The following is a 54511-nucleotide window of genomic DNA, read 5'->3' as shown; positions in this document are numbered from 1 at the left end:
GGCCGCTGATCGAGGCCGCGACGCCGCGCCCGCTGCCCGGTCGGATCGACCCGCGCCCCGCGCTGGGCGCCCTGGCGCTCGCCCTCGTGCTCGGCGTCCTGCTGGCGGGGCCGCTGCGCGGGGTGGGCCCCCGCATCACCCGGTTCACCCCCACCCACCGTTTGCGTTTCCGGAAAGCCTGATCATGCGTCGCGTCCTCACCACCCTCGCCATCCTGCTCGCCGCCGGCACCGCCCTGGCCCACGGCCCGACGCCCCAGAAGGTCGATCAGACCATCACCATCCGGGCGACGCCGGACGCGGTCTGGAAGGTGGTCGGGCCGTTCGGGGGCATCGGCGCCTGGCATCCGGATGTCGCCAAGGTCGAGGCCACCGGGGGCGACGGCGCGGGCGCCGTCCGCAAGGTCACGCTCAAGCGCGGCGGCACCCTGGTCGAGGGCCTCGACGAGTGGAAGGGGGCGGAGCGGACCTACTCGTACCGGATGTCCGACCCGGATCTCGACGCCCTGCCGGTCTCGTCCTACTCGGCGACCCTCACGGTGACGCCGGACGGCGATGGGGCGAAGGTCGAGTGGATGGGCCGGTTCTACCGGGGGGATACCGGCAACGAGCCGCCCGAGAACCTGAGCGACGCGGCCGGCAAGGAGGCGATGAACCGCTACTTCGCCGAGGGCCTCAAGGGCCTGAAGGCGAAGCTGGAGGGCGGGCCGCAGCGATGAAGCCCGCGCGGCGCCTCATCGGGCTCGCCGGCCTCGCGCTCGCCGCCGGGCCGGCGGCGGCGGGGTCCGTCTGGGTCGCGAGCCAGCAGGGCGCCCGCGCCACCCGGATCGAGCGGCCGGAGGGCGCGCGAGTCGCCGAGGTTGGCGCCGCGCTGGCGGTGGCCCCGTCCCCGGCGGTCGTGGCGGCCGGTCCCGGCGGGCGGCTCTATCTCAGCCACCCCGATGGCCGCGCGATCACGGTGATCGCACCCGATGGGGCGATGCGGCGCTGGCCGGTCCCCGGCCAGGCCTTCGGGCTCGCGGCCGACCCGGACGGGCGCGCCCTCTATGTCGGCGACTGGTCCGGCAACCGGGTGCTGCGCCTCTCGGCGGAGACCGGCGCGGTCGAGGCCGAGGTCGCGGTCGGGCGCGACCCGGCCGGGCTCGCCCTCGGCGTGGACGGGCGGCTCTACGTGGCCGAGCGCGAGAACCGGAGCGTCGGCGTGGTCGACACCGCCCGGATGGCGCGGATCGCGGGAATCCCGGTCGGCGACGGCCCCTTCGCCCTGGCCTACGATCCGGTCCGCGACCGGGTCTACGTCGCCAATGTCCGGAGCAACGATCTCACCGTCATCGACGCCGGCGCGCTGAAGCCCATCGCGACCGTACCGGTCGGGGCGAGCCCCTACGGTGTCGCCATCGGCCCGGATGGCCGGCGTGTCGTCGTCACCAACCAGCATGCCGGAACCGTGTCGATCGTGGATGCCGAGGCGCTCGCGGTCGTCGCCACGGTGCCGGTCGGCCGCTATCCGGAGGGCGTGGCGATCCTGGGCGGACGCGCCTACGTGGCGAACTGGTTCTCGGACGACGTGTCCGTGATCGACCTCGCGGCCCTGACGGAGACCGGCCGGATCCCGGTGGCCGAGGGTCCGCGCACCGTGGCGGCGGACCGGCCGGTCCCGGGGGAGGCCGGCCGGTGAGGGGGGCGCTCGCCAGCCTGATGGTCGCCGGCCTCGCGCTCGCCGCCTGCGACCGGCCCACGGAGTCGGAGGAGGGTCAGGCCGTGGTGGCCCGCACCGCCGAGAGCGACTTGCCGGCCTGGCTGTCGCCCACCGACGGCACCGACCCGGCGCGCTGGCTCGCCGGCCGGGAGGCCGGGCACCCGGTGCCGGCGGGCTCCGACTCCGTGCGGGCGCTGCAGGACGCCCTGGCGGAGGCCAGGACCGTCTTCATCGAGGATCCGCGCATGATCGCCAACCGCACCGCCCAGCTCGAGCAGATGCTCGCCGAGATCGGCAAGACCGAGCGCTCCGCGTTGCTGCTCACCGGGTTCAGCGCGGTGGCGGCCCGGCGCGGCCGCCACAAGAGCCTCTACGGAGAGATGTGCCAGCACTACTTCAACACCCGCGCCCGCGGCATCGACCATGCCGCCGCCCTGGCCCTGCTCGCCGACCGGTTCGCCCCCGGGCTGGGGCCGGGAGAGGCGCCGTGAGCGCCGCGCAGCGCCTCGCCGCCCCGGGCCCGGCCCAGCCCGCGCGGTCCGTCCGAGCCCGGGACCTCCTGATCGTGGACGACCACCCGATCGTGCTTCAGGGCTTCCGGCTCCTGGCCGAGGAAGCCGGGATCGCGCGCGTCCACGAGGCCCGGGACATCGTCGCCGCCTACCGCACCTTCCACCGTCACCGGCCGGGCGTGGTGGTGACCGACCTGAGCTTCCGGGACGGCGGCCTGTCCGGCCTCTCGCTAATCCGCCGGATCCGCGCCCTCGAGCCGGAGGCGCGCATCCTCGCGCTGAGCATGCACCGGGACCCGGTCATCGTCGCGCGGGTGCTGGAATGCGGGGCCCTGGGCTTCGTCCTGAAGGATACGCCCGCCGCCGCCTTCCTCGAGGCGCTGGAGGCGGTCGCCAACGGCCGCTCCTACCTGCCCCACGACATCGCCATCGAGATCGCGATGCTGAACGCCGGCGCGCACGACCTGCCACTGGCGAATTTGAGCAGCCGGGAGATGCAGATCCTGGTGCTGATCGGGAAGGGCAAGCCCTACGACGAGATCGCCGAGATCCTGACGCTCAATTACCGCAGCGTCGTGAACGCCACCGCGACCCTGCGGTCCAAGCTCGGCGTCGGCAGCATGGCCGAACTCATGCAGATCGCCGCGTCCCAGGCCCGCACGCGCCCCTGAGGGCAGGCGCACGCGCCGGCCGAGACACCAGATCTCATAGCGCGTACGGGATCGCAGCCGAAGTCACGGGCCCTCGCAATATTCTGCGGGGCGTGTTGTGCGTCGCCGATATTTATTCAGTCGATCCCGGAAGTGAATCGAACATGTGTTGTGATATCCCGGTGCGTCCGAGCCTAAAATGCCGAAAAATCAACGGCTCTCGTGTTGGGATCGGAAAGTTTCTCTTGTTAGCAGGACCCGCCGAACGCGAATCATCTCGGGCCGAACGCGGTCCCTCAGGCGGCTCGCCTGGGCCGGCGGGATGACGTTCGGACAATAAGAAATCCAGAAGCCGTCGAGGCGGGGGTCTGTCATGCGCGTCAACGCGACCGTGGTTCCAAGTTACGATTACAAGACGGCCCTGGCCGCCGGGTTCCTGGGCGGAAACCTGTCGAGCTTCGTCAAATGGGGCTCCGAGATCCCGTTCCCGCCCCGGGAGGCCGGGCGTATCTCGCCGCCCTTCGCCATCCTCAAATGGCTCGGCCTGAACGTCGAGGCCATGACCTATACCTTCACCGGGCACGTCCTCAATTACGGTGTCGCGCTGATGCACCAGGGGTTCTCGGTCTTCTTCGGCCTGCTCTACTGCCTGACCGCCCTGACCTTCCCGCTCGTGACCTTGGGACAGGGTATGGCCTTCGGGTTGATCGTCACCGTCCTGTTCCACGGCCTCCTGTTGCCGCTCGGCGGCTGGGCCCCGCCTCTGTGGCAGATCTCCGGCCATGAGGCGTTCTCCGAGGTGTTCGGTCACCTGCTCTGGGCCTGGTCGATCGAGATCGTCCGGCGCGACATGATGGGCCCGCCCCTGAACGCCCGACGCGTGTGATCGGAGGCGCTTCGCCCGTCCGCCGCGGGGGCGGCTTACCGGGGCGACTCCTCGGCCATCGCCGCGACACGGGCGACGAAGCGCGCGCGCGTCTCCGGGCCGACCCGCAGCAGGTAGGCCCGTACCAGGTCGAGGAGGGCCGCGACGTCCGGCAGGTCGCCCTCGGTCGGCACTGCCGCGTCCGATACGAAGAAGCTGGAGACCGGGACGCCCAGCGCGTGCGCGATCTCGCTCAGCGGGCTCCCCGGCGATGGGCTCCGGCTCGCCGCGCCCGACGGTTTGGATTCGTCACACATGATCGGTTCAACGCGGCTCGGGACCGGTTGTGCGGGAGACGCAGCGGGGTCCTGCCGTTCCAACCGACCTGCGGCGGGAATGCACCCCGATCCGATCATGAAATTTTCGACAGATTCCGGGATGAAATGGTACGGTTGCGCACCAAATCGTCCTGGTACAGCTCGGCGGGATCGACACGATGGGACAGCGCTCGAAGACGCCGGTCAACGCGATCGACGGCTTCAGTGAACCGCTCGACCGGCTCCGCGCTGCCCTCGAAGCGTCATGCGTGGTCGGTGTCTGGGATTGGGACATCGTCCGTCACGTCGTGGTCTACGATGCCGGCGCGGCGCGCTTGCTGGCCGGCGATCCCGCGCTGGCGGAGACCGAGCTCGACGGCTCGACCGCCATCGGCGCCGTCCATCCGGCCGACCATGCCTGGCTGCTCGATCATGTTCAGCAGGCCTCGAAGACGGGTGGCCTGGCGGTCGCCGAGTACCGGGTGGTCGCGCCGGACGGAACCGTGCGGTGGCTGCTCAGCCGCGGACGCATGTTCCAGGATGCGAACGGGCGTCCGGTCCGGTCCCGCGGCATCATCATCGACATCACCGAGATGCATCAGGGCAGCGAGCGCTACGTCTTGAGCGACCTGTCGGCGCCGGCCGATGCCCTGGAACGGGCCGCCGACCTGGCGATCGCGCTGAAGCGCGCGCTCGACGGCGACACGCCGGCCGAGGTTCGCGCCGCCGCCGACGTGCTGCTCATGAGCCTGGGTCGCGCGATCGCGCGCAGCAGCTTTCATCGCTGAGCCGCGTTCGGCGCCCGAACGAGCCCCTCTGCGCCCGGGCCGCGGGAACATGCCTCGGCCCTTCGGTCTTGGCCCTCCACGGATCACCCGGGAGGATCACATGGGACAGGATGTCGACGCGGCGCGGGAAGCCTTGGGAACCGTGCCGCCGGCTCGACCGGCGCGCGCGGTGAAGACGCCCGACGCCGGCGCCGGGGGAAGCGGCCCGCACGCGCCGGGCCATCCCGAGGCCGAGGCTCCGGGCGATGCGGCCCCGGAGAGCGGCGGCTACGACACCCGGCCGCCCGTTCCCCAGCCGGACAACCGCAAGGGCGGATACGGCGCCGGCTGAAGCCGGTCGGGTATGGCGGCCGCCGCCTCGGGCGACCGAGGCGGCGGCCGCCTGGGGGGATTTAGGCATCGCGCGGCTGGTCTTCGCGAGGGTCGCATTTATTCGTTAGATATTAGAGGACAATTTTTTGGAACCAAACGTGCTCGGCCTCTGAAATCCTGAAGCTTGATCTGTAAATCCTCGCCGCGTGGAACGTATCATGTGCCAGCGGGATTGATGGGGTCCGGAATGATCCACGGAGACCATCATGCGTACCTCCCTCGCCGTCCTCGCCATTGCTACGCTGTTCGGCTCGAGCGCCCTCGCGCAGACCACCGTGACCGGGACGCCGGCTGCTCCTGACGCGAAGACCAGCCAGCAATCGGGTGGCCAGGAGAGCGTCACCCGTCCGAACACCGACAAGATGGCCCCCAACGGCGGCACGACCGCGGCCCATGCCAACGTCCAGCTGGAGAAGGGCGCCAACAGCTTCACCGAGGGCGAGGCGCGTTCGCGGCTCGAGAAGTCCGGCTTCACGGACGCCAAGAACCTCAAGAAGGACGGCGACGGCATCTGGCGCGGCACCGCCATGCAGGGCGGCAAGCAGGTCAACGTGGGCCTCGATTTCAAGGGCAACGTGGCGGCGCAGTGATCCCCTGATCCTCACGACCTTCACGCAGGAGAATTCTTATGGCTCAGCAAACCATCACGGCCCTCTACGACCGTTACGAGGATGCCAGCAACGCCGTCAGCAAGCTTGAGGCGGGCGGCATTCCGCACGGCGACATCAGCATCGTCAGCAACAACGAGGGCGACCGTCATGCCGGCCGCACCGCCACCGACGGAACGCATGTCAGCGACGACACCAAGGAGAAGGCCAAGGATGGCACCGGCACCGGCGCCACCCTCGGCACCGTGGTCGGCGGCGCGGCCGGCCTCCTGGCCGGTCTCGGCCTGATCGCGATCCCCGGTGTCGGCCCGGTCGTGGCCGCCGGCTGGCTCGTCGCCACCCTGACGGGCGCCGGGATCGGCGCCGCCGCGGGCGGCCTCGGCGGAGCCCTGGCCGGGGCCGGCGTCAGCGAGACGGACGCGCATGCCTACGGCGAAGGCGTACGCCGGGGCGGGACGCTCGTCACGGTCCGCGTCGACGATGCGCGCACCACGATGGTGCCGATGGTCATGGATGTCCTCGAGGAGCACGGCTCGGTCGATCTCGACCAGAAGACCAGTGCGTGGCGTGCGGATGGTTGGGAGGCTCCGGCCCCGGCTGCCGGTACCGCCATCACCGGCCCGACCGACGGTCGGAGCCGTGTCCGGGCTTATCCGGGCACCACGAGCCTCTGATCGGTCGCTGCGCGACCCGATACAATCCGGAGCCCTTTAGGCTCCACGCGACGGCCGGGACCTATGTCCCGGCCGTTTCTCGTTTAGGCATCCCGAATGGTAGGGTGTCGCCGAGCAGAGCCGGCGATCCCGCGGCTAACGTTCCGATTGTGGCGCGGCTAAGGACGCTGGACCTGCCAACAGAATAGCGTTGAAAGCCGGATTTGGTGTGTTGAATCCTTAGTCGGTCCGAAACAACAAGGGGATGCTGCACGATCTGAAGGGGCCAATATGAACGAGACATCCTATGGGAAATCTTCCAACTTCACCGAGTTGGCGGTTGATCTCGTCGCCGCCTACGTGGCGAACAATCCGGTCCCGGCCTCCGAGCTGCCGGCGCTGATCGCGCGCATCTACGGTGCGATCGCCGGCCTGGCGTCCGGAACGGCGCCGGTCGAGAGCGGTGCCGCCGCGCCGGCCGTCGACAAGCCGAGCCCGGCCCAGATCCGCAAGTCGGTGCAGCAGGACGGGATCGTCAGCTTCATCGACGGCAAGACCTACAAGACGCTGAAGCGGCATCTGGCCGCCAATGGCCTGAGCCCGCAGAGCTACCGCGAGCGCTACGGCCTGCCGGCCGACTATCCGATGGTCGCCCCGAGCTATGCCGAGCAGCGTTCCGCTCTCGCGAAGGCGATCGGGTTGGGGCAGCCCGGCGCCATGGCCAAGCGGAAGGGCGAGGCCGCCTGAGCGGAGCCCCTCTCCGACCGGGCAGGCGCTGGCTCGAAGCCGCGCCCCCCGGCGGGATCGGCCGCGTCGGAGAGCCTGCCCGCCCCGGCGGTCAGGGCGGCGGTTTGCCGGTGAAGACAAGCGTGTTCCGACATTCCGGCTCGTCCGCGGCGGTGCCGAACGAGCGTTCCCCCCCCCCCCCGGACGCGACCGACAGGTCGGTCCGCTCGCCCGCGATCCGCGCGGCGTGGCGGTGATCCGGGCCTCCGGGAAGCCCGTCCCGATCGCGTCGAGGGTGATGCTTCGCTGTCGAGCGCGAGGAGCGGGCCGACTTCCGGCTCCGCGGCGGCGGTCGGCGCACGATCATCGACCGCGATCACGCGGATCCCGTTGGGCTGGAAGCTCGGCCCCAATCCTCGCGTGAACGGACCCGCGCTCTCGCGCCTGAGCGTGATGCCGAACGCGTCCCCGACCCGTTCCCGATTGCGGCGGGTCCGGCCAGTTCAGGCGGGCCGCGATCGTCCGGACCCACCAGCTTCCGCGGCTTGCACCGGCTGGGCGAGGCCGGTCTCCACAACCCATTCGTGCGGTTGTGGATGCATCGCGTGCTGCCTATGTATAGAACATAAAGTGAACATAGGCGCGCGGCTGGGCGGCCAGCTGTCTCGATGCCGCGGCCTTGAACGGAACCGGAGGGCTGTCGATTGATCGAGGAACGGCCGATGCCGACGAAGCTCTACCGCTTCCACTGCACGGACGGGCATGAGCTGGTGACCGACCTCAAGGGCAAGCGTCTGCCGACGACGGCGCAGATGCGCGTCCATGCCGAGCGGGTCGCGCTCGGGCTCATGGAGCGGGTCGAGCGGTTCGATTGGTCGGGCTGGCAGGTCGAGGTCTACGACGCCAAGGGGCGTCGCGTCTGGATCCGGGCGTTCGTCGACGTGAACGTGGATGTGCAGGCCGCGTGAAGCGCGACGGCCCCCGAATACGAGGAGAGACAAGATGGCGTTCAAGCCGAAATCCGCCGCGGAGACCAAGGCGAAGGATCTGGGCCTCGCGCTCGCCCGGATCGCCGAGGGCGACGGCACGCCGGCCAATATCGGGGTCGATCAGCTGCGGCGGGTGAGCCCGCGCCTGACGCCGCTGGCGGTCGGCCAGATGGTCCGCAAGGAGCGGGGGATCGTCGAGGCGACCTTGGCAGAGCGCGGCCTGGCCCTGGTCGACTATGCCGATCAGGGGCCGGGTCGCGGGATGGAATTCGTCATCGACGCGGCGGGATGATCCGGTCGGGCGGCCCGATCAGGCGACCGCCGGACGACCCCGCAGCAGACGGCCGGCCAGTCGGAACGGCAGGAGCGGCAGCTTGAACAGCGCCGTGACTGCCAGGACCGCGATAACGGTGAGGATCGCCAGGAAAGAGTTGAGCAAGCGGTGCGCGCTCCCATGAAGGGCTGCCCTCGCGGGCTGATGACCCCAGGTGGCGCCCGGAACGCGGCGAGACTATGGACGCCTCAGCCCTCGATTGCAGTCATGCGCGCCCGGCCGATCGACCTCCGTGTCGCGGAAACGGAAGGCCACGCAAGGGGTTTTCCCTTTTACGCGGGGCCGGCCCGCACCGGTCCCGGCGAGCCGGAGGGCGGCGCGGCGACACACCGCCGCAACCCCGCAGCACGATAGGCAGGATTGTGAGAGCGATATGAGCAAGCGCGGTGCAGGCAGGGCCGGCCTCGTTCTGGCCGTGCTCCTGGCGGCCGGCCCGGCGGCCGCGGAGGTCCAGGTCCGCTACGCCACGCCGGAGCGCTTCACGGATGCCGAGAATCGCTTCGCCTCCGGGCAGCCGCTCCGGGTCACGCTGGCCGAGCTGACCCGGATCCTGGTCGATCTCGGCAATGCCCGTCTCCGGCCGGACGAGCGCCTCGATATCACGATCCTCGACATCGATCTCGCCGGGTTCGACCGACCCGGTTTCGCGTCGCCGACGGGCATCCGCGTCGTGACCGACGCCACGCCGCCGCGGATCCGCCTGGCCTACGCGCTGCGCCGGGGCGGCCGCATCGTCGCGCAGGGCGAGGATACGGTCACCGACATCAATTTCCTGCTGACCGCGAACCCGCGCTTCTCCACCGGCGGCCTATATTACGAGCGTCAGGTCCTGCGCGACTGGTTCGCGCGCCGCTTCCCCGCGGGGTCCGAGCGCGGCTGAGCTGCGTGCCCGGGCGGTCGCCGAACCCGCCCACGGCCCCTATTCGGCGGCCGTTCCGCTGAAGGCCTGCCGGTTGGCGCCGCGGGCACGCGACGGCCGGCTGCCGTCGTAGCGGGCAGCCTTGCCGGCGGCGAAGAGCAGGAGCGCCGCCAGGCCCAGCAGGACGAGATCGACCCCGACGAAGAGCGGATCCACCGGATCGCCGGCGCCGTAGGCCCGCTGCATCCGCCAGCCATCGGCCAGAGCGGCCGCCGCGTACAGGGCGGCACCCACGATCAGCACCTCGCGCCAGGCCCGCCGCTGCGGACGTACCAGGCCGAACGCGGCGATCAGCACCCAGACCGCGAAGAACCCGCGGATCTCCCAGAACGCCCGGTCGGGCAGCCCCACCGGGAGGATCCGGTTGGCCAGGAAATAGGCCGCGATGGCTGCCGGCAGCCCGGCGATCGTCGCGATGTTGAGGCCCTGGACGAGGCGCAAACCCAGATGCGGCGCGCTCCCGGCCGCGGTCATCTTGGGCAGGCGCGCCACCGACCACAGCAGCAGGCCCGTGGCCACCATGGCGCTGCCCGCGAGCCCACACAGGAAGAACAGGATGCGTAAGCCCGGCCCGGCGAAATGCGCCTCGTGCAGGCCGACCATCGTGGTGAAGGTCTTGGCCGCCGGCTTCAACCCGCCGGCCCGGACCTCAACGACGCTCCCCGTGGTGCCGTCGAAGGCGACCTGCGGGTGCTCGTGCGAGAGCCCGTGCGGCTCCTCGAACACGACCACCACGGTGGCGTTCGCGTCCTTCGGGTTGACGATCGAGATCCGCTCCAGCGGCTCGTGGATCGTCTCCTGCGCGCGCCGCACCATCGGGCCGACGGGAGCCAGGGTGCCCGGCCGGCCCGCCGGGGGGCGCGGCGCCGTGATCTGGCCGGCCTCGGCGAAGAAGCGTTGCGTGTCGCCCCGATAGGCCGCGGTCATGCCCCAGGGCATGTACATGAACGACAGAGTGACCAGCCCCGTATAGGTGATCATCAGGTGGAACGGCAAAGCGAGCACGCCCGTGACGTTGTGGGCGTCGAGCCAGCCGCGCTGGGCGGACTTGTCCCGGCGGAAGGTGAAGAAGTCGGCAAAGATCCTCCGGTGGGTGATGATCCCCGAGATCAGCGCCACCAGCATGATCATCGCGCAGATGCCGACGATCCAGCGGCCCCAGAGAGGCGCCATGTTCAGCTCGAAGTGGAACCGGTAGAGGAAATCGCCGCCGCGTGTCTCGCGCAGGGCGGCCGGCGCCCCGGTCTCCGGATCGAGGAACACGTGGCTCGGCGGCTGGCCCGGCCCTGTCCGCCAGAACAGTTCGAGCAGCGGCAGGTCCGGGCGCGGCGGCGTGATGAACCATGACCGCGCGCCTCCCGCCTGCGCCTGCAGGTAGGCGACGCCGCGCTCCACCGCGGCGGCCGTCGCGTCGGGGCCGCGCACGGTCCCGGCCTGGAGCTCGGGCCGCATCCAGCGCGAGATCTCGGGCCGGTAATAGCTCGCGGTCCCGGTGACGAAGACCGCGAACAGCACCCAGCCGACGATCAGCCCGGACCAGGCGTGCAGCCACGCCATCGACTGCCGGAAGTTGTTGCGCATCGGCGGGGCCTTACCAGCGATAGCGCAGGGTTCCGTAGACCGTGCGCGGCAGGCCATAGAAGCAAGCCGAGTAGGAGAGGCAACTGGAGACGAAGCGTTCGTCCAGCAGGTTGTTGACGTTCAGCTCCGCCGTGAGGCCGGCCAGGCTCGGCGCGAGGTGCCGCATGTCGTAGGACGCGACCGCGTCGACAACCACGCTCTCCGGCACCTGGAAGGTATTAGCCGGATCGCCCCAGGACGGGCCGAGGTAGCGCACGCCACCACCGATCCCGAGGCCCAGCAGGGGGCCGTCGGTGAAGCGGTAGTTCGCCAGCAGCGAGATCGTGGTGTCCGGCACCTGCACCGGGCGCCGCCCCTGGAGCGGCACCGACAGCCGAGTGAGGTCGTTCGCCGTGCTGCCGCTATCCCGCACGTTGCGGATGTCGAGGAGCGAGACGCCGCCGATCAGCGTCAGGCCCTCGGCCAGGTTGGCCCGTGCCTCGAACTCCACGCCCTGGGCGCCGACTTCGCCGGTCTGGACCACGAAGCCCTGGCGCAGGGGATCCGCGGAGGTTCGGTTCGACTGGCGGATATCGAAGACCGCGGCGGTCAGCAGGATGTCGGTGCCCGGCGGCTGGTACTTGATGCCGGCCTCGTACTGGTCGCTGCGGATCGGGTCGGGCACGCGACCCACCGACCCGAAGGCGCTGTCGAACACGCGCCCGCTCACGATCGGCTCGAAGGCTTGGCTGTAGGACACGTACGGCGCCACGCCGCTGTCGAACTGGTACAGCAGGCTCGCGCGATAGGTCAGGGCGTCGGAGGGCGCATCCTGGAGCGTCAGGGTGCTGGTGTTCCCGGAGAAGCTGCGGGTCGGGCCGGTCTGGCGGGCGACGTCGTAGCGGCCGCCGAGCGTCAGCACGACGCGATCGAACTTCGCCTGGTCCTGAAAGTACACGCCGGTCTGCTGGGCATCGACCCGCGAGGTGGTGTTGAATGCCGGGAAGGCGATGTTCATGGCATAGTTCGGCGCCAGGATGTTGAGGTCCGGAGCGCTCGGGAACGGGGTGCCGCTGGTGCGGGTGCTGAAGGTCCGGTGATCGACGCCCAGCAGGGCGGTGTGTGCGATGAACCCGGTATCGAACTCGGCGATGAAGTTGTTGTCCATCGTGTAGGCTTCGGCCGCCACGTTGGTGCCGATGACCGACCGTGCCAGGAGCGGGCCGCTGGCGGTCGGGCCGTTCCGGTCGTTGAAGGCGCCGTAGACGCTGCGGTAATCGCCCTGGGTACGCAGGTAGCGTCCGGCCGAGTGGAACCGCAGGTTCTCGCCGATACGCTGGTCGAACAGGTACTCGATCGAGGCCTGGGTCCGGTCGGAGCGCTCGATGTTGCGATCGCCGTCGTAGAAATTCACCGGCAGCCGTCCGAACAGCCCGCTGCCGAAATTGCGTGAGAACACGGTGCCCACCGCCGGGAAGCCGCCGTAGAAGCCCGAGAACGGATCGCGCTGGTAATTGCCGATCAGGGTGAGCGACGTGTCGGTGGACGGGCGCCAGGTGATGCTCGGAGTGATGAAGGCCCGCTCGACCTTGGTGGTCACCGCCGGCCCGTCGCCGTTCCAGCCGAGCCCGATCACCCGGTAGGCGAACTGGTCGGCCAGGCCCGGGATGTCCGACGCGATCGGGCCGCCGATGTCGAAGCCGCTCCGGACCTCGTTGAAACCGCCGCCCTGGATGAAGACCTCGCCGTGGCGGACGAATTGCGGCACCTTCGAGACCAGGTTGACGATGCCGCCCGGGCCGGACTGCCCGTACAGCACCGAGGCCGGCCCCTTGATGATGTCGATCCGCTCCAAGCGGTAGACGTCGATCGACGTGTTGGCGTCGCGCCCGCCGATGATCGCCATCTGATCCAGGAAGACCGGGGCCGTGAAGCCGCGGATGTTGAACAGCTCCAGGCGAGTCGAGCCGGCACCGCCGCGCGACTCGGCGAAGACGCCCGGCGTGTAGCGCAGCGCCTGGGTGACCGTCAGCGCGTTCTGGTCCTGGATCTGCTGGCGGCCGACGACCGAGACGGATTGCGCCGTCTCCAGGATCGGGGTGTCGGTCTTCGTGCCGACCGTGCTGCGGCTGGCGACGTAGCCGGGGACCGGGCCGACCGCGCCGCCGGCGCCGTACAGGTCGCCGTTGAGAGACCGGCTGGGGCCCTCACCCGTCACGCTCAATTCGGACAGCTCGATATCGGTGGTCGCCGCAGCCTGTGCCGCGGCCGCGGCCGGCGCGATGACCGCACAGGTCGTTGAGAGCAACGCGAGATACAGGGATCCGGCCAGCGACCGTTCGATTGCGTTCCAGGTCGCTTCAGCCCGGGACCGGTTCATCTTGACGCCTCTAAGACAAGCACGGGACCGCCCGTGCTCTCTACGAAAACGGCAGCCTCACGCTGCCGTGATCGTGTTGGCATCAGAGTATTGGTATAGGCAACCGCTATGTTATGGAGCAATTCTAATATAACTTGGACTCATTCCAAGTTGTACCCGCCTCCGCGGCTTCCCGCGAAGGGGAGGGGGCTTCGACGGTCGGGATCGGGCCGCCTGGGGGGGACATTTTGCGCTGTGGGTATGGGAAGGTTCTGTTAACCACGCCGGATTAGCTGAATACGGAATCGGCACTGAACCGGCTTGGTTGTGCGGTCCTGTGGTTCACGATCGCGCGTTCGTCTCTGCGACGACGCGTTGACGCAGTGACTGTCCCGGGTCGATACAGCCAAGATATGCGGCTGGCACAAGCGAGGGTTGCATGGTGGTGCGAAACTCAATCGTGCGCGATGCAGTTAAGCAGCCCGTGGATCGCGGCCGACCTCGGCCGCACGCCGTGAAAGACTGTTGCGATATGACGACCGTGACCAAGCCGAAGCTCGCGACCGAAGCCGATCGCGCGATCGGGAGCCGTATCGCGGCGCTCCGGGCCGCACAGGGTCTGAGCCAGACCACGCTGGGTCACGCCATCGGCGTCAGCTTTCAGCAGGTGCAGAAATACGAGAAGGGCCGCAACCGCGTCGGCGCCAGCCGCCTGCAGATGATCGCGGACCAGCTCAAGGTCCCGGTCGAGGCATTCTTCGCGGATAAGTCGCCGGAGGATACGGGCGCCGAGTCCATCCAGGGCCTGTTCGATGATCCCGAGATCATGGACCTCGTGGCGGCCTTCCGGTCGATCACGGACCAGACGACGCGCACCGGTGTCCTGTCGATCGTGAAGGCCGCTGCCGCCCTCCGACAGGCCGGCACCGACGCCTGACCGAAGTCGGGACGCCGGCTGCCGGCCGTTCCTCAGATCGGCTCGGCAAGCAGGTCCCCCACCGTCCGCTCGATGTGCTGGGCGATATCCGGGGCCCCCGTCATCTCGCCGAAGCTGCCCCGCGTCATCGGCCCGTAGGCGTAGAGCCCGGGCCGGGGCCGGCCGTCCCTGTCGAGCACATGGCTGCGGCGATCGACGGCGAGGCCAAGACCGACCGCGTCGAGGCTGGCGGTGCCGTCCGCCAGCAGGGCGGCGACCAGCGGGTTGCGCGAGACATCGCGCTCCGGCCCGGTACACAGCACCACCGCGTCGAACGACCGGCGCGTGGTCTCGCCGCCGCCGGGCCGCAACAGCGTCGCGATCCGCCCATCCGCGCCGAGTTCCAGGCCGGTGACGGCTGCCCGTTCCACGAGAAGGCGCCCCGCCGCCCGCGCCTCCGTCAAAGCCGCCGCGATCTGCGGCGCGATGCGGAAGCGGTGGACCTCCCAGAACGGCAGCAGGCGGCGCACGACGCGCCGCTTCTCGGCAGCCGGCAGGCTCGACCACAGATCGGGCAAGGCCGTGCGCAGGGAATCCACCACCGGGTGCCAGCCTAGGGCGGGATCGACCGACGCGACCTGCCGCCGGACGAGCCGGAGCAGGTCCAGAGCGGTGGCGGGCGGATGCGTTCCGACCACGTCCAGATCCATCCTGAAGAGTCCGTGAGCCTTCGGCAGCAGGCCCCGCCGTGAGACCGCGGTGATCGGCCCCCGATGACCGCCAGCGCCGAGGCTCGTCACCACGTCCGCCATGGTCAGCCCGGTGCCGACCACCAGCACCGAGGCCTCCGGCCCGATCCCGGCAAGCGCATCGGCCGCCCAGGGATCGGCGACGAGGCGGCCGGATTCCGCAACGCCCGGTCCGAGACGGCAGGGCAGGGCGGGCACCGCGTGACCGAAGCATAGGGCGACGCGGTCGGCCGCGAGGCGCTCGCCGGATTGCGTCAGGATCTGCCAGGCTCCGGCCTCTCCCCGGACCTCCGCGGCCGTCGTGCGCAGATGGGACAGGCGCACGCGGTCCGAGGCTGCCGCCAGGGTTTCGGCCAGGACGGCGCCGATATAAGCCCCGTAATCCGCCCGCGGCACGTAGGCTCCGGTGCCGTCCTCGCACGCCGGATCGGGCAGGATGCCCTGCGCGTGGAGCCAGGCTGTGGCGGCCCCGGTCTCGCCGGCGACGATATCCAGCCGGTCGCTGGGCACGTTGATACGGTGATTGGGATCGCGGGTGCTGTAGGCCACGCCGCGCCCGAGCTCGGGCCGCGGCTCGAGAACGACGATGTCGAGGGGCCCCGTCGAGGCGCGTACCGCATGGATCGCCAGCACGGCGCCGGTGAAGCCGCCACCCACGATTGCGAGGCGCAGCGGGCTTGAGGTCGGTGGCATGGTCGAGATGCATCCCCGAGGGTTTCGGGGGCGTTCGATCAGCCGGACGATGTCCGCGCAAGCCCGGAGGAGGCGGTGCAGGTCTGTTTACGACGGGCAGCCATCACGCCCGCGTGGTTCGGGTGAGGGGCGTGGCGCGACAGACCATGCCGGTGCTTGACGAGCCGGACGGTCGTGCTGAGCGCGGCGTCGGCTTCACGCGCGTGACCGAAGCCGCAAGGGAGAGAGCCCAACGCGATGTTTCACGGGAAACATCGCAACGCCATTCCAACTTACCGCTCGAAGTCCGCGCCAACCGGGGTCGGCTGGCCGGTGCCGGGATCTACACGGTGGCCGGCGCGAACTGGACGAAGGCCCCCAAGAAGGCCACGAAACCCGAGAGGGCGCCGGCGACACGATAGGCCCTCGCCGGCAGCCTGCGGCCGGGCAGGGTCCAGCTCAAGGCGGGCAGGGCGATCAGATTCAAGACGAACCCGGCCATCACAGCCGCAGCGATCGCTCCCAGCGGCAGATAGAGCGCGCCCACCAGGACATTCTGCGTGCCGCCGAGACCAGTCACCATCCGGACGCCGCCGCCGGCCAGGAAGCCGATGGCCGCTGCGGCGGTGATCGCCTCGCGCAGCATCGGGACGTGAAGATGTCCCGGAGGAATGGTCTCGATACCTCGCACGGCGGCTCTCGCTCGTAGGTCCGAGCCAATGATCGCCGACCGCGACCAGCAATGCAATTGTGAGTTGTACTTAGTTCCGTTGATACACGCGCTGGGTCACATGCGCCCCGATCCCCGATCGAAGCCGCCACCGCCCGGCCGCTCAAGTCCCTCGGCGCGGAGCGGCGTTGCCCGGGCTGGGCTGTGCATCGTGAGGCCCCCGCGTCGAACCCAAACATCGCGGTGGCAGTCATAGGGCACGACAACGACGATCTCGCGAGCACCGCTCGGCCCCCCGGACCGCTTCCCCCCGATCTAGACCGCACAGACGATCCTACGGTCCCGCAAAAGCCTGAAGGGACCGAGTCGCATCGCTTCATCCCGCCGGTCCGGCGATAAGGGCCGAGCTGCGCGCTCTGCATGTCAATAAATAGGAGCTGACGGTACACGTCCCCGCCGACAGGCCGGGGTCCGACCCCCGCTCCGCTGCAGACGCCGAACATCGCACCACCCGTACGGGCCGCGGCCACCCAGGGGCGACCGCGGCCGGGCGCTCGGCTTACCAAGCGGCTTGCAGACCGGCCGAGAAGACTTGGGCCGTAGCGCCGGGGCGGACCTCGCCGGTGTAGCTCGCCGACAGCGACACCCCGGCGGCCACCGGGCCGGACACGCTCACGCCCAGCACCGCACCGTCCCGTCCCAGCGCGCTGGTGCGGGTCGAGAACGGCACGCCGAACAGGCTCGAACGCACAACCGCCGCCGTGTCCGCCAGCTCGTGCGCCCAGTACGCCCGGGCGTCGAGGCGCAGGCCCGCGGCTCCATCCACCGCGACGCTGGCGAGCCGACCGCCCGCCAGGATCCGCGCCCCGTCAAGCGCCGCCGTGGTGAAGACCTGCGGGACCAGGCCGCCGCGCTCGCTCACCCGGCCCCGGCTCAGCCGGTCGTAGCTGAAACCCAGCTCCGGCACGAGTTCCACCGGCAGGCCGGTCGCGATCGCGTAGCCGGCAAAGCCCGACAGGCCGAGATCGCCGCCGGACGGCGCGCCGCCGGCCCGCATCGGGGCCGAGCCCAGCACCATTGTCCGGTTCACCCGCCCGTCGGCATAGGCGCCCCCGGCCGTGCCGCGCAGCACCACTGCGCCCAGCCGCGTGCTGCCGTAGAGCGTGCCGCCGTAGCTGTCCGTGGTGAACGACCCGGGCCCGAACCCGGCCCCGGCGCCGCGGGACGCGCCGGTCTCGCGCAGGTAGCTGAACGCGCCGCCCACCAGCGTGTCGCGCCCGATCTGCCGGTCGACGCCGACCAGCAGCCCGCCGGCATCGAGGTTCGCCCCGCCGGCGGCGCGGTCGCCGCCGCGGCTGCCGAAGCCGTACAGCGCGTCGGCCCAGATCCGGCCCTCGCCGGTGGCCAGCGGCTGGTCGGGGCCCCCGGCGGCGCCGCGCAGGTCGATCGCGGTGCCGTTCGGCCCGAGCCCGGCGCCGCCGGCGCTGAAGCTGGCGCTGCCGCCGCCCGAGGTCAGGCGCCGGTCGATCGTGGCGGCGACCAGCCGGCGCGCCGCGAGATCGGCCATCACCGCGTCGCCGTAGCTCTGGCCCGACAGGCTCGCGAGCCCGCCCGCCAGGGTGCCGGGGGCGGCGGCGTAGAGCGGGTCGAACAGCCGTGCCCGGGCCGCGTCGGGCCGGGTGCCGGCCGCCGGCCGGGCAACGTCGAGGGCGGCGCCCACCGCCCGGGCATTGCCGCTCTGGGCCAGGCCCAGGGGCGCGAGGTTTCCGTAGGCAGCGGGGGTCACCACAAGGTCGAGGCCGGCGGCCCCGTAGAGCGCGTCGAAGCGGGTGGCCGCGGCCAAGCCGGCTGGCGGCTGGGTGAGCCCGCTGAACGAGCCGCTCAGCCCCGCCTGCGCCACCAAGACGGAAAAGCGCTGGCCGAGCCCCGGGGTGAAGCCGTTGGTCGCGTTGCCGGTGATCCCGCGCAGCACCGGCACCAGGGTGCCGTTGGCCGCGACCGCGCCGCTCGGGCCCACCGCCAGCAGGCGGGCGTAGTTGCCCGCCCCGGCGCCGGTGCCGATCCCGTCGATGTCGAGCCCGAACAGGCTGCCGGGGGCGAAGCTCACCGGGCCGGCCACCGTCAGGGTGCCGGGCGAGTTGCCCGGCCGCAGGGCGCCGGCCACCGCCACCGGGGCCGCGATCGTGCCGGTGCCGCGCAGGGTGCCGGCGGCCGCCACCGTCACGGGGGAGGTCCAGAGCCCGTTGAGCGCCAGCGTGCCCTGCTGGATCGTGGTCGGGCCGGAGAAGCGGCCGGTACCGGTGAGGTTGAGCGTGCCGGTGCCGACCTTGGTCAGCGTCGTGGGGCTGCCCCCATCCACGATGGCGCCGGCATAGGTGGACGCGCCGGGGCCGCCGACGGTTAGCTGCCCGTTGCCGAGCACGGCCGTGGCCGATCCGGACAGGTTCGCGACGGTGAAGGCGCCGCCGCCGAGGTCGAGCGGGCCGGTGGTGGTGAGCGCGGTGATCCCGGAGACCGGGCCGGTGAACTGCAGGGCGCCGGTGTTGGTCAGGGCGCCGTTGAGCCGGCCGGACAGGCGGGCGGTGCCGGCGTTGGAGACGGGCCCGTTCAGGGTGCCGTCGCTGACCAGGAGGCCGGCATTGCCGATCTCGGCGGCCGAGAGGCTGGCCCCGGAGGCGACCGCGACGGTACCGGCATTGCTGAGCGCGCCGGCCAGGCCGTAGGCGCCGCTCGCCACCACATTCAGGGTGGCGCCGGCGGCGTTGGCGAAGGTGCCGTCGCTGGCGACCGTACCGGTGACCGCGACGGTGCCGGCGTTCCGGATCGCGCCGTCGACCCGGCCGGCGCTGGCGACCAGGGTGCCGGTGTTGGTCACCCCGCCGGAGAGCGTGCCGCGGGTGGTCAAGGTCCCGGTGTTGGTCACGCCGCCACCGATGGCGCCGGTATTGGCGGTGTATCCGGCATTGGCCAGGCCGCCGGAGAGGCTTCCACTGGTGACCAGGGTGCCGGTGTTGCTCACCCCGCCACCGATCGTGCCGGTGTTGGCGGTGTAGCCGGCATTGGTCAGTCCGCCGGAGAGGCTGCCGCTGGAGGCCAGGGTGCCGACATTGATGACGCCACCGGCGACGGTGCCGCTGTTGACGGTGTAGCCGGCATTGGCCAGCCCGCCGGAGATCGCTCCGCTGCTGGCGAGCAGGCCGGCATTGATCACGCCGCCCGCGAGGGTGCCGCTGTTCGCCGTGAAGCCGACATTGACCAGGCTGCCGGTCGCGGTGCCGGCATTCACGAAGCTGCCGGCCGTGCCGACGGTGATCGGCGAGATCAGGCTGCCGGTCGCCGTCAGCGCCAGCGTGCCGCCCGTCACGAGGGTGCTGCCCGTGTAGGTGTTGGCTGCCGACAGGCTGGCGGTGCCGGGGCCGGTCTTGATGAGCGAACCCGGCCCGGCCCCATCCGCGAACACCCCCGCGAAGCTGGAGGTGCCCGTATCGATCTGGAGCGTGCCGGTGCTGTTGAGGGTCACCGGCCGGGCGGTGGCGAAGCCGTCGGCCAGGACTTCGAGGGTGCCGCCGCCGAAGGCCAGCCCGCCGCTCGCGGCGCCCAGGTTGCGGTCGGCCAGGATTCCGAGCACGCCGCCGTTGATGGTTGTGCCGCCGGCGTAAGTATTGTTGCCGGTGAGATCGAGGATGCCGGCGCCGGTCTTGATCAGGCCGCCGGGTCCGGAGATGTCGTTGGCGAAGCGACCGTAATAGGCTTGGCCCTTGTAGGTGGTGTTGACCGTCCAGGTGGAGGTGAACTGGCCCGGTCCATCGATCGCCTTGCCGAGGTTGAGCAGGCCCCAGCCGTAGATCTCCGCCGGCCCGATCGGGGTGGCGGTGGTGAACATCGTCTGGGCGATCTGCGGCGCCGTCAGGAACGGGTACGCCTGCATCAGCACCGCGGCCGCGCCAGTGACGTGCGGCGCCGCCATCGAGGTGCCGCTGATCGTATTGTAGCTCTTGCCTAAACCTTGAGGCCAGGTCGAGTAGATGTCGTATCCCGGCGCAGAGATGCACCAGGCTGCCGCGACGCCGCACCAGTTGCTGAACCAGGCGATCTTGTTTTTGCTATCGGTGGCGACGACAGAAACGATCGATCCGGCAATGCCGGAGAAATCGATTCCGCTTTGATCGGAAATAGGTCGACCCTTATCGTCTAGGAATTGGTAGACACCGCTTCTCGCGTTGCCGGGTCGTATGTATGGATAGAGGGCCGAGCCGCTCGGGTTGACCGACGTGACCGGCTGCAACTGCCGATCATTTCCGGCGGCAAAGACCAGCAGCATACCGCTGTCAGCGGCCTGCTTGATTGCATCGTATTCCGCTTTTTCGTCTGAAAATCTATAGGATTGGATCGTGAATACCTTGTAGGCTGGATTTTTGATCCAATTGCCAAATTCATCCTTGATGTATGGGGGCGGTGAGTTGGGCCCGTAGCTGCCATTCAGGACGCGGGCGCCCTGCGCAGTCGCATGCTCAATGGCGGCGCTGGTGTCGCCATAGAGTCTGCCGGCATAAGTGCTGGCATCGTCATTGCCCACGATCGCTCGAAGGGTGAGAATCGTGCTGTCATAGGCGACGCCCATCATCCCGACACCGTCGCGGGCAGCGCCGATCGTTCCTGACACGTGCGTGCCGTGGCCGTCCCGGTCGGTCAGCGCAGGGATGGGGAAGGCCGGACTGCCGAATTCCGGATTCCAGATATAGGCATCGTCCGAGCCCGGAGAGATCCGCGTGAATCCGGGCTTAGAGAGATTGCGGAATTCAGGATGGTTCGGGTCGATGCCGGTATCGACCACCGCCACCAACACCCCGGCGCCGGTGAACCCGCGCGCATAGGCGGTCGCGGCGTTGATCTGGGCCAGGCCCCAATCAGCCCGATACTCGGGCGTGTCGAAATCCGCCGCCGTCAGGCCCAGGAACGAGGGCGGGCGTCTCGCCACGCTTTGAGCCGCCGCCGGCCCCAGCGCCGCCGTGAGAGCGGCCAGCGAGCAACCGAGCAGGAGGCCGCGTTGCGCCCGGCCACCCCGGCTTCCGACGCGGCCCGCTCGCGTGACGGAGCCGCGGCGTTCACCCGTATGGCGCATGGGGTCATGCTGGTCTGACATGAAGAACGTCCGATCGGTCCCGGCAAAGGCAAGGCTCCGGCCTTAAGCGGACGGACGTTTTACAGGCTATGACGTCCCGGCCACAGGATGCGGCGCGCGCGCGATTTGGCACTTCCTTCACCCCTTTTGAGACATACTGCATGCCGCGGGGCCCTGTGATGCGCGCTCTTGATCCGGACCGACCGGGGCGAGAGACCATCCGAAAGGTCCCGCCGAGATGTGGCGATGCGATGCGAAGCCAATCGGCGTGTTCATTCGATTCGTCGCGATCACGCCTGTCGAAAGACCGGTGTAGATCGACGGGAATCGGGATCATTGCAGGCCTGATACTATGAGAGATCACCGCGCCGCCGCCATCGCCGCCCCGGCCGAGCACCGGCAGGCCCCGGCCGCATCGTTCGCGCCCGATGCCGGCGCTGGGGCATCCCGTCCGGGCGAGGCGGCGCCCGAGGCGCCCGCCACCGGCATCGCGTGCCTGCGCTTCGAGCCGCCCGAGGATCCGGACGCCCTCGGCCGGGCCTGGCAGGCACATCTGGCGCCGGTCTTTTCGGTGAGCTTCGGGCCGGAGACCGACCTCAGCGTCCCGATCGCGATGCGCAGCTATCACCTCGGCGAGCTGCTGGTCGGCGACGTGATCGCGCCGGCCCATATCCTCGAGCGGTCTCCGGAGATGATCCGGCAGCAAGGGCTCGATCACATCCTGCTGCAATTCTACCGGCGCGGCCGCAGCGTGGTCGAGACGGACCGTGCCGCCGAGCCGGTCAGCGAGGTCCAGTGCATCGTGTTCGACCTGGCGCAGCCCGTGCGCATCGTCGCGGACGCCGTCGATGCCACGAACGTGGTGATCCCCCGTGCCCTGCTGGAGAAGCAGGGTTGTCATCCGGACGCCCTGCACGGCCGCCCCTTGGACCATGACGGCGACCCGTTCGGGCGCCTGGTCCACAGCTTCGTCGCCAATGTCGTGGCCTGCGGCGACCGCCTGGATCAGCGCGAGGCCCTGGCGTCGGCATCCGCGATCATCCAGCTCTGCGCGACCTGGCTGCGCGGCCGGGAGACGGGGAGCCCCGTCCAGCACCAGGATGTGCGGATCCGGGTCCGCCGGTTCATCGAGGCGGAGCTCGGCAACCCGAAGCTCTCGCCGGCCCTGATCGCCGCACGCCTCGGCCTGTCGCGCTCGACCCTCTACCGGGTGTTCGCGCCCAACGGCATCGTCACCTACATCCGCGACCGGCGCCTGATGCACGCAATGCGGATGCTCATCCGAGACGAGGCGCAGCCCGCGCGCGTCGCGCGGATCGCCTACGCGGTCGGCTTCACGGACGAGCGCACCTTCCGGCGCGCCTTCAAGCGCCGGTTCGGCTTCGTGCCGAGCGACGCCGTGCAGCGCTTCGGCCCGAATCGTGGCCCGGAGCCCCTGTCGATCCTGCAGACCTGGATCGAGAGCCTCTGAGGGATCTGCCGCGATCGCGGCGCGCTCGGTCCGGACGGCCCCGGTTCAGGCCGGGGGCGCGACGCCGCGCGGAGTTTCCGCCGATGCGGTCGGCAGCAGGCCGTGCAGCGCCATGCCGATGAGCATCGCGGCGACGAAGACGAGGACCGGAACCGCCCCCGTGGACAGGGCCGCCACGGCGGGGCCGGGGCAGAAGCCCGAGAGGCCCCAGCCGATCCCGAACAGGGCGGCGCCGACGATCAGCGGGGCATCGATCCGGCGCCGGGCCGGCAGGTCGAACCGGGCATCCAGGACCGGGCCGGAGAGGCGCCGGCTCAGGCGGTAGCCGAGCCCCGACACCGTCACGGCCCCCCCGAGCACGAAGACCAGGCTGGGATCCCAGGCGCCCGCCACGTCGAGGAAGCCGCGCACCCGGGCCGGGTCGAGCATGCCCGAGAGCGCCAGGCCGAGCCCGAAGGTGAGGCCCGCGGCCAGGGCCGCGAGGATGCGCAGGGCGGCGCTCACGGCAGCCCCCGCATGGCGGCCACGGTCAGCATGCCGGTGGCGAGGAAGACCAGCACCGCCGCGATCGAGCGCGGCGACAGCCGCGCGAGCCCGCACACCCCGTGCCCGGAGGTGCAGCCGGATCCGAGCCGGGTGCCGAAACCGACCAGCAGGCCCGCGAGCGCCAGGACCGGCAGGCCTGCATCGATCCGCATCTCCGGCCAGTGTCCGGCCAGCAGCGCGAAGGCCGGCGGCCCGAGGATCAGGCCGAGCAGGAAGGCGGCGTCGGCGAGCCGGCGCGCGCGTCCCGGCCGACCGAGGCCGGCGACCAGGCCGCTGATCCCGGCGATCCGGCCGTTCAGCAGCAGGAGCATCGCGGCGGACAGGCCGATCAGCAGGCCGCCCGCGAGGGGGGGAAGATAGGGGCTCATGGCGGTCTCGCCTTCCGAATCGGGGACCGCCCCGGCGATCCCAGGACCTGGGGTTAGCGGCCGGGCTGTCCCGGAACAAGCCTTGCCAAATGCCGTTGAACAATCGATTATCGAGCACGTTCAGTGGCTTAGCGAAGATGATGCTGGTCCCGGGGCAATCTGCGAACGAAACCTTCTCCCCCGATGCGGGGCGGGCGGAAGGGCATTCCCGGGACCGTCCGGCGCCGCGCCGGCCCCGCTTCGGACATCCGAATCGGGCCGGCCGGATCGGCCCTCGCAAGGACGGCAGCGCGAAAGGTTCAGCGACGATGGCGCAGGGTGATCAGGTGGTGTTCCAGCGGCTCGACCTCGCGGAGATCCTGGGGATCTGGCGCCATGCCCGGGGCCGGATCGTGGGCATCCATCAGCAGCAGGGCCACTCGGCCACGGTCGACGTGAAGTTCGAAGGCCACGAGACCCTGGAACGCTACCTCGCCGACCTGTTCCAGCTGGTGCATTGATGGCGCTCGAGATCCGGATCCTCCGGGCGTGACGGCCTCGGCCGCGATCCCGCCGCTGCGCGCCGCCGGCCGCGGCACCCTCGAGGGCGACCTGTGGGCGGAACTCCGTGCCGAGGCCGAGGCCGTCCTGGTCGAGGAACCGCTCTATGCCGGGATCGTCCAGGCGACGATCCTGGACCAGCGCAGCCTCGCCCAGGCCTTCGCGTACCGCCTCGCCCACCGCCTGGGCGACGGCGACCTCGCCCGGCTGTCGATGCGCGACCTCTGCCTGTCCGCCTTCGAGGCGGACCCCCATGCCGGGGCCAACGCCGCGCGCGACCTGATCGCCATCCGGGAGCGCGACCCGACCTGCCGGCGCTACCTCGACCCGTTCCTGTTCTACAAGGGCCTGGCGGCGCTGGAGGCCTACCGGGTCGCCCATTGGCTCTGGCACCAGGGCCGGGCGACGCTCAGCCTGCATGTCCAGAGCCGCATCTCGGAGGTGTTCGGCTGCGATATCCACCCGGCCGCCCGGATCGGCTCCGGCGTGTTCATCGACCACGCCACCGGCGTCGTGATCGGCGAGACCACGGTGGTGGCCGACGACGTCTCGATCCTCCAGTCGGTGACGCTGGGCGGCAACGGCAAGGAGAGCGGCGACCGGCACCCGAAGGTGGAGCGCGGGGTCCTGCTGAGCGTCGGGGCCAAGGTGCTCGGCAATATCCGCGTCGGCGAGGGGGCCAAGGTCGCCGCCGCCGCCGTGGTGCTGCACGACGTGCCGCCCCACACCACCGTGGCGGGTGTGCCGGCCCGGGTGGTGTCGCGCCTCGCCGCGGGCGAGGAGCCGGCGCGCAGTATGGATCAGTCTTTCGGCTTCGGCGACGGGATCTGATCCGAGCAAGAAAATTTTTTTTCAGAGACGAGAGCCGCAAATCCCGCGGGATCGACGTTCGGACGAGAAGGAAATTCTCTCGCGATGCGGGGTTGCTTCACATATTTCCTATGGAGTCGGCGTTTTAAAGGCTGGTATTCCACGGCTGCAGGATAAATAGGAAAAATCATTTCGTTGACCCGGTGCGGAATCAAGGCTTACCTTGACTGTGCTGGTTCGCCGCAGCGGTGAGCACAGTGTCCCGCCAGTCAACGGCTGCGCGGCTGCACGACACAACGGATCTTATTCTGAGCGCAGTGGCCATTCGGCCCTGACATCACCCCTTTTACCTTGCGCCCGGCCCGCATCGACTGCGGGACGGCTCGCGGAGACGCGGGCCGATGCTGCGGCGCGCCTGCCATTGCGATGAAAGAGGACGAACGATGAGTGGACCCGGTCTGAGCGTGAGCGCCACGGCGGCACGCAATCTTGCGACAGCCACCGTCACCTCGGTCCAGAACGCGGCGAACACGCCGCGCTGGCTCCTCAGGCTCCTGCCGTTCGTGGACGTCGCGGGCGGCGTCTACCGCGTCAACCGGCGCGCCGTCGTGCTGGCCCGGCCCGGCCGCGTCGACCTCGTCACCGAGAACAGGGACCGGGCGATCCGCCCCGCCTCGCTGCGGGCGGTGCCGCTGTTCAGCCGCCTGGGCGATGCCGAGCTGGCAAAGCTCGCCGACCGCTTCACCGAGAGCAAGCACAAGGCCGGCAAGATCATCCACGAGGAGGGCGCCGGGACCCGCACCCTGACCGTGGTGGCCGACGGCACGGTCGAGCTGACCTTCTCGGGGCCCTACAAGGGCCGCCTGCGCCAGGGTCTGGCCACTCGGGGCGATTATTTCGGTGACGGCGACCTGCTCGGTGCCGGCGGACCCACACCGGCCGTCAAGGCGCTCTCGGCGGTCACCCTCCTGACCCTCGATCCGGACGCCCTTGAGAACGACGAGATCCGCGCCAAGATCGCCCAGTACCGGGAGGAGCAGGAGCGGCTGAAGGGCCATACCAGCTCGCACGGCGAGCAGGGCATCGAACTGCTGGCGGTCCATACCGGCGAGCCGCGCCTGCCGACCACCTTCGTCGATTACGAGGCGCATCCGCGCGAGTATCACCTCTCGACGATCCAGACGATCCTCAACACCCATACCCGCGTCACCGACCTCTACTCGAACGAGATCGACCAGCTCCGCGAGCAGATCCGCCTCACCGTCGACGCCGTGAAGGAGCGCGAGGAGTGGGAGCTGCTCAACAACTCGCAATTCGGCCTGCTCAACGAGGTCGGCCCGCGCCAGCGCATCCCCACCCGCGGCGGCCCGCCCACGCCGGACGATCTCGACGAGCTCTTGACCCTGGTCTGGAAGAAGCCCGCCTTCTTCGTGGCGCATCCGCGCGCCATCGCGGCCTTCGGCCGTGAGGCCACCCGCCGCGGCGTGCCGCCGGTCGTCGTCCACCTGTTCGGCGCGCCGTTCATCACCTGGCGCGGCGTCCCGCTGATCCCGAGCGACAAGCTGCCGATCGACATCGATCCGGTGACCGGCGCCGAGACCACCGCGATCCTGCTGCTGCGCGTCGGCGAGGGCGAGCAGGGCGTGGTCGGCCTGCAGAAGTCCGGCGTGACCGGCGAGATCGAGCCCGGCCTGTCGGTGCGCTACATGGGCACCAACGACCACTCGATCGCCTCGCACCTGGTGACCCGCTACTTCTCGGCCGCCGTGCTGGTCGAGGACGCGATCGCCCGCCTCGATAACGTCCTCCTCGGCAACTACCATGACTATGCCTGAGGGACTGGCCTTCGGTCGACCGGAGGCGAGCCCGGCCGAGCTCGCCCATAGCGATCTGATCGGGCGCCTCGCCCGGGAGATCTACCAGCAGGGGCAGGCCGCGAGCCAGCCCTTCGCCCCGACGCTGCCCGCGGGACCCCAGGTCCCGCAGGCCCTCGAAGGCCTGCCGCAGGGACCGGGCGGCGCCCCGTTCCCGAGCGCGGCCACGGGAATCCCATCGGTTCCGGCCGGGGGGCAGCCCTCCGGCCTGCAGCCCTCCGGCCTGCAGCCGGACGGATCCGCACTCGCGGCCAAGTCGTTCGGCGGGCCCGCCCTCGGTGTGCCGGGCCTCAGCGGCCCGACCGTACCGAACCCCGCCCCCGCGAGCCCGGCCTTCTTCGACACCGCCGCGATCCCGCCGGTCCACCCGGCGAGTCCGCGCCCGGTCCTGCCGGATTTCGGCTTCCCGAGCGCGCCGGCGGCCTTCCCGGGCGGTCCCGACCTGCACCGTCAGGTGGCCGGGGATCATCCCCGCGCCAACGCCTTCGCGCAGGCGATCGCGCCGCAGCTGGTGCCGGCCGACCCGTCCCGGCAGGGCGTCGATGTCGCCCAGGAGAGCTTCGCGCGGACCGGGCACCTGTCCCGGGCGCCCGAGGCTCCGGTCTCCGACTACTACTTCCTGAATGCCGGCCCGGGCCCGGCCCGCAAGGCGCCGGCGAGCCCACGGGTCGAGCCCGCACGCTATCCGGGTCCCGCCCCGCGGCTCACCGCCCAGGGATCGAGCCCGGTGGCGGCGCCGTTCGACGTGGAGCATGTCCGCCGGGACTTCCCGGCCCTGCACCAGAGCGTCAACGGCCACCCGCTGGTCTGGCTCGACAACGCCGCCACCACCCACAAGCCGCAGGCCGTGATCGACGCGACCTCGGAATTCTACGGGCGGCACAACTCGAACATCCACCGGGCCGCCCACACCCTGGCGGCGCGCTCCACGGACCTGTTCGAGGGCGGCCGCGAGGCGGTGCGCCGCTTCCTCAACGCCCCCTCGAAGGATGACATTGTCTTCCTGCGCGGCACCACGGAGGCGATCAACCTCGTCGCCCATTCCTTCGGCCGGGCCCATATCGGCCCGGGTGACGAGATCATCGTCTCGACCATCGAGCACCACGCCAACATCGTGCCGTGGCAGCTCCTGTCCCAGGCCACCGGGGCGACGCTGCGGGTGATCCCGGTCAACGACCGGGGCGAGATCATCTTCGAGCAATACGCGGCCCTGCTCTCGGGCCGGACGAAGATCGTCTCGGTGACCCATGTGGCGAACGCGCTGGGCACCGTGAACCCGGTGCGGGAGATCATCGCCCTGGCCCATGCCTACGGGGTGCCGGTGCTGGTCGATGCGGCGCAATCCTCGCCGCACATGCCGCTGGACGTGCAGGCCCTCGACGCCGACTTCCTGGTCTTCTCCGGCCACAAGGTGTTCGGGCCGACCGGGGTGGGGGCGCTCTACGGCAAGACGCACCTGCTCGCGGCGGTGCCGCCCTGGCAGGGCGGCGGCCACATGATCGAGGACGTCACCTTCACCCGGACCGTCTACAAGGGCGCCCCGGAGAAGTTCGAGGCGGGCACACCGGACATCGCGGGCGCGGTCGGCCTCGGCGCGGCGCTCGACTATCTGGAGCGCATCGGCCTGCCGGCGATCGCCGCCTACGAGCATGACCTGCTGGACTACGCGCAGGCCGGCCTCGCCGAGGTGAAGGGCCTGCGCCTGATCGGCACGGCCCGCGAGAAGGCGAGCGTGATGTCCTTCGTGATCGAGGGGCAGGAGAACGAGGCGGTGGCCCACCATCTCGACGCGCACGGCATCGCGGTGCGCTCGGGCCATCACTGCGCCCTGCCGGCCCTGCGCCGGTTCGGAATCGACCAGTCGGTGCGGGCCTCGCTGGCCTTCTACAACACCAAATCCGACGTGGACGTGTTCCTCAAGGCGCTGCACAGCCTGCCGCGGCACTGAGCCGGACCGCGACGGGACGGACCGAAACAAAAACCGGGCGGACCCCGAAAGGTCCGGCCGGTTTTCCCGTTCTGGACGGTGGCGTTTCCCGCGCGTGCGGTGCCCCGCAGACGATGGTGATCCTGTGCGTCGGCCGGCACGCCCCGGGGTGGCCGTCGGGTCCGCGTCTTTCGTGGATGGCCCGGCTCTGCTTTCCGTCGGGAGATGCCCGGGGGCCTGCGCATGCGTGAAACGCGAAAGCATTCGCGATCCACCAGCTGACGAGCAGGGTCTTCTCGTATTCCCGGGTTGCGGCGGGACTTATTCTTTCGTTCTCCAAATTTTCGAAAGACGCTTTCGTTGACGCTCCGCGTCTCGGGGCGGACCATCGCGGCCTCCTTCGCGAACCTTGCGACAGCCCCGATGGTCTGCCGTGGCCATCGCCGCGCCGGCCCCGACACGGAGATTTTCATGAGCCTGCTGCCCCCGGAGGCCGTCGAGTTCATCGGCTTCGTCGCTCCCCGCCACAGCTCCGAGATCCACCCGGCGCAAGGTCCGGCGATCGACCGGGACTACCTGAAGCTGCTGGCCCAGGCGCATGAATGGGGCGGGTTCGACCGGGTGCTGGTGGCGTTCCATTCGACCTCGCCGGACGCCCTCCTGCTCGCCGCCCAGGTCGCAACCGTCACCGAGCGGCTCGGGCTGATGATCGCCCACCGCACCGGCTTCACGGCGCCCACCGTGGCGGCCAGGCAATTCGCGACGTTGGACCAGCTCACCGGCGGCCGGGTCGCGATCCACGTGATCAGCGGCGGCGACGACCGGGAGCTCGCCCAGGACGGCGACCACCTCACCAAGGACGAGCGCTACGCCCGCACCGGTGAGTTCCTCGACATTGCCCGCCAGAGCTGGACCGCCGCGGCGCCGTTCGACTACGCGGGCGCGTTCTACCGGGTGGAGCGGGGCTTCTCCGAGGTGAAGCCGGTCGATTCAATCCCGGTCTATTTCGGGGGCGCCTCGCCGGCGGCTCTGGCGGTGGCCGGCCGCCACGCCGACACCTACGCCCTGTGGGGCGAGACCCAGGCCCAGGTCCGGGAGCTGATCGGGCGGGTCCGGGACGCCGCCGCGCCGCATGGGCGCCAACCGCGCTTCAGCCTGTCGGTCCGGCCGATCCTGGCCGAGACCGAGGCGCGGGCCTGGGCTCGCGCGGAGGATATCCTGGCCCGGACCCGCGCCGCCCGGGCGGCACGGGGCCTCGGCGCGGCCGCCGCGCTGCAGAACGAGGGCTCACGCCGGCTGCTGGCGGCGGCGGCCGCGGGCTCGCGCCTCGACAAGCGGCTGTTCACCGCCATCGCGGCCGAGACCGGGGCGGCGGGCAATTCCACCGCCCTGGTCGGGACGCCCGAGCAGGTGGCCGAGGCGCTGCTCGACTATCACGACCTCGGGGTGCGCACCTTCCTGATCCGCGGCTTCGATCCGCTGGAGGACGCGATCCAGTACGGCCGGGAGCTGCTGCCGGCCTTCAAGGCCGCGCTCGCGGCCCGCGGCCGCGCCGCCGAGGCCGCCTGATGCGCGCCGCGATCCTGATCCTCGTCGCCCTCCTGGCCCTCGGGCCGGCCCGGGCGGAGGACGTGCTGCGGATGGGCGACCAGCGCGGCAATGCCCGCGCCCTGATGGAGGCGGCGGGCGTCCTCGACGGCCTGCCCTACCGGCTGGAATGGAGCGAGTTCCCGGCGGCCGCGCCGCTTCTCGAAGCGCTGAACGCCGGGGCGATCGATGCCGGCGGGGTCGGCGACGCGCCCTTCACCTTCGCGGCCGCCGCCGGGGCACCCGTGAAGGCGTTCATGGCGTTCCGCAACCGGCAGGACGGGCTGGCGATCCTGGTGGCGCCCGATTCGCCGATCCGGAGCGTGGCGGATCTCAAGGGCAAGCGCGTCGCCACCAACCGCGGCTCCATCGGCCACCAGGTGGTGCTGGCCGCCCTGGCGGAGGCGGGGCTGCCGTTCGACAGCGTCCTGTTCAGCTTCCTGCCCCCGGCGGATGCCAAGATCGCCCTCGCCTCCGGGTCTGTGGAGGCCTGGGCGACCTGGGAGCCCTACACGTCCACGGCGGAACTCGCCGGCCTGGCCCGGGTGGTCCGCGACGGCAACGGCATCACTCCCGGCCTCACCTTCACGGTGGCGCGCGACAGCGCCCTGACGGACAAGCGGCCCCTGCTGGCCGATTTCGCCGCGCGCCTCGCCCGAGCCCGGGCCTGGGCGCTCAAGGACCCGGCACCCTACGCGAAGGTCTGGTCGAAGCTGATCGGCCTGCCGGAGGCGGTGCCGCTGCGCTGGTTCGGCCGCGCCGGCTACCGGACCGTGCCGATCGACGCCGACGTGATCGCCGACGAGCAGCGCACCATCGACCTCTATGTCCGCGCCGGCCTGATCCCGAAGGCCCGCGCCCCGCAGGCGGCGGCGATCTTCGACACGGGATTCTCCCGAGCCCTGTCCGAAGCCTCGGCGGCGGTGCAATGATGCGGCGCTCCCCCGGATGGAGGTCCTGACGATGCACGACACCGGCGACGGCCACACGCATGCCCATGACGACGCGCACGGCCACGATCACGACCATGCCGCAGGGGAGGGGGCGCCGCGCTGGAAGCATGACGGCGTGCGGGTGATCCCGGGCGACCAGCTCGACAGCAACACCGCGCAGACCCCGGGGATGTTCCGGCAGGCGGCGGTCAACGCCGCCCGGGTCGGCGCCCAGAAGATCTGGGCCGGCACGGTGGCGATCCAGCCCGACGCCAAGACCGGCGTGCACCATCACGGCGCCCTGGAGAGCGTGATCTACGTGGTCTCCGGCCGCGCCCGGATGCGCTGGGGCGAGCGGCTCGAATACGTGGCCGAGGCCGGGCCGGGGGACTTCATCTTCGTGCCGCCCTATGTGCCGCACCAGGAGATCAACGCCTCCACGGACGAGCCCCTGCACTGCGTGCTGGTGCGCTCGGACAACGAGGCCGTGGTGGTCAACATCCCGGATGTCGAGCCGGTGGAGCGGCCCGAGGCGGTCCACTGGGTCGACCCGATCCACAAGCACCCGTGAGGACCCGCGGAGCGCCGCCATGAGTCGAGACCGCCAGCTGCATCTCGGCGCGTTCATGCGCCCAGTCGGGATCCACACGGCCTGGTGGCGCTATCCCGGCGGCTACCCGGACGCGAATTTCAACTTCGAGCACTTGGCGCAGTTCGCCCGGCGGTTGGAGGCGGCGAAGTTCGACGCCTTCTTCATGGCCGACCATCTGGCGGTGATGAACATGCCGATGGCGGCCCTGCGCCGCTCCGCCACCGTGACCTCGTTCGACCCGCTGACGCTGCTGCCGGCCCTCGCCGCGCTCACGTCGCGGATCGGCCTGATCGCCACGGCCTCGACCACCTACAACGAACCCTACCATGTGGCCCGGAAGTTCGCCTCCCTCGACCACATCTCGAAGGGCCGGGCCGGCTGGAACCTCGTCACCTCGGGCAACCCGGACGAGGCGCTGAATTTCGGCCGCGACGCGCATCTCGACCACGCGGTGCGCTACGCCCGGGCGCGCGAGTTCTACGACGTGGTCACCGGCCTGTGGGATTCCTGGGCCGACGACGCCTTCCTGATGGATCCGGAGAGCGGCCTGTTCTTCGAGTCCGACAAGCTGCACGTCCTCGACCACCGGGGCGAATTCCTGACGGTGAAGGGGCCGCTCAACGTCGCCCGGCCGGTTCAGGGCTGGCCGGTGATCGTCCAGGCCGGCGCCTCCGAGGCCGGAAAGCAGATCGCGGCCGAAACCGCCGAGATGGTGTTCGGCGCCAGTCCCACCCTGGAGGCCGCACAGGCCTACTATGCCGACGTGAAGGGCCGGATGCCCGCGCTGGGGCGCGATCCCGACCACCTGAAGATCCTGCCCGGCGCCCTGGTGATCTTGGGCGAGACCGAGGCCGAGGCGCAGGCCAAGCGGGCGCGCCTCGACGATCTGGTCCATCCCGACAGCGGGCTCGCCAACCTGTCGGTGCGGCTCGGGGTCGACGCCTCCGGCTTCGATCTCGACGCGCCCCTGCCCGAGATCCCTGAGACCAACGCCAGCAAGACCAGCCAGGCGCAGATCCTGGACTATGCCCGCCGGACCGGCGCCACCGTGCGCGACCTCGCCCGCAAGGTCGGCGCCTATGCCGGGCTCCATTTCGTGGGGACGCCCACGCAGGTCGCGGACCGGATGGAGGAATGGCTGGAGGGCCGCGGCTGCGACGGCTTCAACGTGATGTTCCCGTTCGTGCCCCAGGGGCTCGACGACGTGGTCGACACGCTGGTGCCGGAACTGCAGCGGCGCGGCCTGTTCCGGCGCGACTATGCCGGCACGACCCTGCGCGACCATCTCGGCCTGCCGCGCCCGCCGAACCGGTTCTTTGCGGCGGGGCTGCCGGAGCGCGCGTGATGGAGAGCTGCGTCGGCGGCGCTCCGCCCTGTGCTTACCGCTTCACCTTGGCCTTGCGGGCGGCGAAGCGGGCGTCGCGGGTCGCCTTCTGCTCGGCGGCCAGGGCGGCCTGGCGCTCGACCTTCTCGGCGGCCTGACGGACCAGTTCGGCGGCCGCGCGCTCCTGCTCCGCGAGCGCTTCCGCGGCGCGGACCGCCTCCGCGGCGGCGCGGGCGGCTTCCCGCTCGCTCACCCGCACCTCGCGGGCCTCGGCGACGGCCTGACGCTCGGCCTGGCGGGCGAGGACGGCCGGATCGTCCGCCGCGGGGCGCGCGCGGAACTGGGCCAGCCGCTCTTCCTTGGCCTTGGCACCGGCCTCGAGACGATCAGACAGCTGCGTTTCTTTGAATTGACCCACGGAGACTCCTCGCGCGCCGCAGCGCCCGTATCAGAAACAGAAGAAGCCGCTCCACACTGGGAACGGCTTCGAAACGCGTCCTCGGTTGAGGCGCGAGGTTCAGGCGGCCTGGAGGCTGCCGGCGGATTGCTTGCCGCTGCGACGGTCGGTTTCCAGCTCGTAGGAGAGCTTCTGACCCTCGATCAGGTTGCGCATGCCGGCGCGCTCGACGGCCGAGATGTGCACGAACACGTCCTTGCCGCCATCGTCAGGCTGGATGAAACCGAAGCCCTTGGTCTCGTTGAACCACTTAACGGTGCCGATGCTCATAACTCTTCCAACTGCTTCAGAGCATGGTGCGGAGACCGGAGACCGGTCTGGCGTGATCACCAGGCTGTAACAAAGATCCAGGGCCTGCCGCCGTTGCGCTGCGCGAGCCGCGAACTCTGGACGATCGAAGGGGGCGAGCGCGTGCCTGAGCGTGCGCCCGTCCGTGGTCGTCGAAACTGGGAGAGATGCAGAGCGCTCGCCCTGTTGTGGCGAGACGGCCGAATATCTGGCCAAAGATCGATTTATGATCTGTAGCGCATCGACGGGATAATCACAATCGTCAAATGTGTTGCACGAAAATTCGGTGCGGCGCGCCGGTAAAGCGCGATTTTTCGCGCGGTTATTCTGGTGTATCAATACGGATCTTGAGGCCGCCCGTTGCGCGGCCGTACCCGGACGGATGCCGGTTCCGAGCTCCGGACCGGGATCGAAGCGCGCGACCGCGTTCGAATATCAATCTGTCCGAACGCGACGAACCGCTCGAAAATCACCCTCCGCGGCGCATCGACCGTGAGACGCGTTAGCACTCTTGTCTATTGAGTGCTAAGACAGGGTCGATCCGGCGCAGGCGATTCGGTCTGCCGCCGCCTTTCCCGCACGGGCTCGGTCATGTCGACGCGAGGCCCCAGGCGGGACGACCAGGATGCCGCACATGAAGTTTCGCCCCCTGCACGACCGCGTGGTGCTACGCCGCATCGAGGGCGAGGAGAAGACCAAGGGCGGGATCATCATCCCCGATACCGTCAAGGAGAAGCCCCAGGAGGGCGAGGTCGTCGCCGTCGGGCCCGGCGCCCGGGACGAGGCCGGCAAGATCAATCCGCTGGAGGTGAAGCCCGGCGATCGCGTGCTGTTCGGCAAGTGGTCCGGCACCGAGGTCAAGATCGACGGTCAGGACCTCCTGATCATGAAGGAATCCGACATCATGGGCGTCGTCGCCTAAGGGCTCCCGCCCCCTCCGACGCTGCTCAAGCCCTTCGAGGCGCCCGCCCCGGCGCGCCTCGGGGCCGCACGACAACAGAAGAGATTGTCCATGTCAGCCAAAGACGTTCGTTTTTCCGTCGATGCCCGCGAGAAGATGCTGCGCGGCGTCGAGCTGCTCGCCAGCGCCGTGAAGGTCACGCTCGGTCCCAAGGGCCGCAACGTCGTGATCGAGAAGAGCTTCGGCGCCCCGCGCATCACCAAGGACGGTGTGACGGTCGCCAAGGAGATCGAGCTCGCCGACAAGTTCGAGAACATGGGCGCCCAGATGGTGCGCGAAGTGGCCTCGAAGTCGAGCGACATCGCGGGTGACGGCACCACCACGGCCACCGTTCTGGCCGCCTCGATCGTCCGCGAGGGCGTGAAATACGTCGCCGCCGGCATGAACCCGATGGACCTGAAGCGCGGCATCGACCTCGCGGTCGCCACGGTCGTGCAGGACATCGTGGCGCGGGCCCGCAAGGTCGCCTCGTCCGAGGAGATCGCCCAGGTCGGCACGATCTCCGCCAATGGCGACAAGGAGATCGGCGAGATGATCGCCCACGCCATGCAGAAGGTCGGCAACGAGGGTGTCATCACCGTCGAGGAGGCCAAGACCGCCGAGACCGAGCTCGACGTCGTCGAGGGCATGCAGTTCGACCGCGGCTACCTCTCCCCGTACTTCATCACCAATGCGGAGAAGATGATCGCCGAGCTCGAGGATCCCTACATCCTGATCCACGAGAAGAAGCTGTCCTCGCTCCAGGCGATGCTGCCGGTGCTCGAGGCCGTGGTCCAGACCGGCAAGCCGCTGCTGATCATCGCCGAGGACATCGAGGGCGAGGCGCTTGCCACCCTCGTGGTGAACAAGCTGCGCGGCGGCCTGAAGGTCGCGGCCGTGAAGGCGCCGGGCTTCGGTGATCGTCGCAAGGCGATGCTCGAGGACATCGCGATCCTGACCAAGGGCCAGATGATCGCCGAGGATCTGGGCATCAAGCTCGAGAACGTGACGCTCCCGATGCTCGGCCGCGCCAAGCGCGTCCGCATCGACAAGGAGAACACCACGATCATCGACGGGTCCGGCGAGAAGTCCGACATCGAGGGTCGGATCGCGCAGATCAAGGCGCAGGTCGAGGAGACCACCTCGGATTACGACCGCGAGAAGCTCCAGGAGCGTCTGGCCAAGCTCGCGGGCGGCGTCGCGGTGATCCGCGTCGGCGGTTCGACCGAGGTCGAGGTCAAGGAGAAGAAGGACCGGGTCGACGACGCGCTCCATGCCACCCGCGCGGCGGTCGAGGAAGGCATCGTCCCGGGCGGCGGCACCGCGCTGCTGCGCGCCAAGAAGGCCGCTCAGGGCCTCACCAACGACAACCCCGACGTCCAGGCCGGCATCAAGATCGTGCTGAAGGCGCTGGAAGCCCCGATCCGTCAGATCGCGTCCAACTCGGGCGTCGAGGGCTCGATCGTGGTCGGCAACATCCTGGCCAATGCCTCCGAGACCTACGGCTTCAACGCCCAGACCGAGGAGTATGTCGACATGCTCCAGGCCGGCATCGTCGATCCGGCCAAGGTCGTCCGGGCAGCACTCCAGGGCGCGGCGTCCATCGCCGGCCTGCTGGTCACCACCGAGGCGATGATCTCCGAGCTGCCGCGCAAGGAAGCCCCGGCCATGCCGGGCGGCGGCGGCATGGGTGGCATGGGCGGCATGGACTTCTAAAGGCCGGCCCAGCCGCAGACAGGACGGTCCGACGCGGCGCCGAAGCCGCGCCGGGCCGTCACCGCGTTTCGACCGGGGCTCGCGCCGAGCCCGCGACGTCCTCGCGATCGCACCAACCGGGGCGATGCGGGTTGACCTCGCGAACGGGTCGGGAGGTTTCCATGGGCGCGCATCTCCATCCGGATCCGAACGGGCCCGCGACCCGCGTGACCGGCGCCGCCCTGCTGGCTCTGGTGACGCTCCTCGCAGGTCCCACCCCGGCCCGGGCCTGGGGCGTCCCCGGATGCACCAACCTGCCCGAATACAACCGCGCCCTCGGCGCGCTTCAGGGCATGACCAGCGCCTGCGACATGAGCGTCGAGCGCGCCCGCCAGGTCATCGCCGAGCATGACGGCGTCCCGGCGGTCGCATCACCGGCTGCGCCGCCGCCCCGGATCAAGGCGAGGCGTCACCCGGGCCGCGCCCACCACAGGGGCCCCCGCCACCGCCACGCGGCCGGGCGCTAGAACCGGCTTCCAGGCCGAGGCCGGCGGCTTTAACCTCGGCGCCGTGTCGATGGAGGATGCTCCGTGCGGCTCGATCTCGGTCACAAAGGCGATTGGATCGTCGATCCCCGCGAGCTGGCGCTGCGCCTGGGCGTCAGCGTCGCCGCGCTCAAGCGCCACGAGCGGCTCGGCCAGGTCGAGGCCCGCATCAAACCCGGGTCCGGAGCGGATGCCGACGAGACCCGCGTGACCGTCCGCCTGAACGACAAGGGCTGGCGGGGCACCTTCGACCGCAGCGGGGCGCTCATCGCCGAAGAGCGATGGTGAGGCCGGATCCGCGTGAAGAAATCCGCGGTCTTCGGACTAGGCGTGGTACAGAACCGAAGTGCTTCCGCCACTTCTACCGTCGAGGACCGAGATGAACACCGTCAGATGGCTTATGGCCAAGGTTATCGGCTTCCTGTTCTCGCAGACGATCGACCACAAGAACCGCAAAGCTGCCGCCGATCGGGAGGGCGGCACCTTCGAGACCGGTTCCGCCTATCAATCGGCGGGCTTCGAGGGCGATTATCATGCGGCGACCAACCTGCTGAAGCAGCGGATGGACAAGAGCTTTCCCGACAATTTCCACGCCCGGTTGGGCTCGCAGACCAACAGCATGTACGATTACGGCGAGGACCGCGCCGGCGCGGTCGACACGGCCTCGACCGCGATCGCGATGGCGTTGCGCAACGGCGCGACCGTCAGCCAGGCCGCGGAGGCGGGCGCGGCGAGCGTCGGCATCTGAGGGACGGACGCGGCCTCACGCCTTCAGGACGCGGCGGTCACGGGAGGCAGGCATCTGCAGCCGCGCGGATCGGTGACTTTGGCGTCCTTGCAGAGCGCGGAGTCTGTCTGTCCGGGGACGGCGCACGCCTCAACCCGATCGTCCGCACGAGCAGACCTATTCCACCGCGTTGGCGGATCCACGCCATACAGGATGGGACGTGGCGCGGCCGGCATAAGCCCCCATGCGCCATCGTAGCTGTCGCCGAGAAAGGCGGCCGTGCCAATGGGCCGTGCCCGCCGATCCATGACACAGTGTCTATCCGACACCCACCCTCAGGCGCCGAAGCGGTGCTGGGCCTCGAAGGAGGAGGGGGTTGGGTTGGGGGGCACCGATCACGACCGGATGGGCGCCCGCCATGCTCTGTGATGGGCCGTGCCCGCCGCTCAGATCACCACAGGTGGCGCGGCAGCCGCCGCTTCCAGCGCTCGCCGGCCTTCAGGGTGTCGGCCTGGCGGGACAGGCGTATCGCGCGCGTCGGCATCGCGGCCGGCTGATTCACGGCGGCCCGGGCCGGAACGGGTGCGCTCGGGGCCGGGGCCGGGCGCGAAACCGCCGGGGCCGGGGTGAAGATGGGCCGTGCCGCCTCGGCCTTCGGCGCGCGCTTGGTTGCCGGCTTCGCCGCAACCTTGGCGCGACGCACCCGCGGCAGGCGTTCGATCGACGGGGCCTCGTCCACCGCCGTGTCCGGCTCGTCCTCGGTGGTGAACATCGGCATGAGGCTCGGCAGCACCCGGCGCGCCGGGGCCTCGGGCGGAGCGGATGCGACCGGGGCGGCGGGGGCGGGCTGCGCCACGGCCGGCTTCTCGGCGGTCTCCGTGGGAAGGTCCCACCAGAGGGTCTGATTTTCGCGGGGTCGCGTCGTCGTATCGGCCAACGCGACGCGGGAGGGACGGGTATTCTTGACTTCGACCGTGAACGGCCGCGCGCTCCGGCGCTTCATGTGTGCGGAATTCCTGGAAACAACGTGCTGAACGGCTCGACATGTGCCGGCACCATTTGAGCATCATAGAGGACCGAGCCGCGCATTGTCGAGCGCAGAGATCAACAATCCTGTTCGACTAACACAAGCCTTTGTGACGACCTCAAGTGCCACCGCGCCGCGGCATTGTCGAAGTACTGGCTTCGAAGCCTCGGGAGCGCCGCCGCGGCCCGCCCCGCGCAGCAACGCCGCCAGCCGACAGGCGGGAGCGCGCGAACGTCCCGATCGCCCGCCCCCGGCGCCAGCGTCCTCGGGAGCGGCCCCGGTTCACGATCCCGGAGGGCTGGGCGCGAGATCGTGCGGCCGGCCTGTCCGGAGACCTGTCGATCGGAAACCACCGTTCCGATCGCACGTTTTGGCACGAAGCCCGTGTGCAACGCGCACGGCACAGCCAAGATGAAGGAGCCTCTGATGCGTCATGCTGTCTTTGCTGTTCTTGCGCTCAGCCTCGCGACACCGGCTCTCGCGCAGACCAACACCGGTCCCGCCCCGATCGTCCAGCCCGGGCCGCCCCGTCAGGTCCCGCCCGGCACGCCGGAGGGGACCGTGGTCGTGCCCGGCGGACGGGAGAATAGCGGTCCGGGCAGCACGGCCGTGATCGCCCCGACCGGTACGGGCGCGGCGACGATCACCACCGACACCGCGGCGGGCGGCAACGCCAGCCAGCCGGAGCGCGCCGTTCCCCAGACCGGCGCCGGCGGCGGCGGCGACAATGGCGGCGGCTGAGCGCGCGCGCCGTCATCGAGCACGGCCCGCTGAACCCTGAGGCGCCCTGCTAGCCGCCCCCGCCGCCGCCCCCGCCCGTCCCCGGGCCGCCGAGATTGCCGTCCTTGTTGGGCGTGTTCCAGTGGATGATGCCGTCGTCGGCGGGGCGCAGCGTCGTGGTCGGCAGACGCGGCACGCCGAATTGCGGGGCCGCGATCGGTCCGCGGCCCTGCGGCCTGTTGGCCCGATGGCGCTGGGCGACGGCCGGGGTGCTGCCGACGATCGCGACCGCAACCAGGAGCCATTTCACCATTGCAGCTCTCATCTTCGTCCCGCCCGGCCTCCCCCGGCGGGACGGCCCTGGGAGGTGCCGGCATGGGGCTCGGCCCGCCGGACGCGCGTGGCCGATGCACCGTGTCAGGAACGGTCTGAGATGCCGAGGGGTTTCCACAAGCCAGGGGTGCATACCGGCGGCCTTGGCGAGGAGAGACCGTGTGTTCAAGATTCCGACTCTGACGGGTGGCCTGTTCGCAGCCAGCCTGTTTCTCGCGCCTGTCCCCGCCTCCGCTGCCCAGATCGGCCTCGGAGCCGTCACAGAGGCGGCCCCGGCCGTGGAACAGGTCCAGTACGGCTACGGCGGTCCCCGCTTCGGGCCCGGCTTCGGCCGCCGCCACGGCTATGGCGGCCCGCGCGGCTATGGCCGGGGTCATGGCTACGGCTACGGGCGCGGCTACGGTCGTGGCTATGGCCGCGGTTACGGCGGCCCGCGGGGCTTCGGCCGGCGCGGCGATTTCTAACGCGTCCGACACGCCTGCATGCTTCGTCAGCCCGCCCGGCCCAGAGCCGCGGCGGGCTTTCTCATGCGCGAGTCCCGCGTCGGGATCGCCCGGCCGGTGCGGGCGCAGGGTCCGCTAACCCAAGTCCGGCATTCTCGCGTCCGAGCCGCGTTGCGTATGGGCTCGACCGCTGGTGAGATCGGACGCTCCCCCGCCCCGTGAGCAGATCGGGGCGGGGCCGAGCGGCCGTGACGTCCGGCGCTCGCGTCGCCGTGACGCCCGTGGTCGTAAAACCGCCGTCCCTTCCTGCCAGAGTTCCTGCATGCGCTTGATCTACGCCGCCCTCCTCGTCTGCTGTGCCACGGCCGCCTCGGCCGGGGAGCCGCTCATGGATGGTCCCGTCGTGGGCGGCGGTTTCGGCATGAGCGGCTCGGACTATTACGGCGACATCCGCAGCCGGATGCCGTTCACCGTCGAGGCCGCGCCCCGGCCGGCGGGCGTCGCCGAGACCGAGCGCGCCCGGGCCGCGCGCATCCGCGCCGTGGCCGCGTCGCGGCGGGCGGATGCGCGATCCGCGGTGCGGCGGCGCTCGCCCCACGGCTGAGCCGGCCCCAGGCTTAAGCCCGGCCCGGCGCCGCGACGGGATCTCCGGATAATCGCCGGGCTGCCGCGCCGTTCGGCGCGGACGGTCAGGCCCGCGCCCGGGCGCCGTGGAGCCTCTCCTCGGATTCGTCGGGGCAACACAGCATCTCGGCATAGTCGCCGATCGGGCGCGGCTTGCCGAACAGGTAGCCCTGCATCTCCCCGCAGGCCTCGTCCGCCAGGAAGCGCCGCTGCGCGGAGGTCTCCACGCCCTCGGCGACCACGCCCATCCGCAGGCTGCGGCCCAGGCTCAGCACCGCGCGCACGATCACGGCGGCCTGCGGGTCGACCCCGAGCTGCGCCACGAACGAGCGGTCGATCTTCATCTTGTCGAACGGGAAGGCCTGCAGGGTCGCGAGCGACGCGTAGCCGGTGCCGAAATCGTCCATGCTGATCCGGACGCCGAACCCCTTCAGGCGCCGCAGGATGCTGATCGCCCGGGCCATGTCGTTGATGATCACGCTCTCGGTCACCTCCAGCTCGAGCCGGTCCGGCGACAGGCCGGTCTGCGCCAGCACGGCGAGCACGGTCTCGGGCAGGTCCGGCTTCTGGAATTGCCGCGGCGACAGGTTCACGGCCACCTTCAGGGACGGCGCCCAGGTCGCGGCCTCGCGGCAGGCCTCGCGCAGGACCCAATCGCCGAGCGTGATGATCAGCCCGGTCTCCTCGGCCAGGGCGACGAACACGCTGGGCGGGATCTCGCCGCGGACCGGATGGGTCCAGCGCACCAGCGCCTCGAACCCCACCAGCACGCCGGACGCGCCGTCCACCTGCGGCTGGTAGTAGAGGTTCAGGGCATTGTCGGCGAGCGCCTGGCGCAGGTCGCTCTCCAGGACCCGGCGCTCCTCCGCCTCCTCGTCCATGTCGGCCGCGAACACCCGGTAGGTGCCCCGGCCCTCCGCCTTGGCCCGGTAGAGGGCGAGGTCGGCGCGCCGGTACAGGCATTCCGCGCTGGCGCCGTGCTCCGGGGCGAGCGCGATGCCCACGCTCAGGCCGACGCCGATCCGCTGGTCGCCGACCTGGAGCGGCGCGCGGAACAGGCCGGTGAGACGCTCGGCGATCCCGGTCGCCTCGTCGCGCCCGCCGTCGAGCAGGACCGCGAACTCGTCGCCGCCCAGACGCGCCACGACGCCGTCGCCCACCACCGAGCGCAGACGGTCGGCGACGCTGCGCAGCAGGTCGTCGCCGGCCTGATGGCCGAGCGTGTCGTTCACGCCCTTGAAGCCGTCGAGATCGAGATACAGGACGGCGCCGGTGCCGCCCCGGAGCGCGATGTCGGCCAGCCGCCCGTCGAGATATTCGCGGAACAGGCCGCGATTCGGCAGGCCGGTCAGGATGTCGTGGCGGGCGAGCCGCGTCACCTCGGCCTCCGCGGCCTTGCGCTGGGTGATGTCGGTGAAGGTCCGCACGAAGCCGCCATCGGGCAGCGGCACGGTCCGGATCTCGAGCACGAGGCCGTTCGGGCGCACGCGCTCGTGGACATGGGCCTGCTCCAGCCCGCCCCGCTCGATCCAGTCCCGGTACGAGCGGTCGGTCCGGTTGCGCTCGCGGTTCTGCAGCTGATGGCGCAGGACGGATTTGTAGCTGGGGCTGGACCGCATCATCGCGCGGGGCAGGTCGAGGAGCACCAGGGCGCGCTCGTTGCAGACCTGAACCAGGCCGCGTCCATCGACCATGATCAGCCCCTGGTCCATGCTGCCCAGGGTCCTGTCCAGCAGCAGCGTCTTCTCGCGCAGGGCGAGGCCCTGGCGGGCGAGGGCGGCGTTGATCGTGCGCAGGTGATCCAGCATCAGCGCGAGTGCCGCGAAGGCCAGGATCACCGCCATCATCACGGCGATGCCGCCCGCCACGGCGCCGCGGGCGAGGCCGAGATCCGGCATGTCCAGGGCCGGATCCGGGATCGCGCGTGCCGCCGCCATGGCCAGGAAGTGGAGCCCCGCGATGGCGGCCGTCAGGATGGTGGCCGCGGCCATCCGGGTCCGCGCATCGCCGCCGCGGACATGCACCACCAGGGCGGCGCCGGAGAGGCCGCAGCCGATCGCCGTCGCGGCCAGCGCCAGGGCCAGGTCCCAGTCGAACCGTCCGGGCAGGACCACGCCGGCGATGCCGAGGAAGTGCATGCAGGCGATGCCGCCGCCCAGGATCAGGCCGGCCAAAGCCCCGACCCACGGCGTGTCCCGGCGCGCGGCGCGCAGGAGCGTGAAGGCGACCAGGGCCGCCGCGACGGCCACAATCAGCGACAAAGCCGTCGTGGCCATCTCGTAGCCGACGACGATGCCGGGATCGTAGCCGAGCATGCCGATGAAATGGGTGCTCCAGATGCCGGCGCCCGCCGAGAAGGCGGCGGCCAGCAGCCAGGTCGGCGCCCAGGTGCCGCCCTTCCGGACGCGCTGCTCCAGCAGCAGGGCGACGTAGCAGGAGATCCAGCAGACGCAGGCGGCCAGGGGGAGCACCCACGGCGTGTGCTCCTCGGTTAGGCAGGCCAGAGCACGGTACATCGGACGCCTCGCCGGACGGCAACATCACGGCACATTAGTCCGGTGATACTAACCAGAAGTTGCATCGCAGAATAAGATTTCGCCTCTGCGATGCCTGGTCGTCGCGCGACTGCATCCCCGGCGCGCCATGGCGCGTTTCCGGCCCGCGATCAATACAGGGCCGGCGGCGGCACGGTCTTCGCGGGCGCGTCATCGTCCTCGACGCCCGCGCGCGGGCCCGATCACAAGTCACGACCGTGCGAGCGTAGCGGTTACATGCCGCCAGCGCGCCTCGGCCATGCCGGATCGCCAATGCTCCCGGCAGCACAACTGGGCTAGGTAAAGCCTCCTCCCAAGACGACCCCTTCGAGCCCGCTCGGCACCAGCTGCGGCGGGCTCTTTTTCGTTAAGCGTTTCGCCATACGCCAGGCCGGTGTCCGCGATCCGACGCTCCGCCCGCCGCCAACGGATATTTTGACGGCAGCCTGTGACCGCACGCATGAACAGATTCCTGGCGACCGTCGCGACCCTGATCGTGTGCGCGACCCCGGCCCTGGCCGAGAGCGATGAGTCCCGCCTGGGTTGCGACGACCCGCGGACGACGGGCTCGCTGCCGGCGGGAGCGCGCGGTTCGACGGCCCTGGGTCTCGCAACCAGCCGGACCGAGATGACGCCGCCCGAGGAGAGCTGGCAGGAGCAGGCCCAGCGGAACGCCGAGCGCCGCCGGCGGGAGCGGGCCGAGGGCTGCCCGGTCGATTGACAGCCGGCTACGGAGCCTCATCGTCGGCTCAGAGACGGCGGCACGTTGGGTCGGCCAAGTTCGGGAGATTCGGATCCCGAACGAGCCCTGGGAGTGCCTACCACTTAGCGTTGATCCGCCGAGCGATTACCGGCACAGTCGCTCACGACGGGCCGTGGCCGATCCCGGCCCGGCCCGGGCGATCGGCGACGCTTCTTGCCGGGCACCTCAGAACGAAGGGCTCTCCGACATGCGGCTCCTGGCTTTCGGCGCCTTGATGGCCCTTGCAGTCGCGCCGGAGGCACTGGCCCAGGATCCCCGGGACGTCCCGGTCGAGCGCGACCTCCAGCGGATGGACCGGATCGACCGGCGCCTGGGCCGCGACGGCATCCGCCGGGTCGATCCGAACGTGACGCCGGACAATCCCGACGGCGTCGTCGGCTTCGACGGGCCGCCCTTCAACGATGGCGATCGCGGCGTCATCGACGACGGCCCCCTGCCGCCCGGCTCGCCGGCCGATCTCGACGACGATTGAGCGAGCCGCCTCGACGTCCGGGCTGATCCGCCGCCCCCGGGCCGACAGGCGCCGCGGGGTGAGGGCGGTGGGTAGGACGGACATCGATCGCGATCCGTCATGCCGCTCGTCGCTGTCACGCCCCGCTGGGGACGACCCGGTCTCCACTTCGGCGCCGCGCGCTCTAGAACAGGCGCCGACGGCACACGCTCTGAGGAGACGGATGGAGATGGCACAGGATACACCGGACGCCGATCGCGTCGCCCGTGTGATCGCCGAGAACGTCTATGCCGCCTTCTGCCGGCGCGCGACGATGCCCGCCCATCCGCTCGAGGAGCAGACGATCCTGGCGCGGCTCGTCGAGGCGATCCGTCCCCAGATCGGCAGGGGCGCGCCGGGCGCGATCGTCGAGGCCGCCAACGCGGCCTTGTCGGCGTGGGAGCAGCGGGATCCCGATATCCGCGGGCCGCGCGTTGTCGCGGTGAACCCGGTCGACGGTGCGGTCACCCTCGGATAGCGGCCCGCCGCCTCGTGGACGAGGGGCCGGTGCGAAGCGGTTTTGGTTGGGGATGTCGGATGCGCAGGATTCGGTCGAAGTCTGGCGCATCGAAGCGCGCGCTGCCCGAGAGCCTGACACAGCATCTCTCCGATCCGAAGATCCACATCCTCAGGACGCCGGACGGCCGACGCAGGCCCTCGCGCGCGGCGGGGCGCGCGGCGGAGGCGGGCCGGAAGGTTCTGATCTCGCTCGTGACCCTCGCGGTCCTCGTTCTGGCCGGCGGCCACCTCGTCCATGCTTGGTAGGTGACCCCTGGTAGGTGACCCCTGGTAGGTGACCCCTGGTCGGTGACCGGCGCCGCCCGCCCGGGCGGGCTTCCGCGTCGCGATCCGGGCGTGCCCGATATCGGGACGGCCCGGCCCGACCGGCTGCGTCGCGGGCCCGTCCGCCAAGGTCTGGCTGAACGGGACCGGCCGCCTATGTCAGGGGCAAGGAGCCGTTCCAACCATGATCATGATCCTCATCTGCTTCCTCGCGCCATGGCTCGCCATGTTCCTGCGCGGGAAGGTTTTCCAGGGCATCCTCTGCATCATCCTGCACCTGACGATCATCGGCTGGATCCCGGCGACGATCTGGGCCCTGGTCGTCACGCGCAAGGAAGCCGCCTGACACGATCGACCGCCACGCAAGAGGAGGCCCCCATGCCGCCCAAGCTTACGAAGACGATCATCGGGGCGATCATCGCGGTCGCCCTCGCGGCTGCCGTGTCCTACGGCGTCATCAGCCAGCAGACCGCCGACCAGATCCAGACCAAGGCGAACCAGTCCCTGCAGACCGACCAGACCGCACCCGCCCCGGCGCCGCAACAGACCCAGCCACTCCCCCAGGATCCGACCCCGCAGGCACCGGGCGAGCCGAAGCCGGCACCCCAGGCGCCCGCCTCCCGTCCGTAGCGTCCGTCGAGGGGGGGCCAGCCGCCCCAAAGGCCGGGCCATTGTCGCGCCGCGCCGTGGCCTTCCCGGGTCAGGTGGCGCGCCGTCCCGGAAGCCGATCGGTGCGGCACCCGGTGGCAGCACGCCTCACTGGAGCGATCCGGGGCCGGGCGACATGGAGCGTCCGGCCTCGAGCAGGGCGCGGATCTTGGCGGTCGCGTGCGCCAGGATGTCGGGGCGCGCATCGTGGTAGGCGGTCTCCGCGACGAAGCTCTGGAGCGCCTCCTCGATCCTGTCCTCGATCTCGTCCATCACCGTCAGGCCGGGTGGCCCCTCCCGACGCAGATAAGCGTCCGCGAGGGCCAGGTAGGCCGCGCTGGCGAGTAGAAAGGCGACGCCGTTGGCTTCCTGCGCCAGTTCGGAGCCCGGCTCGGGACTGCCGACTTGGTCCTCCGGGAATTCATCGATCATCACATCACGCCCTGCACGTCGCCCGTGCCTGAGCATGTCTCACTTATTGCGGCGCACCCAGCTGCAAAGACTGCGTATCAGCTGGGCCATTCGAACAGTAATACTACTTTTGAGGTAATAATTCTGCGGCGATGCGCCCCCGGGTTGTGCTTGCGACGCGATCGGATCGGTGCCCCGCCCGCGCGGTCGCGACGAGCGGGGCATCGAGCCGAAGCGTTCACCGCCGCGCCGGAAGCCGGCTCAGTGCCGGCGCGGGCCGGCCCTAGACGATGCCGCTGCCGTCGTAGGGCCACGGCCGGTCGAGATGGGCCGCGACCGCGGCCGGCTCATCGCCGACCGCATGCACGGCCGCGGTCACGTCCTCGACCGGCACCTGGAGGCGCCGGGCCCAGTAGGCGGCCGAACTCGGATCCTCGACATTCACGCGCTTGGGCTCTTGGGACAGATCGGACATGGGAACCTCCGGCGGGAGAACCGTCTGGGAGCCCGGCCGGTTCAGAGGCGATGTCGGGCACCGCCGCGCGACGCCCGATGCCGGCTACCAGCCGCCGTAGAAGCGACGCGGGCCGTCGTAGCCCCCGGGGCCGCGCTCGTAGCCGCCGCCATATCCGTATCCGTAACCCGGGCGGCCGCCATAGGGGCCGCGGGGACCGCCATAGCCCCAGCCGCGGTCGTTGGGCCGGCAATGGCCCCACGGATTCGGGTGAAAGCCCGGGCCGCAGCCGCCGGCCACCCGCTCGATCAGCCCGGTGCCGCCGAGGGGGCCGTAGCCGAACGGAGCCGCGTTCGCCGCCGTGGCGGTGCCGAGCCCCGCGGCGAGGATCGCGGCCATCCCGAGCGTCTTGAAGCGCATCATGACACCAACTCCTGAAACCCTCGGCCCGCGCTGGCCGGACCGGATGCCAGGAGGATGCGACCCCGGCCCTGAACCCCTTCCGGCTCGGCCGTTCATCAACCTGATGGTGAACGTGACGCGGCACGATCGCGGTGTGGTTTCGGGCAGCCCATGAAAAAGCGGCGGGGCTCGCACCCCGCCGCAGGTCGATTAGATCGGTCCGCGCGACAGCCCGGGCCGTTCGGCTACAGGCCCAGCAGCATGCTGGCCGAACCGAACAGGGTCATCAGGAGGCCGCCGACGAAGACGCCGATCATCGCGTAGGAGAGGGCCTTGAGGGCCATGGGCACGCGTCGCCTGCCGGATCAGCAGCGATAGCCGCCGGTGGTCTGACCGTATTGTTTCACCGGGCGGGTCTGCTGGTCGGCATTGCCCTCCGCCGCCGAGCTCATCGGGCAGCGGTCGTAGATGGGCGCGTCGTGGACGCCGAGCCCCAGCGCTCCGGTGGTCTCGACGTCATAGGGTGCGAGGCCGGTCCAGCGCGCACCATCTGAGGCCATGGCCGACGAGATCGGAGCGACGCCAAGGACAAAAGCGGTGACGGCGGCAGCGATACGGGTCTTCATGGATAAAACTGAGCTCCTACAAACTACAAGCCGGTCAATCCGGCCGGTTTCTTCTTGTACGAGACCAAGATGGGGTCTCCGCCGCCATCGCGCCGTGCCGCCCCGCACGCGGCGGGACGGATTAAAGCCGGGCGGCATTTGCGTACCTCTGCGCAGGCTTCCCATGCTCCTGCGGGTGGACTGGGCCGATTGCGGGGATCGGCTTAAATCGAGGCCACGAAGCTGGGGCTTCAGCTGCGCCAGAGGCGGCTCTTTCGAGCTTCGTGTATCGAAACAGCGTCGCAGAGCGCCGTGGCCCTCCCGCTGACACAGTCCGCGCTCTATCGGTGCAGTATGAGGCCCGTCCTGCTCCGTCGCCGGTGCGGACAGGGCCGCTTTCGGTGTCCCCGTGCGACACAGCCCGCACGCGCAACTTGCAAGCCGCGCGCCCGCCATCCCAGACAAAGGGAGTGCCGCTCAGCGAAAGCAGTTGGGAATGAAGGCCGATTTCGGCGGCCTACAGCCAGTTGGCGGAGACGGAGGGATTTTCCGAATAGGAACGCTAACCCATTGTTAATCATATAAGTGTTTGCATGCGCTGGCGTTTCCGGGACATGACCCGGGACAAATCGGGGACATATGCGTCCCTTCCAGGGTTCTCCGCGTGCCTCGCAAGCCTCACCCCAAGAACGCCTACCTGGAGATGCACGACGGGTACTATCGGGTGACGATGGGCGTGCCCGCGCCCCTGCGCGGCATGCTCGGCTATCGCCTGAAGCAGTCCCTCGGGACCAAGTCGCTGATCTCGGCGAACGCGCTCAAGGTCCCCATCGTCAAGCTCTTCAAGTCGCGCATCGCGCAGGCCTGGGAAACCGTCGGGGGGAAGAAGCGGTCGGAGCTTCAGGAAGCGGTGGCCTGGGCCAAGGTGATGTCCGAGGCCGGGCCACCCGGCGGCGATGCCCACGACTTCTACGCTGGCCAGCTTCGCGAGCGGGTGGCGGAGATCCGGCAGCGGGGCTCCCGTTGGATCACCGACGTCGACGAGGATGGCGATACCTACGACGTCGAGGTGTACGCGCCCGAGGCCGTCAAGGAGGCCGAGACGTTCTCGTCCGTAGCCCAAGGTTCGGCGACGCCCATCGCGCTGCATCACGCCGCTTACATGAAGACCCTGAAGATCAAGGCACGGTCCCTATCCGACGACACCAGGGCGCTCAGGATCATGCTGGACTGGTGCAACGCGCGCGAGATCCAGCCCTACCTCGAACGGATCGACGTGAAGGTCGCCGTGCGCTTCATGGACGAGTTGCAAGACTTCACCGGGCTGAGTTGGGCCACCGCGACCAAGTACCTGGGGCGGCTCAATCGGTACTGGCTGTACCTGATCAAGCGAACGAACGTCGACCGGAACCCGTTCGAGGGGCTCAACCTGGAGAAGCCCGCGACCGTCCACGGCGAGGAGGAAAGGTCGTTCCACGATGCCGAGGTCCAGACCCTCCTGATGGGCGACCCGGATCCGGGCATGATGGACGTCATGCTCGTCGCGGCGCTGACGGGTGCGAGGCTGGATGCCGTGATCGACCTGCGGGTCGGGGAGTGCGCCGACGGCTGGTTCACCTTCAAGCCCCAGAAGAAGGAGGTCTCGGCGCGCGACGTCCCGATCCATCCGGCGCTACGCGAACTCGTCGCCGCACGCGTGAAGGGCAAGACACCCGAGGACGACCTGTTCCCCGAATGGCCGGCGCCGATGGCGGAGGGGTCGATGCGCGAGAGAAGCGCCTACTTTTCGAAGCGCTTCACGAAGTACCGGAGGGACCTGGGCATCGCCGACGTGGTCGATGGCAAGAGACGGTCCCTCGTGAACTTCCATAGCTTCAGGCGCTGGTTCATCACCAAGGGGGAACGCGCGAACATCAACGGGGACCTGTTGGCCGCCATCGTCGGACACAAGCGTTCGGGGTTGACCCTGGGCCGGTACAGCGAGGGCCCGGAGATGCGGGCCGCCATGAAGGCTGTCGCCAGGATCAAGCTGCCTCCCCTCGATGGAAGCCCGATCATCGAGGCGCAGGCCCTGACGCCACGGAACAGGGTCGTCAGGACCGCCAAGGCCGGTGGCTGATGCCCACGTTGCCGGATCGGGGACGGCTCGTCACCGGGGCAGAGTTGGCGCTCGAAGCCCGGGGGACGCGATAGGGGTAAGCGCGCGGGTGAGGGGGTCTAAATCAAGCGGTAAGACGATGTGCAACGCCTTACCGCTCCGAGGCTGCGCACGCCCCGCCTCGGCGCGCTCATGAACGAGGGGGGGAGCCCTCGAACGGGAGCGGGAAAAGTCCGTACCGGCCCACGCCGGCCTCGCCCGAGAATGCCTGGACGTTGGCCACGCGCTCGATTCCCGCGGGTGGGTCGCTGTTCTCGATGACGAGGAACTGCCCGATCTCGGACAAGCCGGCGAGATGCTCGTAGAACCTGCTGCCGATGCCGGCACCCTTGAGAGCCTCCTCGTCCTCCGACAGGGGCCCGTGCCGGGAACGAAGCGGCTCCCGATAGGTCAGCAGCGGCGTATCTAGGACGACGAACCCGGGGTGCGGCAGCCGCCGCCGATGGCAGAACTGCAGGACGGCGACCTTCATGGCGGCGTGCAGCAGCGCCCTTACGCCCTTGCCGTTATCCGAGCGAGCCTTCCCGTCGAGGCGGATGTCCTGCAGATCGAGGTCGAAGCTCACGGTTGGGTTGCCGGGGAAGCCCCAAGAGCCGAGAACCTCTTGGACCACCTGTGCGTAGGCGTGGGCGGTCGGTCCGTCGAGCCCGACGGCGGCCGCCTCGTTGGCCGGCTTGCGCGCTGCCGGCACGTCGAGGCGGGAACGCTCGACGACGAGGCGGTCGCGCCTGGCGTAGAGGTCGAGAAGCCCGGACACGCGGGCGCGCTCCGCGTTCAGGCCTTCGTAACGCTGCCGGAAGTCCCGCTCCGCCGGACGCGCCTCGTCGAGGCCGGCATCCAGGCCCGCGAGGGCATCGGCCAGCAAGCCGACCCGCCCGCGCAGGCCGGTCGTTTCGGCCCGGAGGGACTGCATGACGCCGGCGAGGTCGGCCCGGTCGCGTTGGATCTTCCTGATCTCCGCCGCCGCCGCCATATGCGAACGACCGATCTCCTCGACGTGCCCGGCATTGACCTGCGCCTCGGGAAGGGCGCCGCAGACGGGGCAATCGCACCCGGCCATCGCCAGCAGCAGGGTGCCACCCTCCTCGACGGCCCTAAGGCGTTCGATGTCGGAGACGTAGACCTGGTCCAGCCTTGCGAAGCGGTCGAGGGTCAGGTCGAGCTCCGCGGCGCGGGTCCGCGTCTCGTCGCGTTCGTCCCGGGTCGCGCGCCGCTCGCGCACGAGCGCATCGAGGCGATCCTGCGCATGACCCAGGTCGTGCCGGAGTGCGGCGATGGAGGCGTCGAGGCGATGCGATTGCTCCTGCAGGTCCCCACGGGACGGTACCGTGTCCCCGAGCTCGCGGTCGATGCCCGCAATCCAGTCGTCGACGAGCTCGATCTTGCCGGCACGCACCGCAGCCTGCGTCTTGGGCGGCAGCGAAGGCGTGACGGCACGGTCGTCGATGCCGGTCAGGAGGAGCTTGAAGACGTTCCGTTCGACGGTCGCGGAGGTGTGCTGTCCCGATGCAAGGACTGGGCTCCGCTCCGAGATGATGGTCTCCTCGGAGGTGAAGAGGTACGGGGCGACGTAGCGGAAGCTGAGGCTGTCCTTCTCCCCGCTCGCGTTCCTGACGACCACGTTGCTCTTGAGGCCGAGCAGGTCGAGCAGGAACATCGAGAGGTTGTCGTCGGACTTTGGGTCGTGGACGTCGCCGAGCGGCCTTCCGACGTCGGAAGGCGCTGTGACGAGCCCGGGGTGCAGCAGGAACCCGTGCCCTTTCACTGAACGGCTCAGGGTGACCTCCGCACCGCCCGGGAGCCGCAGGCCGAGCCACGCGGTGTCGTAGGGCGCCGCCTCGTCGATGGACGGCAAAGGCTTCGAGGCGCCGAACATGAAGTTCAGGCCCTTGAGCGCGAACGACTTGCCCGTGTTGGAGGCGCCGTAGAGGATGTTCAGCCCGTCCTCGAACGCGAGCCCGGCACCGACGGCGGCGGGGCCCGTGAACGCCAGATGGCGCAGGGTCAGCAGGCCGGTCACGGACGTTCGTCCTCGCCCGACCTGAACTGCACCGCCCAGAGGCCGACATGCCGATCCACCACCGCGGCGATTTCCGCTGCGCTCATGCCGGCGAAGATCTCGGCCAGCCAGCGTGCGCGGTCCTTAAGGCGCACCGTATACGGGGCCTGCAGCGCGTCGAGGAAGCTCGGGGCGTCGTCGCTCGCGGCATACCGGATGCCGTCCTTCTCGTGGCGTACGTCGACGAGATGCACCCGATGCATCAGCAGTAGGCTCTCCTCGACGACGTTCCTGCGGACCGTCAGGCCGTCGTGCCGCCCTGGCAGCGGCGGATGAAGGCTTTCCGGCCCCTCAGTTCCGTCGCCCCCCTCAATGTCGGCGGTGTTGACGACGAGGTGGTCGTACCAGGTCATCTCGGTCAGGTCGCAGGCGCGCGGGTGCATCGCCTCCAGCACCACGAGCGCGCGCAAGCCGGTCTCAAGCGGGCTATCGAAGGGGTCGGCGGCAGGTTTCAGATGCCCCACGGAAGGCGGTCCTCGTTGGCGAAGCGGTGGCAGGTACCCTGTTTCACCTGAGGGCTGGCGTGGTCCTTAAGGGGACCGGTCAGGATCAGGGTCGGGGCGAGCCTCATGACGGCGTTGACCTGTTCGAGGACATCCGGGTGCCGGTCGTCCCGGTGCGTGTCGACGATGCCATGGTAGATTTCCTCGTCGAAAGCGACGAGGACCTCCTTGAAGACGCGGCGCCTGTAGTGGCGCCCGAACGCCATCGCATGGAAGTAGCGCACGCGCTGGTCGCGCATCTGCACGCCCCAACGCGGGTGCGCAAGAATGTCGCCCGTCGTCGCGGCCGGCAAGCCGGCGCGCCCACCGTACGCCGCGGCGAGTTGCCCAAGGTAGGAGGACTCCTCGGCGGCGATCTCGATAGGGATCTCGGTCGGCTCCGGAGGCGGTCCGGGATCGGCCCCGAAGAAGTGCACCAACACGGGATGGATATCGGGCTGGGTCACTAGCTTGGGGCCGTCCAGGGCCGAGATACCCGCGAAGTCGAACGCGTCGACAACGGCCCGGATCTCGGGGGACAGCGGTACGGCTTTGCGCTGTACCAGCCGGGCCCGGCATGTCGCGTCCCAGGAGTCGGCGACGGTCCGACGGAACCTCTCCGGCTGCCGGATGAGGTCGGCCAATGCGCGGTTGATCCCCCCCGGGGCGACGAGGACGTACCGCGTGGGGAGCGTGAAGTCTCCCCTGGCCACGTGCATGAAGATCTTGCCGAGCTCCAGCACGGCCTCTGGGACCGAGAGGCTTCTGCGGAGCTGCTTGCACTGGTAGTTGTGCCACGACCCCTCGTAGCCCTGGTCGGTCTCGAAACCCACGACGTCACGGCCTCCATCCCCGGAGGCAGCGCAGATGTCCCAATCGACGTACTCGCCACTTCGGATCGACAGCCATGAGGCCACGAACCGCTCTAGCTGTTCCGGCGGCATGGTCAGGAGGCGGGGGACGTAGTCGCTGAGCATCGCGGTCGGCCCGGTACGGGAATCGGGTCGATCTTGCCCTTCGAACCGAAGCCCCGGAAGGCTATGGGACTTGGACCGGAACGATTGCGGATGGCCGTTGCCCATCGGCACCGTGAAGCTTGTGCGAGAGGTCTCCGCAGGCTGTGGCGCCACGGCGGGCGCTCGCCCGCACCAGGGTAAGCCGATGCTCGCCCGCTTACCAGCCCGAACCCTCACGCCTGCCCTGAGCTCTCCTCCCTTCGGCCGCGGCCGCGCCTGATCAGCTCGTAGCGCCCATCTCCCACGGGCCGGATGTACTTGTTGTATTGGTTGCGGACCTGGAGCTTGTCCGCGACCACGCCGGGCGTCATCCGTTCGAAGTTCCGTTCCGAGAAGTGGAGCGTGTCCTTCGTGGCCGTGGCAAGGAGTTCCTCCGCGGTGTGTCAAACAGCGTTGAACATTGACCCTGGATCGGCGTCGAATTTTGACCCCCTGGATGGGTATGGCGGGACGCCCC

The 54511-nt window shown here is 70.1% G+C and carries 60 protein-coding genes (1 of these 60 cut by a window edge); 39 read left to right on the top strand and 21 right to left on the bottom strand.

Annotation, left to right across the window (positions count from 1 at the left end; translation table 11 throughout):
* The 6 genes from LGR69_RS29340 to LGR69_RS29315 form a co-directional block, all read left to right on the top strand.
* Window positions 1-182: the end of a vWA domain-containing protein gene (locus LGR69_RS29340; RefSeq protein WP_230368263.1), read on the top strand. The gene continues 850 nt to the left of window position 1, outside the view; only the last 182 of its 1032 coding nucleotides appear in the window; its start codon lies off the left edge, out of view; it ends in the stop codon at window positions 180-182.
* A 2-nt stretch (window positions 183-184) separates the two neighbouring features.
* Entirely contained in the window at window positions 185-718 is a 534-nt protein-coding gene (locus LGR69_RS29335; RefSeq protein ID WP_230368262.1) for an SRPBCC family protein, read from the top strand.
* A complete protein-coding gene (locus LGR69_RS29330) occupies window positions 715-1677 on the top strand; it encodes a YncE family protein (RefSeq protein WP_230368261.1) in 963 nt (320 codons plus the stop codon). The genes LGR69_RS29335 and LGR69_RS29330 overlap by 4 nt, the downstream gene beginning before the upstream one ends.
* Window positions 1674-2189 carry an MxaH protein gene (locus LGR69_RS29325; RefSeq protein ID WP_230368260.1) on the top strand — a complete coding sequence of 172 codons (516 nt, stop codon included), beginning with the start codon at window positions 1674-1676 and terminating at the stop codon, window positions 2187-2189. The genes LGR69_RS29330 and LGR69_RS29325 overlap by 4 nt, the downstream gene beginning before the upstream one ends.
* Window positions 2186-2881 carry a response regulator transcription factor gene (locus tag LGR69_RS29320; protein ID WP_370881380.1) on the top strand — a complete coding sequence of 232 codons (696 nt, stop codon included), beginning with the start codon at window positions 2186-2188 and terminating at the stop codon, window positions 2879-2881. Before LGR69_RS29325 ends, LGR69_RS29320 begins: the two co-directional genes overlap by 4 nt.
* A gap of 352 nt (window positions 2882-3233) precedes the next feature.
* Window positions 3234-3746 (top strand): YagU family protein, encoded by a 513-nt coding sequence (locus LGR69_RS29315; RefSeq protein WP_007565441.1) that lies wholly within the window; start codon window positions 3234-3236, stop codon window positions 3744-3746.
* A gap of 35 nt (window positions 3747-3781) precedes the next feature.
* Here LGR69_RS29315 and LGR69_RS29310 read toward each other — a convergent pair whose 3' ends face one another.
* Window positions 3782-4042 (bottom strand): hypothetical protein, encoded by a 261-nt coding sequence (locus LGR69_RS29310; RefSeq protein WP_230368258.1) that lies wholly within the window; start codon window positions 4040-4042, stop codon window positions 3782-3784.
* 179 nt (window positions 4043-4221) lie between these two features.
* On the opposite strand from LGR69_RS29310, the gene LGR69_RS29305 reads away from it, so the two are divergent.
* From LGR69_RS29305 to LGR69_RS29275, 7 genes are all read left to right on the top strand, one after another.
* The gene (locus LGR69_RS29305; protein ID WP_230368257.1) at window positions 4222-4830 is read left to right on the top strand and encodes a PAS domain-containing protein; all 609 of its coding nucleotides are present in this window, start codon (window positions 4222-4224) and stop codon (window positions 4828-4830) included.
* A gap of 100 nt (window positions 4831-4930) precedes the next feature.
* Complete coding sequence (locus LGR69_RS29300; protein ID WP_091864126.1) at window positions 4931-5161, top strand: hypothetical protein; 231 nt, start codon at window positions 4931-4933, stop codon at window positions 5159-5161.
* A 247-nt stretch (window positions 5162-5408) separates the two neighbouring features.
* Entirely contained in the window at window positions 5409-5792 is a 384-nt protein-coding gene (locus tag LGR69_RS29295; RefSeq protein ID WP_230368256.1) for a hypothetical protein, read from the top strand.
* Window positions 5793-5830: 38 nt separating this feature from the next.
* The gene (locus LGR69_RS29290) at window positions 5831-6484 is read left to right on the top strand and encodes a hypothetical protein (protein ID WP_007565436.1); all 654 of its coding nucleotides are present in this window, start codon (window positions 5831-5833) and stop codon (window positions 6482-6484) included.
* A gap of 270 nt (window positions 6485-6754) precedes the next feature.
* Entirely contained in the window at window positions 6755-7210 is a 456-nt protein-coding gene (locus LGR69_RS29285) for a Ros/MucR family transcriptional regulator (RefSeq protein WP_091864124.1), read from the top strand.
* A 701-nt stretch (window positions 7211-7911) separates the two neighbouring features.
* Window positions 7912-8157 (top strand): DUF6894 family protein, encoded by a 246-nt coding sequence (locus tag LGR69_RS29280; protein WP_007565432.1) that lies wholly within the window; start codon window positions 7912-7914, stop codon window positions 8155-8157.
* A gap of 34 nt (window positions 8158-8191) precedes the next feature.
* Window positions 8192-8470, top strand: coding sequence for a hypothetical protein (locus LGR69_RS29275; RefSeq protein WP_007565430.1), 279 nt, complete (start codon window positions 8192-8194; stop codon window positions 8468-8470).
* An 18-nt stretch (window positions 8471-8488) separates the two neighbouring features.
* On the opposite strand, the gene LGR69_RS31950 is transcribed toward LGR69_RS29275, so the two are convergent.
* The gene (locus LGR69_RS31950) at window positions 8489-8617 is read right to left on the bottom strand and encodes a hypothetical protein (protein ID WP_007565428.1); all 129 of its coding nucleotides are present in this window, start codon (window positions 8615-8617) and stop codon (window positions 8489-8491) included.
* A 268-nt stretch (window positions 8618-8885) separates the two neighbouring features.
* Here LGR69_RS31950 and LGR69_RS29270 point away from each other — a divergent pair, with 268 nt between their 5' ends.
* Window positions 8886-9392: a DUF3016 domain-containing protein gene (locus tag LGR69_RS29270; RefSeq protein ID WP_230368255.1), complete on the top strand. Its 507-nt coding sequence runs from the start codon at window positions 8886-8888 to the stop codon at window positions 9390-9392.
* A 39-nt stretch (window positions 9393-9431) separates the two neighbouring features.
* On the opposite strand, the gene LGR69_RS29265 is transcribed toward LGR69_RS29270, so the two are convergent.
* Window positions 9432-11012, bottom strand: a complete 1581-nt coding sequence (locus LGR69_RS29265) for a PepSY-associated TM helix domain-containing protein (protein ID WP_230368254.1) — start codon at window positions 11010-11012, stop codon at window positions 9432-9434.
* 10 nt (window positions 11013-11022) lie between these two features.
* Window positions 11023-13371: a TonB-dependent siderophore receptor gene (locus LGR69_RS29260; protein ID WP_230368252.1), complete on the bottom strand. Its 2349-nt coding sequence runs from the start codon at window positions 13369-13371 to the stop codon at window positions 11023-11025.
* Window positions 13372-13882: 511 nt separating this feature from the next.
* Between LGR69_RS29260 and LGR69_RS29255 the strand changes: the two genes are divergently transcribed.
* On the top strand, window positions 13883-14287 hold the full coding sequence (locus tag LGR69_RS29255) for a helix-turn-helix domain-containing protein (protein ID WP_163006148.1): 405 nt from the start codon (window positions 13883-13885) through the stop codon (window positions 14285-14287).
* Between the two features lie 32 nt (window positions 14288-14319).
* Here the strand turns inward: LGR69_RS29255 and LGR69_RS29250 are convergent, their stop codons facing one another.
* The 3 genes from LGR69_RS29250 to LGR69_RS29240 form a co-directional block, all read right to left on the bottom strand.
* Window positions 14320-15708, bottom strand: coding sequence for an FAD/NAD(P)-binding protein (locus tag LGR69_RS29250; protein ID WP_230368250.1), 1389 nt, complete (start codon window positions 15706-15708; stop codon window positions 14320-14322).
* A gap of 322 nt (window positions 15709-16030) precedes the next feature.
* Window positions 16031-16333, bottom strand: coding sequence for a hypothetical protein (locus tag LGR69_RS29245; protein ID WP_230368248.1), 303 nt, complete (start codon window positions 16331-16333; stop codon window positions 16031-16033).
* Between the two features lie 583 nt (window positions 16334-16916).
* Entirely contained in the window at window positions 16917-21335 is a 4419-nt protein-coding gene (locus LGR69_RS29240; protein ID WP_230368247.1) for a S8 family serine peptidase, read from the bottom strand.
* Between the two features lie 496 nt (window positions 21336-21831).
* Here LGR69_RS29240 and LGR69_RS29235 point away from each other — a divergent pair, with 496 nt between their 5' ends.
* Window positions 21832-22950, top strand: a complete 1119-nt coding sequence (locus tag LGR69_RS29235) for a helix-turn-helix domain-containing protein (RefSeq protein ID WP_230368246.1) — start codon at window positions 21832-21834, stop codon at window positions 22948-22950.
* Window positions 22951-22995: 45 nt separating this feature from the next.
* Here the strand turns inward: LGR69_RS29235 and LGR69_RS29230 are convergent, their stop codons facing one another.
* Both LGR69_RS29230 and LGR69_RS29225 read right to left on the bottom strand, forming a co-directional pair.
* Window positions 22996-23454: a YeeE/YedE family protein gene (locus tag LGR69_RS29230; RefSeq protein WP_007565417.1), complete on the bottom strand. Its 459-nt coding sequence runs from the start codon at window positions 23452-23454 to the stop codon at window positions 22996-22998.
* Window positions 23451-23864 (bottom strand): YeeE/YedE family protein, encoded by a 414-nt coding sequence (locus tag LGR69_RS29225; protein WP_007565416.1) that lies wholly within the window; start codon window positions 23862-23864, stop codon window positions 23451-23453. Before LGR69_RS29225 ends, LGR69_RS29230 begins: the two co-directional genes overlap by 4 nt.
* 308 nt (window positions 23865-24172) lie before the next feature.
* Here LGR69_RS29225 and LGR69_RS29220 point away from each other — a divergent pair, with 308 nt between their 5' ends.
* The 8 genes from LGR69_RS29220 (at window position 24173) to LGR69_RS29185 (ending at window position 33471) form a co-directional block, all read left to right on the top strand.
* Window positions 24173-24364: a hypothetical protein gene (locus LGR69_RS29220; protein ID WP_007565415.1), complete on the top strand. Its 192-nt coding sequence runs from the start codon at window positions 24173-24175 to the stop codon at window positions 24362-24364.
* A 28-nt stretch (window positions 24365-24392) separates the two neighbouring features.
* Entirely contained in the window at window positions 24393-25235 is an 843-nt protein-coding gene (gene cysE / locus LGR69_RS29215) for a serine O-acetyltransferase (protein WP_091864113.1), read from the top strand.
* 422 nt (window positions 25236-25657) lie between these two features.
* Complete coding sequence (locus LGR69_RS29210; RefSeq protein ID WP_007565413.1) at window positions 25658-27049, top strand: family 2B encapsulin nanocompartment shell protein; 1392 nt, start codon at window positions 25658-25660, stop codon at window positions 27047-27049.
* On the top strand, window positions 27036-29036 hold the full coding sequence (locus LGR69_RS29205; protein ID WP_230368245.1) for a family 2A encapsulin nanocompartment cargo protein cysteine desulfurase: 2001 nt from the start codon (window positions 27036-27038) through the stop codon (window positions 29034-29036). The genes LGR69_RS29210 and LGR69_RS29205 overlap by 14 nt, the downstream gene beginning before the upstream one ends.
* Window positions 29037-29486: 450 nt before the next feature.
* A complete protein-coding gene (locus LGR69_RS29200) occupies window positions 29487-30584 on the top strand; it encodes an LLM class flavin-dependent oxidoreductase (RefSeq protein ID WP_230368244.1) in 1098 nt (365 codons plus the stop codon).
* A complete protein-coding gene (locus LGR69_RS29195) occupies window positions 30584-31534 on the top strand; it encodes an ABC transporter substrate-binding protein (protein ID WP_230368243.1) in 951 nt (316 codons plus the stop codon). The genes LGR69_RS29200 and LGR69_RS29195 overlap by 1 nt, the downstream gene beginning before the upstream one ends.
* Window positions 31535-31565: 31 nt before the next feature.
* Window positions 31566-32105, top strand: coding sequence for a cupin domain-containing protein (locus tag LGR69_RS29190; protein ID WP_007565409.1), 540 nt, complete (start codon window positions 31566-31568; stop codon window positions 32103-32105).
* Window positions 32106-32124: 19 nt separating this feature from the next.
* Window positions 32125-33471 (top strand): LLM class flavin-dependent oxidoreductase, encoded by a 1347-nt coding sequence (locus tag LGR69_RS29185; RefSeq protein ID WP_230368241.1) that lies wholly within the window; start codon window positions 32125-32127, stop codon window positions 33469-33471.
* A gap of 34 nt (window positions 33472-33505) precedes the next feature.
* Here the strand turns inward: LGR69_RS29185 and LGR69_RS29180 are convergent, their stop codons facing one another.
* Window positions 33506-33868 carry a DUF6481 family protein gene (locus tag LGR69_RS29180; RefSeq protein WP_208601082.1) on the bottom strand — a complete coding sequence of 121 codons (363 nt, stop codon included), beginning with the start codon at window positions 33866-33868 and terminating at the stop codon, window positions 33506-33508.
* 99 nt (window positions 33869-33967) lie between these two features.
* Window positions 33968-34177, bottom strand: coding sequence for a cold-shock protein (locus LGR69_RS29175; RefSeq protein WP_007565404.1), 210 nt, complete (start codon window positions 34175-34177; stop codon window positions 33968-33970).
* Between the two features lie 652 nt (window positions 34178-34829).
* On the opposite strand from LGR69_RS29175, the gene groES reads away from it, so the two are divergent.
* The 5 genes from groES to LGR69_RS29150 all read left to right on the top strand — a co-directional run bounded on the left by groES (window position 34830) and on the right by LGR69_RS29150 (window position 38123).
* Window positions 34830-35117: a co-chaperone GroES gene (gene groES, locus LGR69_RS29170; protein ID WP_007565402.1), complete on the top strand. Its 288-nt coding sequence runs from the start codon at window positions 34830-34832 to the stop codon at window positions 35115-35117.
* Between the two features lie 90 nt (window positions 35118-35207).
* Window positions 35208-36851: a chaperonin GroEL gene (gene groL, locus LGR69_RS29165; RefSeq protein ID WP_230368240.1), complete on the top strand. Its 1644-nt coding sequence runs from the start codon at window positions 35208-35210 to the stop codon at window positions 36849-36851.
* A gap of 161 nt (window positions 36852-37012) precedes the next feature.
* Entirely contained in the window at window positions 37013-37357 is a 345-nt protein-coding gene (locus LGR69_RS29160; RefSeq protein ID WP_230368239.1) for a hypothetical protein, read from the top strand.
* 63 nt (window positions 37358-37420) lie between these two features.
* Entirely contained in the window at window positions 37421-37663 is a 243-nt protein-coding gene (locus tag LGR69_RS29155) for a DUF6522 family protein (protein WP_007567299.1), read from the top strand.
* A gap of 112 nt (window positions 37664-37775) precedes the next feature.
* Complete coding sequence (locus LGR69_RS29150; RefSeq protein WP_230368238.1) at window positions 37776-38123, top strand: hypothetical protein; 348 nt, start codon at window positions 37776-37778, stop codon at window positions 38121-38123.
* Between the two features lie 430 nt (window positions 38124-38553).
* On the opposite strand, the gene LGR69_RS29145 is transcribed toward LGR69_RS29150, so the two are convergent.
* Entirely contained in the window at window positions 38554-39105 is a 552-nt protein-coding gene (locus LGR69_RS29145; protein WP_230368237.1) for a hypothetical protein, read from the bottom strand.
* Window positions 39106-39555: 450 nt separating this feature from the next.
* Between LGR69_RS29145 and LGR69_RS29140 the strand changes: the two genes are divergently transcribed.
* Entirely contained in the window at window positions 39556-39870 is a 315-nt protein-coding gene (locus tag LGR69_RS29140) for a hypothetical protein (RefSeq protein ID WP_007567293.1), read from the top strand.
* Window positions 39871-39919: 49 nt separating this feature from the next.
* Here LGR69_RS29140 and LGR69_RS29135 read toward each other — a convergent pair whose 3' ends face one another.
* Window positions 39920-40162 (bottom strand): hypothetical protein, encoded by a 243-nt coding sequence (locus LGR69_RS29135; protein ID WP_039903917.1) that lies wholly within the window; start codon window positions 40160-40162, stop codon window positions 39920-39922.
* 181 nt (window positions 40163-40343) lie between these two features.
* On the opposite strand from LGR69_RS29135, the gene LGR69_RS29130 reads away from it, so the two are divergent.
* Both LGR69_RS29130 and LGR69_RS29125 read left to right on the top strand, forming a co-directional pair.
* Window positions 40344-40646: a hypothetical protein gene (locus tag LGR69_RS29130; RefSeq protein WP_007567288.1), complete on the top strand. Its 303-nt coding sequence runs from the start codon at window positions 40344-40346 to the stop codon at window positions 40644-40646.
* A 301-nt stretch (window positions 40647-40947) separates the two neighbouring features.
* Window positions 40948-41229 (top strand): hypothetical protein, encoded by a 282-nt coding sequence (locus tag LGR69_RS29125; RefSeq protein WP_007567287.1) that lies wholly within the window; start codon window positions 40948-40950, stop codon window positions 41227-41229.
* Between the two features lie 85 nt (window positions 41230-41314).
* Here the strand turns inward: LGR69_RS29125 and LGR69_RS29120 are convergent, their stop codons facing one another.
* Complete coding sequence (locus tag LGR69_RS29120; protein WP_230368236.1) at window positions 41315-43765, bottom strand: bifunctional diguanylate cyclase/phosphodiesterase; 2451 nt, start codon at window positions 43763-43765, stop codon at window positions 41315-41317.
* A gap of 478 nt (window positions 43766-44243) precedes the next feature.
* On the opposite strand from LGR69_RS29120, the gene LGR69_RS29115 reads away from it, so the two are divergent.
* The 6 genes from LGR69_RS29115 (at window position 44244) to LGR69_RS29090 (ending at window position 46449) form a co-directional block, all read left to right on the top strand.
* Complete coding sequence (locus tag LGR69_RS29115) at window positions 44244-44504, top strand: hypothetical protein (RefSeq protein ID WP_230368235.1); 261 nt, start codon at window positions 44244-44246, stop codon at window positions 44502-44504.
* A 229-nt stretch (window positions 44505-44733) separates the two neighbouring features.
* Window positions 44734-45018: a hypothetical protein gene (locus tag LGR69_RS29110; protein ID WP_230368234.1), complete on the top strand. Its 285-nt coding sequence runs from the start codon at window positions 44734-44736 to the stop codon at window positions 45016-45018.
* 208 nt (window positions 45019-45226) lie between these two features.
* Window positions 45227-45514, top strand: coding sequence for a hypothetical protein (locus tag LGR69_RS29105; protein WP_007567278.1), 288 nt, complete (start codon window positions 45227-45229; stop codon window positions 45512-45514).
* Window positions 45515-45573: 59 nt separating this feature from the next.
* Window positions 45574-45801, top strand: a complete 228-nt coding sequence (locus LGR69_RS29100) for a hypothetical protein (protein ID WP_091864102.1) — start codon at window positions 45574-45576, stop codon at window positions 45799-45801.
* Between the two features lie 202 nt (window positions 45802-46003).
* A complete protein-coding gene (locus LGR69_RS29095; RefSeq protein WP_007567273.1) occupies window positions 46004-46165 on the top strand; it encodes a YqaE/Pmp3 family membrane protein in 162 nt (53 codons plus the stop codon).
* Between the two features lie 32 nt (window positions 46166-46197).
* The gene (locus tag LGR69_RS29090) at window positions 46198-46449 is read left to right on the top strand and encodes a hypothetical protein (protein ID WP_007567270.1); all 252 of its coding nucleotides are present in this window, start codon (window positions 46198-46200) and stop codon (window positions 46447-46449) included.
* Window positions 46450-46575: 126 nt separating this feature from the next.
* Here the strand turns inward: LGR69_RS29090 and LGR69_RS29085 are convergent, their stop codons facing one another.
* From LGR69_RS29085 to LGR69_RS29070, 4 genes are all read right to left on the bottom strand, one after another.
* On the bottom strand, window positions 46576-46899 hold the full coding sequence (locus tag LGR69_RS29085; protein ID WP_007567268.1) for a hypothetical protein: 324 nt from the start codon (window positions 46897-46899) through the stop codon (window positions 46576-46578).
* A gap of 262 nt (window positions 46900-47161) precedes the next feature.
* Window positions 47162-47353, bottom strand: coding sequence for a DUF3606 domain-containing protein (locus tag LGR69_RS29080; protein WP_007567267.1), 192 nt, complete (start codon window positions 47351-47353; stop codon window positions 47162-47164).
* A gap of 84 nt (window positions 47354-47437) precedes the next feature.
* Window positions 47438-47755, bottom strand: coding sequence for a GCG_CRPN prefix-to-repeats domain-containing protein (locus LGR69_RS29075; protein WP_007567265.1), 318 nt, complete (start codon window positions 47753-47755; stop codon window positions 47438-47440).
* Between the two features lie 344 nt (window positions 47756-48099).
* Entirely contained in the window at window positions 48100-48360 is a 261-nt protein-coding gene (locus LGR69_RS29070; RefSeq protein ID WP_007567262.1) for a hypothetical protein, read from the bottom strand.
* A 643-nt stretch (window positions 48361-49003) separates the two neighbouring features.
* Between LGR69_RS29070 and LGR69_RS29065 the strand changes: the two genes are divergently transcribed.
* Complete coding sequence (locus LGR69_RS29065) at window positions 49004-50458, top strand: site-specific integrase (protein ID WP_230368232.1); 1455 nt, start codon at window positions 49004-49006, stop codon at window positions 50456-50458.
* A 169-nt stretch (window positions 50459-50627) separates the two neighbouring features.
* On the opposite strand, the gene LGR69_RS29060 is transcribed toward LGR69_RS29065, so the two are convergent.
* The 3 genes from LGR69_RS29060 to LGR69_RS29050 are packed head-to-tail and all read right to left on the bottom strand — an operon-like array spanning window position 50628 to window position 54015.
* Window positions 50628-52517, bottom strand: coding sequence for a hypothetical protein (locus LGR69_RS29060; protein ID WP_230368230.1), 1890 nt, complete (start codon window positions 52515-52517; stop codon window positions 50628-50630).
* On the bottom strand, window positions 52514-53020 hold the full coding sequence (locus tag LGR69_RS29055) for an ABC-three component system middle component 2 (RefSeq protein ID WP_230368229.1): 507 nt from the start codon (window positions 53018-53020) through the stop codon (window positions 52514-52516). The genes LGR69_RS29060 and LGR69_RS29055 overlap by 4 nt, the downstream gene beginning before the upstream one ends.
* Window positions 53008-54015: an ABC-three component system protein gene (locus LGR69_RS29050; protein WP_230368227.1), complete on the bottom strand. Its 1008-nt coding sequence runs from the start codon at window positions 54013-54015 to the stop codon at window positions 53008-53010. The genes LGR69_RS29055 and LGR69_RS29050 overlap by 13 nt, the downstream gene beginning before the upstream one ends.
* Window positions 54016-54511 lie beyond the last annotated feature (496 nt).

The sequence above is a fragment of the Methylobacterium brachiatum genome (assembly GCF_020523825.1).
Classification (GTDB): Bacteria; Pseudomonadota; Alphaproteobacteria; order Rhizobiales; family Beijerinckiaceae; genus Methylobacterium; species Methylobacterium brachiatum.
The sequence above is the reverse complement of the archived record's forward strand: the minus strand, read 5'-3'. Positions and strand labels throughout refer to the sequence as shown.

Excerpts from the sequence above, each read along its gene's own strand:
- LGR69_RS29335 (WP_230368262.1), top strand. The coding sequence starts at position 185 with ATGCGTCGCGTCCTCACCACCCTCGCCATCCTGCTCGCCGCCGGCACC.
- LGR69_RS29330 (WP_230368261.1), top strand. The coding sequence starts at position 715 with ATGAAGCCCGCGCGGCGCCTCATCGGGCTCGCCGGCCTCGCGCTCGCC.
- LGR69_RS29315 (WP_007565441.1), top strand. The coding sequence starts at position 3,234 with ATGCGCGTCAACGCGACCGTGGTTCCAAGTTACGATTACAAGACGGCC.
- LGR69_RS29310 (WP_230368258.1), bottom strand. The coding sequence starts at position 4,042 with ATGTGTGACGAATCCAAACCGTCGGGCGCGGCGAGCCGGAGCCCATCG.
- LGR69_RS29305 (WP_230368257.1), top strand. The coding sequence starts at position 4,222 with ATGGGACAGCGCTCGAAGACGCCGGTCAACGCGATCGACGGCTTCAGT.
- LGR69_RS29300 (WP_091864126.1), top strand. The coding sequence starts at position 4,931 with ATGGGACAGGATGTCGACGCGGCGCGGGAAGCCTTGGGAACCGTGCCG.
- LGR69_RS29295 (WP_230368256.1), top strand. The coding sequence starts at position 5,409 with ATGCGTACCTCCCTCGCCGTCCTCGCCATTGCTACGCTGTTCGGCTCG.
- LGR69_RS29290 (WP_007565436.1), top strand. The coding sequence starts at position 5,831 with ATGGCTCAGCAAACCATCACGGCCCTCTACGACCGTTACGAGGATGCC.
- LGR69_RS29285 (WP_091864124.1), top strand. The coding sequence starts at position 6,755 with ATGAACGAGACATCCTATGGGAAATCTTCCAACTTCACCGAGTTGGCG.
- LGR69_RS29280 (WP_007565432.1), top strand. The coding sequence starts at position 7,912 with ATGCCGACGAAGCTCTACCGCTTCCACTGCACGGACGGGCATGAGCTG.
- LGR69_RS29275 (WP_007565430.1), top strand. The coding sequence starts at position 8,192 with ATGGCGTTCAAGCCGAAATCCGCCGCGGAGACCAAGGCGAAGGATCTG.
- LGR69_RS29270 (WP_230368255.1), top strand. The coding sequence starts at position 8,886 with ATGAGCAAGCGCGGTGCAGGCAGGGCCGGCCTCGTTCTGGCCGTGCTC.
- LGR69_RS29265 (WP_230368254.1), bottom strand. The coding sequence starts at position 11,012 with ATGCGCAACAACTTCCGGCAGTCGATGGCGTGGCTGCACGCCTGGTCC.
- LGR69_RS29260 (WP_230368252.1), bottom strand. The coding sequence starts at position 13,371 with ATGAACCGGTCCCGGGCTGAAGCGACCTGGAACGCAATCGAACGGTCG.
- LGR69_RS29255 (WP_163006148.1), top strand. The coding sequence starts at position 13,883 with ATGACGACCGTGACCAAGCCGAAGCTCGCGACCGAAGCCGATCGCGCG.
- LGR69_RS29250 (WP_230368250.1), bottom strand. The coding sequence starts at position 15,708 with ATGCCACCGACCTCAAGCCCGCTGCGCCTCGCAATCGTGGGTGGCGGC.
- LGR69_RS29245 (WP_230368248.1), bottom strand. The coding sequence starts at position 16,333 with ATGCTGCGCGAGGCGATCACCGCCGCAGCGGCCATCGGCTTCCTGGCC.
- LGR69_RS29235 (WP_230368246.1), top strand. The coding sequence starts at position 21,832 with ATGAGAGATCACCGCGCCGCCGCCATCGCCGCCCCGGCCGAGCACCGG.
- LGR69_RS29225 (WP_007565416.1), bottom strand. The coding sequence starts at position 23,864 with ATGAGCCCCTATCTTCCCCCCCTCGCGGGCGGCCTGCTGATCGGCCTG.
- LGR69_RS29220 (WP_007565415.1), top strand. The coding sequence starts at position 24,173 with ATGGCGCAGGGTGATCAGGTGGTGTTCCAGCGGCTCGACCTCGCGGAG.
- LGR69_RS29210 (WP_007565413.1), top strand. The coding sequence starts at position 25,658 with ATGAGTGGACCCGGTCTGAGCGTGAGCGCCACGGCGGCACGCAATCTT.
- LGR69_RS29205 (WP_230368245.1), top strand. The coding sequence starts at position 27,036 with ATGACTATGCCTGAGGGACTGGCCTTCGGTCGACCGGAGGCGAGCCCG.
- LGR69_RS29200 (WP_230368244.1), top strand. The coding sequence starts at position 29,487 with ATGAGCCTGCTGCCCCCGGAGGCCGTCGAGTTCATCGGCTTCGTCGCT.
- LGR69_RS29195 (WP_230368243.1), top strand. The coding sequence starts at position 30,584 with ATGCGCGCCGCGATCCTGATCCTCGTCGCCCTCCTGGCCCTCGGGCCG.
- LGR69_RS29190 (WP_007565409.1), top strand. The coding sequence starts at position 31,566 with ATGCACGACACCGGCGACGGCCACACGCATGCCCATGACGACGCGCAC.
- LGR69_RS29185 (WP_230368241.1), top strand. The coding sequence starts at position 32,125 with ATGAGTCGAGACCGCCAGCTGCATCTCGGCGCGTTCATGCGCCCAGTC.
- LGR69_RS29175 (WP_007565404.1), bottom strand. The coding sequence starts at position 34,177 with ATGAGCATCGGCACCGTTAAGTGGTTCAACGAGACCAAGGGCTTCGGT.
- groES (WP_007565402.1), top strand. The coding sequence starts at position 34,830 with ATGAAGTTTCGCCCCCTGCACGACCGCGTGGTGCTACGCCGCATCGAG.
- groL (WP_230368240.1), top strand. The coding sequence starts at position 35,208 with ATGTCAGCCAAAGACGTTCGTTTTTCCGTCGATGCCCGCGAGAAGATG.
- LGR69_RS29160 (WP_230368239.1), top strand. The coding sequence starts at position 37,013 with ATGGGCGCGCATCTCCATCCGGATCCGAACGGGCCCGCGACCCGCGTG.
- LGR69_RS29150 (WP_230368238.1), top strand. The coding sequence starts at position 37,776 with ATGGCCAAGGTTATCGGCTTCCTGTTCTCGCAGACGATCGACCACAAG.
- LGR69_RS29145 (WP_230368237.1), bottom strand. The coding sequence starts at position 39,105 with ATGAAGCGCCGGAGCGCGCGGCCGTTCACGGTCGAAGTCAAGAATACC.
- LGR69_RS29140 (WP_007567293.1), top strand. The coding sequence starts at position 39,556 with ATGCGTCATGCTGTCTTTGCTGTTCTTGCGCTCAGCCTCGCGACACCG.
- LGR69_RS29135 (WP_039903917.1), bottom strand. The coding sequence starts at position 40,162 with ATGGTGAAATGGCTCCTGGTTGCGGTCGCGATCGTCGGCAGCACCCCG.
- LGR69_RS29125 (WP_007567287.1), top strand. The coding sequence starts at position 40,948 with ATGCGCTTGATCTACGCCGCCCTCCTCGTCTGCTGTGCCACGGCCGCC.
- LGR69_RS29120 (WP_230368236.1), bottom strand. The coding sequence starts at position 43,765 with ATGTACCGTGCTCTGGCCTGCCTAACCGAGGAGCACACGCCGTGGGTG.
- LGR69_RS29115 (WP_230368235.1), top strand. The coding sequence starts at position 44,244 with ATGAACAGATTCCTGGCGACCGTCGCGACCCTGATCGTGTGCGCGACC.
- LGR69_RS29110 (WP_230368234.1), top strand. The coding sequence starts at position 44,734 with ATGCGGCTCCTGGCTTTCGGCGCCTTGATGGCCCTTGCAGTCGCGCCG.
- LGR69_RS29105 (WP_007567278.1), top strand. The coding sequence starts at position 45,227 with ATGGCACAGGATACACCGGACGCCGATCGCGTCGCCCGTGTGATCGCC.
- LGR69_RS29100 (WP_091864102.1), top strand. The coding sequence starts at position 45,574 with ATGCGCAGGATTCGGTCGAAGTCTGGCGCATCGAAGCGCGCGCTGCCC.
- LGR69_RS29095 (WP_007567273.1), top strand. The coding sequence starts at position 46,004 with ATGATCATGATCCTCATCTGCTTCCTCGCGCCATGGCTCGCCATGTTC.
- LGR69_RS29090 (WP_007567270.1), top strand. The coding sequence starts at position 46,198 with ATGCCGCCCAAGCTTACGAAGACGATCATCGGGGCGATCATCGCGGTC.
- LGR69_RS29085 (WP_007567268.1), bottom strand. The coding sequence starts at position 46,899 with ATGATCGATGAATTCCCGGAGGACCAAGTCGGCAGTCCCGAGCCGGGC.
- LGR69_RS29080 (WP_007567267.1), bottom strand. The coding sequence starts at position 47,353 with ATGTCCGATCTGTCCCAAGAGCCCAAGCGCGTGAATGTCGAGGATCCG.
- LGR69_RS29075 (WP_007567265.1), bottom strand. The coding sequence starts at position 47,755 with ATGATGCGCTTCAAGACGCTCGGGATGGCCGCGATCCTCGCCGCGGGG.
- LGR69_RS29070 (WP_007567262.1), bottom strand. The coding sequence starts at position 48,360 with ATGAAGACCCGTATCGCTGCCGCCGTCACCGCTTTTGTCCTTGGCGTC.
- LGR69_RS29050 (WP_230368227.1), bottom strand. The coding sequence starts at position 54,015 with ATGCTCAGCGACTACGTCCCCCGCCTCCTGACCATGCCGCCGGAACAG.